The organism is Aequorivita sp. CIP111184 (assembly GCF_900489465.1).
Taxonomy (GTDB): domain Bacteria; phylum Bacteroidota; class Bacteroidia; order Flavobacteriales; family Flavobacteriaceae; genus Aequorivita.
This window is the reverse complement of the sequence record NZ_UEFQ01000026.1, coordinates 57,672-115,342: the sequence shown is the minus strand read 5'-3', so window position 1 is coordinate 115,342 and position 57,671 is coordinate 57,672. Positions and strand designations below refer to the sequence as shown.

General features: G+C 35.7%; 61 protein-coding genes (1 of these 61 only partly in view). 36 read left to right on the top strand and 25 right to left on the bottom strand.

Features of this window, described 5'->3' with window-relative positions; genetic code table 11:
* Window positions 1–26 precede the first annotated feature (26 nt).
* Window positions 27–1,280 (bottom strand): NAD(P)/FAD-dependent oxidoreductase, encoded by a 1,254-nt coding sequence (locus AEQU1_RS12435; protein ID WP_111881601.1) that lies wholly within the window; start codon window positions 1,278–1,280, stop codon window positions 27–29.
* A gap of 141 nt (window positions 1,281–1,421) precedes the next feature.
* Between AEQU1_RS12435 and AEQU1_RS12430 the strand changes: the two genes are divergently transcribed.
* From AEQU1_RS12430 to AEQU1_RS12420, 3 genes are all read left to right on the top strand, one after another.
* Window positions 1,422–1,832 carry a 6-carboxytetrahydropterin synthase gene (locus AEQU1_RS12430; protein ID WP_111881599.1) on the top strand — a complete coding sequence of 137 codons (411 nt, stop codon included), beginning with the start codon at window positions 1,422–1,424 and terminating at the stop codon, window positions 1,830–1,832.
* Window positions 1,795–2,493, top strand: coding sequence for a GTP cyclohydrolase I FolE (gene folE / locus AEQU1_RS12425; protein ID WP_111881597.1), 699 nt, complete (start codon window positions 1,795–1,797; stop codon window positions 2,491–2,493). The genes AEQU1_RS12430 and folE overlap by 38 nt, the downstream gene beginning before the upstream one ends.
* 115 nt (window positions 2,494–2,608) lie before the next feature.
* Window positions 2,609–3,133, top strand: a complete 525-nt coding sequence (locus tag AEQU1_RS12420) for a glutathione peroxidase (RefSeq protein ID WP_111881596.1) — start codon at window positions 2,609–2,611, stop codon at window positions 3,131–3,133.
* 438 nt (window positions 3,134–3,571) lie between these two features.
* Here the strand turns inward: AEQU1_RS12420 and AEQU1_RS12415 are convergent, their stop codons facing one another.
* Together AEQU1_RS12415 and AEQU1_RS12410 are read right to left on the bottom strand one after the other, a co-directional pair.
* Entirely contained in the window at window positions 3,572–4,063 is a 492-nt protein-coding gene (locus AEQU1_RS12415; protein ID WP_111881592.1) for a CIA30 family protein, read from the bottom strand.
* 65 nt (window positions 4,064–4,128) lie between these two features.
* Window positions 4,129–4,554: a hypothetical protein gene (locus AEQU1_RS12410; RefSeq protein ID WP_111881590.1), complete on the bottom strand. Its 426-nt coding sequence runs from the start codon at window positions 4,552–4,554 to the stop codon at window positions 4,129–4,131.
* Between the two features lie 152 nt (window positions 4,555–4,706).
* Between AEQU1_RS12410 and AEQU1_RS12405 the strand changes: the two genes are divergently transcribed.
* Window positions 4,707–5,069 (top strand): DoxX family protein, encoded by a 363-nt coding sequence (locus AEQU1_RS12405; protein WP_111881589.1) that lies wholly within the window; start codon window positions 4,707–4,709, stop codon window positions 5,067–5,069.
* A gap of 8 nt (window positions 5,070–5,077) precedes the next feature.
* On the opposite strand, the gene AEQU1_RS12400 is transcribed toward AEQU1_RS12405, so the two are convergent.
* The 8 genes from AEQU1_RS12400 to AEQU1_RS12370 all read right to left on the bottom strand — a co-directional run bounded on the left by AEQU1_RS12400 (window position 5,078) and on the right by AEQU1_RS12370 (window position 9,114).
* Window positions 5,078–5,431 carry a DoxX family protein gene (locus AEQU1_RS12400; protein WP_111881587.1) on the bottom strand — a complete coding sequence of 118 codons (354 nt, stop codon included), beginning with the start codon at window positions 5,429–5,431 and terminating at the stop codon, window positions 5,078–5,080.
* 34 nt (window positions 5,432–5,465) lie between these two features.
* Window positions 5,466–6,311 (bottom strand): hypothetical protein, encoded by an 846-nt coding sequence (locus AEQU1_RS16395; protein ID WP_309300262.1) that lies wholly within the window; start codon window positions 6,309–6,311, stop codon window positions 5,466–5,468.
* 66 nt (window positions 6,312–6,377) lie between these two features.
* Window positions 6,378–6,953, bottom strand: coding sequence for a cryptochrome/photolyase family protein (locus tag AEQU1_RS16390; RefSeq protein WP_309300261.1), 576 nt, complete (start codon window positions 6,951–6,953; stop codon window positions 6,378–6,380).
* Entirely contained in the window at window positions 6,950–7,078 is a 129-nt protein-coding gene (locus AEQU1_RS12390; RefSeq protein WP_111881586.1) for a DUF2256 domain-containing protein, read from the bottom strand. The genes AEQU1_RS16390 and AEQU1_RS12390 overlap by 4 nt, the downstream gene beginning before the upstream one ends.
* Window positions 7,079–7,136: 58 nt before the next feature.
* A complete protein-coding gene (locus AEQU1_RS12385; RefSeq protein WP_111881584.1) occupies window positions 7,137–8,252 on the bottom strand; it encodes an FAD-binding domain-containing protein in 1,116 nt (371 codons plus the stop codon).
* Window positions 8,252–8,560, bottom strand: a complete 309-nt coding sequence (locus AEQU1_RS12380; RefSeq protein WP_258455295.1) for a TIGR03643 family protein — start codon at window positions 8,558–8,560, stop codon at window positions 8,252–8,254. Before AEQU1_RS12380 ends, AEQU1_RS12385 begins: the two co-directional genes overlap by 1 nt.
* Window positions 8,542–8,946, bottom strand: a complete 405-nt coding sequence (locus AEQU1_RS12375; RefSeq protein WP_111881582.1) for a DUF2452 domain-containing protein — start codon at window positions 8,944–8,946, stop codon at window positions 8,542–8,544. The genes AEQU1_RS12380 and AEQU1_RS12375 overlap by 19 nt, the downstream gene beginning before the upstream one ends.
* A gap of 3 nt (window positions 8,947–8,949) precedes the next feature.
* Window positions 8,950–9,114, bottom strand: a complete 165-nt coding sequence (locus AEQU1_RS12370; RefSeq protein WP_111881581.1) for a Lacal_2735 family protein — start codon at window positions 9,112–9,114, stop codon at window positions 8,950–8,952.
* Between the two features lie 502 nt (window positions 9,115–9,616).
* On the opposite strand from AEQU1_RS12370, the gene AEQU1_RS12365 reads away from it, so the two are divergent.
* Window positions 9,617–10,138: a sigma-70 family RNA polymerase sigma factor gene (locus AEQU1_RS12365; RefSeq protein ID WP_111881744.1), complete on the top strand. Its 522-nt coding sequence runs from the start codon at window positions 9,617–9,619 to the stop codon at window positions 10,136–10,138.
* A 17-nt stretch (window positions 10,139–10,155) separates the two neighbouring features.
* Here the strand turns inward: AEQU1_RS12365 and AEQU1_RS12360 are convergent, their stop codons facing one another.
* The gene (locus tag AEQU1_RS12360) at window positions 10,156–12,030 is read right to left on the bottom strand and encodes a radical SAM protein (RefSeq protein WP_111881579.1); all 1,875 of its coding nucleotides are present in this window, start codon (window positions 12,028–12,030) and stop codon (window positions 10,156–10,158) included.
* A 218-nt stretch (window positions 12,031–12,248) separates the two neighbouring features.
* Between AEQU1_RS12360 and AEQU1_RS12355 the strand changes: the two genes are divergently transcribed.
* From AEQU1_RS12355 to AEQU1_RS12345, 3 genes are all read left to right on the top strand, one after another.
* Window positions 12,249–13,202, top strand: coding sequence for a hypothetical protein (locus tag AEQU1_RS12355; RefSeq protein WP_146743752.1), 954 nt, complete (start codon window positions 12,249–12,251; stop codon window positions 13,200–13,202).
* A gap of 26 nt (window positions 13,203–13,228) precedes the next feature.
* The gene (locus tag AEQU1_RS12350) at window positions 13,229–13,684 is read left to right on the top strand and encodes a hypothetical protein (RefSeq protein ID WP_258455294.1); all 456 of its coding nucleotides are present in this window, start codon (window positions 13,229–13,231) and stop codon (window positions 13,682–13,684) included.
* Window positions 13,685–13,818: 134 nt separating this feature from the next.
* Window positions 13,819–14,361: a hypothetical protein gene (locus tag AEQU1_RS12345; RefSeq protein ID WP_111881576.1), complete on the top strand. Its 543-nt coding sequence runs from the start codon at window positions 13,819–13,821 to the stop codon at window positions 14,359–14,361.
* A 338-nt stretch (window positions 14,362–14,699) separates the two neighbouring features.
* Here the strand turns inward: AEQU1_RS12345 and AEQU1_RS12340 are convergent, their stop codons facing one another.
* The 3 genes from AEQU1_RS12340 to AEQU1_RS12330 form a co-directional block, all read right to left on the bottom strand.
* On the bottom strand, window positions 14,700–15,257 hold the full coding sequence (locus tag AEQU1_RS12340) for an REP-associated tyrosine transposase (protein WP_111881574.1): 558 nt from the start codon (window positions 15,255–15,257) through the stop codon (window positions 14,700–14,702).
* A 515-nt stretch (window positions 15,258–15,772) separates the two neighbouring features.
* Complete coding sequence (locus AEQU1_RS12335; RefSeq protein ID WP_111881573.1) at window positions 15,773–16,285, bottom strand: fasciclin domain-containing protein; 513 nt, start codon at window positions 16,283–16,285, stop codon at window positions 15,773–15,775.
* Window positions 16,286–16,599: 314 nt separating this feature from the next.
* Window positions 16,600–18,372 (bottom strand): ABC transporter ATP-binding protein, encoded by a 1,773-nt coding sequence (locus tag AEQU1_RS12330; protein ID WP_111881571.1) that lies wholly within the window; start codon window positions 18,370–18,372, stop codon window positions 16,600–16,602.
* 217 nt (window positions 18,373–18,589) lie between these two features.
* Between AEQU1_RS12330 and AEQU1_RS12325 the strand changes: the two genes are divergently transcribed.
* A complete protein-coding gene (locus AEQU1_RS12325; RefSeq protein WP_111881743.1) occupies window positions 18,590–19,000 on the top strand; it encodes a BLUF domain-containing protein in 411 nt (136 codons plus the stop codon).
* A 246-nt stretch (window positions 19,001–19,246) separates the two neighbouring features.
* Here the strand turns inward: AEQU1_RS12325 and AEQU1_RS12320 are convergent, their stop codons facing one another.
* From AEQU1_RS12320 to AEQU1_RS12310, 3 genes are all read right to left on the bottom strand, one after another.
* Window positions 19,247–20,017: an RNA polymerase sigma factor gene (locus AEQU1_RS12320; RefSeq protein ID WP_111881569.1), complete on the bottom strand. Its 771-nt coding sequence runs from the start codon at window positions 20,015–20,017 to the stop codon at window positions 19,247–19,249.
* Window positions 20,018–20,228: 211 nt separating this feature from the next.
* The gene (locus AEQU1_RS12315) at window positions 20,229–21,122 is read right to left on the bottom strand and encodes a hypothetical protein (RefSeq protein WP_111881568.1); all 894 of its coding nucleotides are present in this window, start codon (window positions 21,120–21,122) and stop codon (window positions 20,229–20,231) included.
* Window positions 21,123–21,180: 58 nt separating this feature from the next.
* On the bottom strand, window positions 21,181–21,843 hold the full coding sequence (locus tag AEQU1_RS12310; RefSeq protein ID WP_111881566.1) for a DUF6799 domain-containing protein: 663 nt from the start codon (window positions 21,841–21,843) through the stop codon (window positions 21,181–21,183).
* Between the two features lie 114 nt (window positions 21,844–21,957).
* On the opposite strand from AEQU1_RS12310, the gene AEQU1_RS12305 reads away from it, so the two are divergent.
* Window positions 21,958–22,632: a HutD family protein gene (locus tag AEQU1_RS12305; protein WP_146743751.1), complete on the top strand. Its 675-nt coding sequence runs from the start codon at window positions 21,958–21,960 to the stop codon at window positions 22,630–22,632.
* A gap of 126 nt (window positions 22,633–22,758) precedes the next feature.
* Window positions 22,759–23,721 (top strand): tRNA-dihydrouridine synthase, encoded by a 963-nt coding sequence (locus tag AEQU1_RS12300; protein ID WP_111881563.1) that lies wholly within the window; start codon window positions 22,759–22,761, stop codon window positions 23,719–23,721.
* Here the strand turns inward: AEQU1_RS12300 and AEQU1_RS12295 are convergent, their stop codons facing one another.
* Entirely contained in the window at window positions 23,722–25,674 is a 1,953-nt protein-coding gene (locus AEQU1_RS12295) for a M1 family metallopeptidase (RefSeq protein WP_111881741.1), read from the bottom strand. It abuts the gene before it with no gap.
* Between the two features lie 290 nt (window positions 25,675–25,964).
* Here AEQU1_RS12295 and AEQU1_RS12290 point away from each other — a divergent pair, with 290 nt between their 5' ends.
* The 12 genes from AEQU1_RS12290 to AEQU1_RS12240 all read left to right on the top strand — a co-directional run bounded on the left by AEQU1_RS12290 (window position 25,965) and on the right by AEQU1_RS12240 (window position 35,656).
* Window positions 25,965–26,486: a sigma-70 family RNA polymerase sigma factor gene (locus AEQU1_RS12290; protein WP_111881561.1), complete on the top strand. Its 522-nt coding sequence runs from the start codon at window positions 25,965–25,967 to the stop codon at window positions 26,484–26,486.
* Between the two features lie 696 nt (window positions 26,487–27,182).
* Window positions 27,183–28,283, top strand: a complete 1,101-nt coding sequence (locus AEQU1_RS12285) for a zinc-dependent alcohol dehydrogenase family protein (protein ID WP_258455293.1) — start codon at window positions 27,183–27,185, stop codon at window positions 28,281–28,283.
* Window positions 28,284–28,314: 31 nt separating this feature from the next.
* On the top strand, window positions 28,315–28,920 hold the full coding sequence (locus AEQU1_RS12280; protein WP_181566768.1) for a YceI family protein: 606 nt from the start codon (window positions 28,315–28,317) through the stop codon (window positions 28,918–28,920).
* A 30-nt stretch (window positions 28,921–28,950) separates the two neighbouring features.
* Window positions 28,951–30,231, top strand: a complete 1,281-nt coding sequence (locus AEQU1_RS12275; RefSeq protein WP_111881558.1) for a hypothetical protein — start codon at window positions 28,951–28,953, stop codon at window positions 30,229–30,231.
* Between the two features lie 89 nt (window positions 30,232–30,320).
* Window positions 30,321–30,446, top strand: a complete 126-nt coding sequence (locus AEQU1_RS16340) for a hypothetical protein (protein ID WP_258455292.1) — start codon at window positions 30,321–30,323, stop codon at window positions 30,444–30,446.
* Window positions 30,447–30,749: 303 nt separating this feature from the next.
* Entirely contained in the window at window positions 30,750–31,217 is a 468-nt protein-coding gene (locus AEQU1_RS12270) for an OsmC family protein (protein ID WP_111881556.1), read from the top strand.
* An 83-nt stretch (window positions 31,218–31,300) separates the two neighbouring features.
* Complete coding sequence (locus AEQU1_RS12265; RefSeq protein ID WP_111881554.1) at window positions 31,301–32,092, top strand: YceI family protein; 792 nt, start codon at window positions 31,301–31,303, stop codon at window positions 32,090–32,092.
* Between the two features lie 97 nt (window positions 32,093–32,189).
* Window positions 32,190–32,567 carry a hypothetical protein gene (locus AEQU1_RS12260; RefSeq protein ID WP_111881553.1) on the top strand — a complete coding sequence of 126 codons (378 nt, stop codon included), beginning with the start codon at window positions 32,190–32,192 and terminating at the stop codon, window positions 32,565–32,567.
* A gap of 244 nt (window positions 32,568–32,811) precedes the next feature.
* A complete protein-coding gene (locus AEQU1_RS12255) occupies window positions 32,812–33,243 on the top strand; it encodes a hypothetical protein (RefSeq protein WP_258455291.1) in 432 nt (143 codons plus the stop codon).
* Between the two features lie 56 nt (window positions 33,244–33,299).
* Window positions 33,300–34,013: a ZIP family metal transporter gene (locus AEQU1_RS12250; RefSeq protein WP_111881551.1), complete on the top strand. Its 714-nt coding sequence runs from the start codon at window positions 33,300–33,302 to the stop codon at window positions 34,011–34,013.
* A 78-nt stretch (window positions 34,014–34,091) separates the two neighbouring features.
* Window positions 34,092–34,796, top strand: coding sequence for a VIT family protein (locus AEQU1_RS12245; RefSeq protein ID WP_111881549.1), 705 nt, complete (start codon window positions 34,092–34,094; stop codon window positions 34,794–34,796).
* A 107-nt stretch (window positions 34,797–34,903) separates the two neighbouring features.
* The gene (locus tag AEQU1_RS12240) at window positions 34,904–35,656 is read left to right on the top strand and encodes a DUF6503 family protein (RefSeq protein WP_111881547.1); all 753 of its coding nucleotides are present in this window, start codon (window positions 34,904–34,906) and stop codon (window positions 35,654–35,656) included.
* Window positions 35,657–35,811: 155 nt separating this feature from the next.
* On the opposite strand, the gene AEQU1_RS12235 is transcribed toward AEQU1_RS12240, so the two are convergent.
* Window positions 35,812–38,286, bottom strand: coding sequence for a M14 family metallopeptidase (locus AEQU1_RS12235; RefSeq protein ID WP_111881546.1), 2,475 nt, complete (start codon window positions 38,284–38,286; stop codon window positions 35,812–35,814).
* A gap of 113 nt (window positions 38,287–38,399) precedes the next feature.
* Between AEQU1_RS12235 and bshC the strand changes: the two genes are divergently transcribed.
* From bshC to AEQU1_RS12170, 13 genes are all read left to right on the top strand, one after another.
* Complete coding sequence (bshC, locus tag AEQU1_RS12230; protein WP_111881544.1) at window positions 38,400–39,995, top strand: bacillithiol biosynthesis cysteine-adding enzyme BshC; 1,596 nt, start codon at window positions 38,400–38,402, stop codon at window positions 39,993–39,995.
* 74 nt (window positions 39,996–40,069) lie between these two features.
* Window positions 40,070–41,599 carry a glutamine-hydrolyzing GMP synthase gene (guaA, locus tag AEQU1_RS12225; protein ID WP_111881543.1) on the top strand — a complete coding sequence of 510 codons (1,530 nt, stop codon included), beginning with the start codon at window positions 40,070–40,072 and terminating at the stop codon, window positions 41,597–41,599.
* A gap of 50 nt (window positions 41,600–41,649) precedes the next feature.
* Complete coding sequence (locus AEQU1_RS12220; RefSeq protein WP_181566766.1) at window positions 41,650–43,551, top strand: LysM peptidoglycan-binding domain-containing protein; 1,902 nt, start codon at window positions 41,650–41,652, stop codon at window positions 43,549–43,551.
* Entirely contained in the window at window positions 43,548–43,952 is a 405-nt protein-coding gene (locus AEQU1_RS12215; protein ID WP_111881539.1) for an OsmC family protein, read from the top strand. The genes AEQU1_RS12220 and AEQU1_RS12215 overlap by 4 nt, the downstream gene beginning before the upstream one ends.
* Window positions 43,953–44,019: 67 nt before the next feature.
* A complete protein-coding gene (locus AEQU1_RS12210; protein ID WP_111881538.1) occupies window positions 44,020–44,550 on the top strand; it encodes a DUF922 domain-containing protein in 531 nt (176 codons plus the stop codon).
* Window positions 44,537–44,764, top strand: a complete 228-nt coding sequence (locus tag AEQU1_RS12205) for a DUF3820 family protein (protein WP_111881536.1) — start codon at window positions 44,537–44,539, stop codon at window positions 44,762–44,764. The genes AEQU1_RS12210 and AEQU1_RS12205 overlap by 14 nt, the downstream gene beginning before the upstream one ends.
* Window positions 44,761–45,411 carry a spermidine synthase gene (locus tag AEQU1_RS12200; protein WP_111881535.1) on the top strand — a complete coding sequence of 217 codons (651 nt, stop codon included), beginning with the start codon at window positions 44,761–44,763 and terminating at the stop codon, window positions 45,409–45,411. Before AEQU1_RS12205 ends, AEQU1_RS12200 begins: the two co-directional genes overlap by 4 nt.
* Window positions 45,412–45,513: 102 nt before the next feature.
* Entirely contained in the window at window positions 45,514–47,133 is a 1,620-nt protein-coding gene (locus AEQU1_RS12195; protein ID WP_111881533.1) for a CTP synthase, read from the top strand.
* A 99-nt stretch (window positions 47,134–47,232) separates the two neighbouring features.
* Entirely contained in the window at window positions 47,233–49,119 is a 1,887-nt protein-coding gene (gene yidC, locus AEQU1_RS12190) for a membrane protein insertase YidC (protein ID WP_111881531.1), read from the top strand.
* A gap of 103 nt (window positions 49,120–49,222) precedes the next feature.
* Entirely contained in the window at window positions 49,223–49,912 is a 690-nt protein-coding gene (locus AEQU1_RS12185) for a toxin-antitoxin system YwqK family antitoxin (RefSeq protein WP_111881530.1), read from the top strand.
* Between the two features lie 119 nt (window positions 49,913–50,031).
* Window positions 50,032–51,222: a tRNA 2-thiouridine(34) synthase MnmA gene (gene mnmA, locus AEQU1_RS12180; protein WP_111881528.1), complete on the top strand. Its 1,191-nt coding sequence runs from the start codon at window positions 50,032–50,034 to the stop codon at window positions 51,220–51,222.
* 8 nt (window positions 51,223–51,230) lie between these two features.
* Complete coding sequence (locus tag AEQU1_RS12175; RefSeq protein WP_111881526.1) at window positions 51,231–52,865, top strand: S8 family peptidase; 1,635 nt, start codon at window positions 51,231–51,233, stop codon at window positions 52,863–52,865.
* Window positions 52,865–53,806 (top strand): nitronate monooxygenase family protein, encoded by a 942-nt coding sequence (locus tag AEQU1_RS12170; protein ID WP_111881525.1) that lies wholly within the window; start codon window positions 52,865–52,867, stop codon window positions 53,804–53,806. The genes AEQU1_RS12175 and AEQU1_RS12170 overlap by 1 nt, the downstream gene beginning before the upstream one ends.
* A 138-nt stretch (window positions 53,807–53,944) precedes the next feature.
* On the opposite strand, the gene AEQU1_RS12165 is transcribed toward AEQU1_RS12170, so the two are convergent.
* The 5 genes from AEQU1_RS12165 to lysA all read right to left on the bottom strand — a co-directional run.
* A complete protein-coding gene (locus AEQU1_RS12165; RefSeq protein ID WP_111881523.1) occupies window positions 53,945–54,460 on the bottom strand; it encodes a hypothetical protein in 516 nt (171 codons plus the stop codon).
* A 42-nt stretch (window positions 54,461–54,502) separates the two neighbouring features.
* On the bottom strand, window positions 54,503–54,811 hold the full coding sequence (locus AEQU1_RS12160) for a hypothetical protein (protein WP_111881522.1): 309 nt from the start codon (window positions 54,809–54,811) through the stop codon (window positions 54,503–54,505).
* Between the two features lie 261 nt (window positions 54,812–55,072).
* Window positions 55,073–55,264 carry a cold-shock protein gene (locus AEQU1_RS12155; protein ID WP_026451656.1) on the bottom strand — a complete coding sequence of 64 codons (192 nt, stop codon included), beginning with the start codon at window positions 55,262–55,264 and terminating at the stop codon, window positions 55,073–55,075.
* 160 nt (window positions 55,265–55,424) lie between these two features.
* The gene (locus AEQU1_RS12150; RefSeq protein ID WP_111881520.1) at window positions 55,425–57,107 is read right to left on the bottom strand and encodes an NAD(P)/FAD-dependent oxidoreductase; all 1,683 of its coding nucleotides are present in this window, start codon (window positions 57,105–57,107) and stop codon (window positions 55,425–55,427) included.
* An 87-nt stretch (window positions 57,108–57,194) separates the two neighbouring features.
* On the bottom strand, window positions 57,195–57,671 hold the 3' portion of the coding sequence (gene lysA / locus AEQU1_RS12145; RefSeq protein ID WP_111881518.1) for a diaminopimelate decarboxylase. The gene runs 729 nt beyond the window's last position; 477 of the gene's 1,206 nt are visible here — the last part of the coding sequence; its start codon lies off the right edge, out of view; the stop codon is at window positions 57,195–57,197.

Sequence of the window (57,671 nt, the reverse complement as noted above, 5' to 3'; positions counted from 1 at the left end):
TAAGTATCGTTACTAAAACCTTTTTCCTAAGAAATGGTACTTGATATCGTTTCTATCACCCCAAGTGCAGCGCGTTCTCCAGAAATCATAGCAGCATTTAAAGAACCATTTAATTGTGTGTCTCCGGCTAAAAAAAGGCCATCTGTTAAACGTGTTTCCGAAGGTGACATTTCGTAGCGTAAGTCCGCCAAATCTGGTAATGCCATTGGTATGGTATATTGTTTAATAAACCTACTCGTAACAATACGACAGTGCTCTTTTAATTCTTCGCTCACCCGATCTATAAGTTCTTGATCACTTAAGTTTTGACGCTCTATAACGGTTACCGATAGCAATTCTTTATTCGGTTTTTTGGTTGTAGCTAAACTCGTATGATAAAAAATATTATTTATTAAAGTTCCCTCTTTTGGAATAAGACCGATTAACGGTTTTTTAATGGTTCTCTTTTCAGTTTCAAAATATAAAGTATCACAAGACTTCCACTTCAATGCTTGATTTTTTAAATTTTCAATTAGGTTATTTGCATCTGTAGCCAAAATAGTAAAATCACTTTCTAATTGGGTATGATCAGCAAGTGTAATTTCTCCATCTTTTACTGCGGTCACTTTAGTGTTGAACCTAAAAGTGGTATGCTTTAGATTTTGGGAAAGTTGCTTCGGAATCGCTTCAATACCGGCTTTTGGTAATGCGGCATAACCTTCTCCAAACATTTTATACACAAATTCAAACATTCTACTGGAGGTTTCTAATTTGTTTTCAAGAAAAATACCGCTGAAAAAAGGTTTGAAGAAGTCGTCTATCATTTCATTTGAAAAACCAAAATCTTTTAAATAAGATAACGTAGTCTGTTCTTTATCAGAAAATATGGTGGACAACGTTTTTTTCTTCAAATTATGGTTCAGCTGAAGTATTTTAAGTTTGTCTGAAAAAGTTCCGATGCCTGAAAATAGTGTAGAAAATAACAACGACGCATCTCTTAAGGGGTCGCCTATCACAATTTGTTTCCCATTTTTATAAATGGCTGCTCCTGGTAAGAATTTTTGTAAATCTAAAGATTCCAAGTTGAGATACTTCTGGGCATATGGGTAAGCGGTTAGTAATACTTGAAAGCCATGATCTAATTGATATCCCTCTAAAAGATCCGTTTTTACTCTTCCTCCCACCCTATCAGTAGCCTCAATAATAACAGGAGAAAATCCATTTTGCTCAAGAACAGTAGCCGCAATTAAGCCGCTAACTCCCGCTCCAATGATATGTATTTTGTAATCCGAATTTTTCATTTCTAGTTGATAAATATATCTATTGCCGACAAAGTTAATAGTTTTAATTTTTGTTTAACAATATATATAAAAGATTAAACAAAAAAATAGAATACTTTTACACTACAAAATACGATAAACAAAAATCTATACACAGCATAAATGAATAAGATTGCCATTGTAAGGTGTGAACACTTTAACGCAGCACACAGATTACACAATAAAAATTGGAGTGACGAAAAAAACAAAGCCATTTTTGGAAAATGCAACAACCCTAATTATCACGGTCATAATTATGATTTAGAAGTAAAAGTTATTGGGCCGTGTGATCCGGAGACTGGATATGTTATAGATACAAAGATTTTATCTGACTTAATAAAGGAGAAAATTTTAGATAAATTCGACCACAAAAACCTTAATCTGGATACCATTGAATTTAAAGATCTGAATCCCACTGCCGAGAATATTGCGATAACTATTTACAACTTGTTACGACCAGCGATTGAAGCTAAACTAGAATTAAAGATTAAACTTTATGAAACACCAAGAAACTATGTTGAATACCCTCATTAAAAATAATAGACTAAACGGATTTTCAGACGAAGAAATTGGCGATGACCATATTTATTCCGGACTTGAAACTCCTATGAGAGCCGATGCTTTTGAAATGTCTGATGAAGAAAAAAAGTACAAAATATCAGGTCTTTTTGCAGAAATAATGGATGTTATGGGCTTGGATCTTACTGACGACTCCTTAAAAGGCACGCCTAATCGAGTGGCCAAAATGTACATAGAAGAAATTTTTTCAGGTTTAAATCCAGCTAACAAACCCAAAGTTGCTTTGTTTGATAATAAATATCAATACAACCAAATGCTGGTTGAAAAAAATATTACATTTTATTCTAATTGTGAGCATCACTTTGTTCCAATTATAGGAAAGGCTCATATTGCCTATATCTCTTCTGGAAAAGTGATCGGGCTTTCCAAGCTTAATAGAATTGTTCAATATTATGCCAAAAGACCTCAAGTACAGGAGCGCTTAACCAATCAGATTGCTGCTGAACTTACTGAAATATTAGATACAAAAGATGTTGCAGTAATTATAGATGCAAAACACTTATGTGTTTCTTCTCGTGGAATAAAAGATGATACTTCTGCCACTGTAACTTCGTTTTATGGCGGGGTATTTAATACACCAAACAAAATTGCTGAATTGCAGAATTATTTAAAATAATGTTGAAACTGCGTTTTGATACAAAATTTCATCTATAACAATAATACCTTTGGTTAAGAGAATTTGAATGATTCTTTGAAACAGATTGTGGTATTGTTCCTTTTAAAATATAACTATGAATACACCTGATAAAGCAAAAACACCAACTACAGTTGCTGCTGAAATAAAAAGGCATTCTATTTATGATATAGCCATAAATGAGTTGGATGGTAAACCTATTTCTCTTAAAGCTTTTAAAGGGAAGAAGATACTTTTTGTAAATGTCGCTTCGGAATGTGGATTCACAAATCAATATAAAGAGCTACAAGCATTGAGCGATATATATGCTGATAAACTCGTTGTTATTGGTTCTCCGTGTAACCAATTTGGGAAACAAGAGCCTGGAAATGCTACTCAAATTCAAGAATTTTGTGAATTAAATTTTGGGGTAACATTTTTACTTACCGAGAAAATAGCGGTAAAAGGTAGCAAGCAACATCCATTATACAAATGGCTTACCTCAAAAGAGCTTAACGGCAAGAAGAGTTCAAGTGTAAAATGGAACTTTCAAAAATATTTGGTGGATGATAAGGGCAATCTGATTGATTATTACTTTTCAATCACTAAACCAATGAGTTCAAAAATTACGAAGCACTTATAATGTCTATTGAACTAATTCGACTTTTACTCGATTTTGGATTAGTTGTTTTAATTTGGATGATACAATGCATTGTGTATCCTAGTTTTCGATATTATCCTGCCAAAAATCTTATTGCATGGCATAAAGTATACACCGCCCGTTTTAGTGTTATCGTAATTCCCTTAATGCTAGGGCAAATTGGTATTGCGGTGTATCAAACCATCCTGCTGCCAAGTGTTTATACGGTGATAAGTCTGATAATTATAATATTTGTCTGGTTGGCTACTTTCTTGCAATTTGTGCCCATACATACTTCGATTTCAAAAGGTATTGTCAGCGAAAAACTATTGGTTTCCTTAGTAAATAAAAATTGGATACGTACTGCTTTATGGACGCTACTATTTATATATAGTTTTATATTTTATTTCTTGGAATAACAAGTTAAATTGAAACCTAACTTTACTTTAAAACTATAGAATCAATTTCCAGCTTAAAATCCTCTGCCATTTTATTGCCTATTAAAAACGCAATTTCTTCGATACTCTCGTTATCATAATTTGGCATATTGACTTTTTGACCTCTAAATGTTGGGTACATATCAGATAAATTTAACTCTATGGTTTCCCAATTTTTTGTGGTATCGAAATAAGCGATATAAGAATAATAATTAGATGACTTATTTTTTATTCTGAATTGATAGGCCTTTCCATCGCCTTTAATTCTCAAAACAATTTTTGCATACTGTTTTGTAGTGATTTTGTTAAAGCGATACCTCAAAGATGAAAATCCGCCATTATTTTCTAAAGAAACACGACCTTCAAATACACCATTTCCTTCTTTATTCACATAGAATGTTCCTGAAGACTTGCCTCCCATTACCACATCGTCTACAACATTCCAATCATTGGTTTTGATTGTTTTATTAAAATCAAAAATTGTTGTTGTTTGCATCGTAGTTACAATTGAAATCAGTAAAATTGAGTAATTAATAATCATTTTTTTCTCAGTGTTATGCGTTAAGCATCATAATAATCTAGATTTAAAAAATTGCTTTTTAGAGCTAGCATTTTATCAATAAACTTTTTATTATCTATATAATTCTTATTTTTTTTAAGTTTTATAAAACTTCCGCTTGAGTGAATACTGAAGGTCTGCGTGCTGTAGGTTACTAAACGATAATATGGAATGATCCACGAATAGCGGTCTAGTCTATTTGTAAAATGTATAATTATTCCTTTAGGCCTTAATTCAATATTCGAATAATTGCTAGCTATACTTTGAAAGTTTTTGGGTTTTAAATTAGGGCTTATTTCTTTAATCATAAATCTGCTAGACCCAATACCTCCCATTTTTATTTTTTCAAAAAAAGAAAATGATTTGCCCAATATCTTTACGCTTTGCTGGTTATACTCTTTATTTGTATAGCTTGTGTTAAATAGCATTTGCTTTGTTTTTCAACTTTAGAAAAATCTGTATATATTCTTGTTTGACAATTACTTAAAAATATTAAACAAAAATAGTGCTTTTATAGCCGAAAAATATTTTTTAACGGTTTTTATGATTAGTTTTATTAGATAAACATTCAATTATAGATATGAATTATATAGTTATAGCATTTCAAATTATCGTAGGCCTTAGTATTCTAAATGTATGGCTTTTACAAGGGAAGAAACCAACGAAATGGCGTGGAGGAAACGCTACGACCATTACTGAAGAGTTTAAAGAATATGGCTTATCAACTACCCTAATGTATATTGTAGGAGTTATAAAAGTAATACTTGCTATTTTACTTATTGCTGCAATATGGTATCCCGTATTAAAACAACCAGCAGCATTAGGATTAGCCGCCCTATTATTAGGATCTGTAGCTATGCATATCAAAATAAAAGACCCTCTATTTAAATCTTTTCCAGCCGCATTATTTTTAGTTATGTGCTTAGTTATTGCATTTGCTTAGAGATCATATTAATAAATTTTGTAGTAATATTCTATACAGATGTAAAGATTGAGAAAGGCAACTACTAAAGATGGTAGGGATTGTGAAATACTATCTTTAATTTTAATTCTTATGGCAAATCCCAAAAGCATTAGAACTGATAATCCCGCCGAAGCAATAAAAACTAAATCATCTAAAAAAAAGTTTCCAAAAATTAATCCTAAGGCTCCTAATATTTGCAAATACCCAGTTAATAATCTTTTTTGTTTGTCAAGACCAAATCGAATAAATTCATCGGTCATTTTCTGTGAAATCAAACAGCTAAGACCATAGAATAGGAAGGCGCCACCTGATAAAAATACAGCTATAGTTAAAATACTCATATTGTATTATTTTACTGAATCCTATTAATTGATTTTATAATACTAAAGTTTTTAAATAAGCTTCTGCATTTATTATATGCCTTTCTTTTTTACTATCCGGCATTTTATCAAACATCCGTACTAACATTCCCAATCGAGGATTTCCTAAAAAGAAATCGCGATGTGTATGCATAAATCGCCAAAACAGTCCATCCCAAACGTCTTGCCATCCTCCTTTCTGGTAGTTGCTCATTTTTAGCAGATAATTACTGCCACTTATATATGGCTTAGTAGCCATTAATCCGCCATCGGAAAATTGACTCATCCCATATACATTGGTGACCATTACCCAATCATAAGAATCTATAAAGAGTTCCATAAACCATTGATAAACTTCATCTGGATCAAATTCGCATAACATCATAAAATTGCCGAGTATCATTAAACGTTCTATATGATTGCAATAGCCCGTTTGCAATACTTTTTTAATTGTTTGATCGATGGGTAAAATACCCGTAGTACCATCATAAAATGAGGCTGGTATTTTCCTTTTAAATTTCCAGAAATTGGTTGTTCGTTCTTCGCTGCCCCTAGATTCATAAACACCTCTTATAAATTCTCGCCATCCAATAATTTGACGTACAAATCCTTCTGTAGAATTAATGGGCACCTCGTTTTCTTCTGCGTACAATAAACAAACATCAATAATTTCCTTCGGAGTTATTAAACCAACATTAAGCATTGGGGTCAATACGCTATGGTGAAGTATAGAGTTTTCAGTGTCAATAGCGTCTTCATAAGCACCAAACTCCATAAAACGATGCTCAAAAAATTGACTAAGCCAGGCTTTTGTAGTTTCAAAACTAGTGGGATATAAGGATTGATTGGTAAGCTTTCCCAAGTGTTCTGCGAAGTGTGTTTCTACATACTGTTTTGCTTCATCATAATATTCATCAACATCAGGAAATTAAATAGCTGGCGGTGTCTTTTTAGCAGGATATTTTTTTCTATTTTCGGAATCGAATGACCATTTACCACCTGTTGGTTTACCATCAGGTTCCATAAGTATGTTACGCTCTTTACGTTGTTCTGTGTAAAAAGCACTTTGATGGTATTTCTTTTTATCACTTTTAAAAAAAGTAGCTAAATCCTCTTTAGAATTTAAGAATAAAGGCGATGAATACTGCTTTCCAGTTAATCCGTTTTCTTGAAAACCAGTATCCAATCTCTTTTGAAGCCAATTGTCTGTGGGATCTATATAATTAATATGCTGAATACCTTGTTGTTTTAATTCAGGAATAAGTAATCTGATATCTGATATCTTCGCAATAGCTTCAACATAAATAACCTCTAAGTTTTTCTCTTTCCGAAGAAAATCTGCATACCGTTTCATAGTAGCTCTATGAAAGGCTATTTTTTGCTTGTGGAATGGGTACTGCTTAAAGAACAAATATTCTTCAACAACATACGTAGGCACCTTGTTTTCAAAAAGTGGAGATTCTTGAAATAATTGATGCGGAAATATTATGTTTATGCTTTTCATTTATTCTTTTTACAACGCTCGCTACAGTATTTTACATCCTTCCAATTCTTTTCCCATTTTTTCCGCCAAGTAAAAGGTCGTTCACAAGCGACACATATTTTTTGGGGTAAATCTTGCTTCTTCATACCAATTTAGGAACTTTATTAACTCTTGAATGCTTCTCTATAGCGAAACGGCACCGGTTCAAAATATAATTTCCTTTTTACATTTTTTCCAAAAAGCAAAGAAAGATGGGTAATATCCTTTTACATCAAACATCCAATCCCGTGGTTCTTCGATACCTTTATAATGATTATTTAAAGGATGCTCTTTATAATAAATAGTGTTCAGTTTATAGCTACTAATAAGTTCATCAAATTCACCTACAAATATTTGGATATTGGGTATGTTTTTAGAAAGATCGAGTATAAAATCAATGGTCTTTTTAGAAACTGGATATTGCTTAAAATGTGAAGGTTCCAATAAAAGAATACGATTTATGGACTCTTCTTTTTTCCAAATAGGATCTAAGTTGTAGAAATTATAAATACAGGTAGGTAGTGCTGCATTTATGACAATCTCTTTTTGTTCTGGTAAGGATGTGGTGAGGCTTAATATTTGTGTGTCAATTAGCACTTCTGGAATCTGTAAATTTTCAAAAGCGTCATATGAAACATCTAGAAAAGTATTGGTCTGGTTGCTGTAACAAAAGTTATTTATATTCTCCTGATTGGCATAATATTTTTTATTACTATTGGCTCCTGCAACCCATTGCCAGCTTAGTGCATTACTAGCCCAGTCAGCATCCAACAAATGATAGTACATCCATTGTGCAGGTGTTTTCCAATGGTTATGAGCTATGTTACACGCAATACTTGCAAGGTACATACGCAAATGGTTGTGAATATAGCCTGTTGTATATAATTGTTGAATAGCTAAATCTATAGCTGTAATGCCTATATTTCCTGCAGCCAATGCCGAAGATATCTCCATACTTATAACTGGAGCCTGTTTGTGCTTTAAATCTTGATTAATAGCATCACCTTTGGCAATCCAAAACTGCTGCCAATAATCGCGCCATGCCAATTCTTGAGTGAATTTCATAATCGGACCTGGATGAAAGCCGCGCTCCATTAATTGATGATAAACAAATTTCGTGGAAATAACCCCGCGAGAAATATAAGGCGATAGGTAACTTACTGCACCATCTACGTAGTTTCTTGAAGGACCATAAGCAATAGGATCAATAGTTGTGATTTTTTCTAAAATAGCATCAAAAGCCGTTGGAAACTGTGCCTTTGTATCTGGTTCACTATGCATTAACGTTTACTTATTTTATTACCAGAAATGGCACTTTGTCTTGAACATTTAAAACGATTAATCTCTGCACCTCGTTTTTTCAAATGTTTGGAGCTTACACCACTGTTTACACGTTTTCTCCAGCGTTTAAAACTAGATTCTTTTAAGTTTTCGCGCATTAGTAGAATCACTTCTTTTTCTGGAGTTCCAAACTGAAACTCTATAGCTTCAAAAGGCGTTCTATCTTCCCAAGCCATTTCTATAATACGGTCTAATTGCCGTTCTGTAAATTCTTTTTCCAAAACTATATTTACACTATTTTTTCCCAAATTTGATCGCTGTTTAAACGGAAACTTCCCAATGATTTAAAATTGCATTGTTCTGGTGCTATTAGCGATAGGAATGTCTCATCATTAGCGCGAATGTATAAGTGATAGCTATCGCCTATAATGGGCTCGAATGAAAATTTAGCATTATATATTAAGTTGTTGTATTCAAACTCTTGTATTAATTGATCGTATTGCGCTTTTATTTCTTGATACCGTGTTTGTACTTTGTGATTCAGTTTGTTAATGCTTCTGTTTTTCCAAGCCACAGTATCTGTGGTTGTTATCACTGGAGCACCAACATTTGTAGCGTATGGCTTTAAGGAGGAATCATATTTTTGAGTTGCTACGTCAAAAACTACTTGATCAGGGATCTTTGTATCATTCATAAACTAGGTTAACTGTTCTAACCTTTTCATAATCTCCTCTGCTTCATAAGCCTTTTGATCACTTTGCTTTCTGTTTGTTGTAGACAAGCTATGCGACTCTTTTAATAGCTTTTGATATTGTTCGTATAATTTATCTTTCTCTGATTTCTTACTAAATAATCGAAACATCCTTTAGATTTTTATTTAAATTCTTTTTTAATAGAGCGTAAAGATAAAAAATGTTTAACTATTTATTCATAATGTTAAACAGAATGATTTGTTAATGTTTGACTTAACTTTTTGATATTGTTCATATATCCCTTAGATTTTTATTTAGCTATTAAGGAATCGAAAAAAATAAAATAGATATATTTTAGATGATACCAAATGAACTTTCCATGGAATGAGGATTATTATATTGATTGATGAATTGTTGCATAGAAAATTTTATTCATTAAAAATTGTTTCAAAAATGTATCCTTTTCAACAAGTTTCAGTCTACTCTGTGAATTTTAAAAACTATAACTATGAATACTTGTAAATGTACAAATTGCGCTTGTCCAAAATGCAACTGTAAAGACTGCTCAAAAAATAATTGCCCTTGTGAAAAATGTGAATGTGACAATTGCAGTTGTTGTTAAACTAAAAATAAAGGTTGGCCCAAAAGCCAACCTTTGTTATACTTTTGAATATGGAAACCCAAAAAATTTGGAAGCAGTTTAACGAGGAGCTCTACTTTTTCATTTTGAAAAAAGTAAAAAATGAAGCCGCTACCAACGATATTTTTCAGAATACTTTTCTGAAAATTCACAAAAACCTACACCAGCTTAAAGAAGAAGAAAAGATAAAAGCATGGGTTTTTCAGATTGCGCGTAATGAGATTGCTAATTTCTTCAAACAGGAATCAGTATATGTTGCAACTACAAAAGAAGCCAATGAAATTAATACTGAAAGCTATCAAAATATTTGTTGTTTCGATACCTTTATCAACCAATTACCCCTTATCTACAAAGAGCCTATTGAATTGGTTTACTTAAAAGGGAAAAAACAAAACGAAGTTTCAGAAATATTAGATATCAGCCTTGCCAATGTAAAAGCACGAATTCGGCGAGCAAAAGACATTTTAAAGAAAAACTTCAACGAATGCTGCAAATACGAATTAGACAAAAACGGAAGTTTGATTGGTGAACCTAATTGCTCGAAATGTAACTAATCTTAAGTTAGTTCCTGTTATTTAATGGCAACAATCTCTCCCAAAAACCCCTCAATCATACCAGCAGGCTGCGTAGTTGCAGGCACCGGAAAGTCAAACCAATGTTGTATTTCTTTATCGAAACCTGTTCCGTTTAAATAATTGTGCAATGCCAAGTTTAAGCCACTAGTATATTTCGGGTGATCGGCGCCTTGCGGATCTTCATGCCACAAATCGTTTTGGGCAAAACCTTCAAACTCAGGTCCCGTAACTAGTATTCCAAAATCCTCAGGGTTTTTGCCTATTGGACTGTGAATAGTAGTAGTAAACTGATGCCAATAAGCCGACTGAATGCAATTGCGTTCAAACAATTGCTTTACCACATCTAGCGAATCAATAGTTTCCTGTTCCGTTTGGGTGGGAAAACCATACATTAAATAGGCGTGAACCATAATATTGTTTTCAGAAAAATTATGCGTAACCCGCGTTACTTGCGCAATATCGACCCCTTTTTTCATTTTGGCGAGTAACCTATCCGAAGCTACTTCCAAGCCACCAGTTACGGCTATACAGCCAGATTGAGCCATTAATTCGCATAACTCAAAGCTGAACGTCTTTTCAAAACGAATATTCGTCCACCAAGTAATTTTTACATTCCGCTCTATTAATGCATTCGCTAAAGCGCGTAACATTTTTGGCGGCGCGGCTTCATCCACAAAATGAAAACCTGTAATGCCCGTGTCTTTAACTATCTTTTCAATTTTATTGACTAAATCTTCAGCGGTTGTGTTTTGGTAATTCCCAATATAATCCAAGCTCACATCGCAAAACGAACATTGTTTCCAATAACAGCCGTGCGAGATGGTCATTTTATTCCATCGGGCATCCGTCCACATACGGTGCATCGGGTTTACCACATCCAGAAAAGACACATATTTTTCGAAAGGCAGCCCAGAATAATCAGGCGCTGGCAAGTTTCTATGATGGTAAATGGTGTTCGGAAATTTATTCTTATAAACAACCGCATCGTCTTCCAGCACATACGTCCGTTCCAAATCATTTATAGTAACCTTCCCTTCCAGATACTGAACCATTTTTAGCAAAGGCCCTTCCCCATCGTCCAAGGAAATAAAATCCACAAATTCAAAAATCCGTGGGTCTGTAAGCGAACGCAGTTCGGTGTTGCAATAGCCGCCACCAAAAGCAATTTTAATATCGGGAAAAAACTGTTTTGTAAATTGGGCGCAACGCAAGGCTGCAAACAAATTACCGGGAAACGGAATGGTAAAGCAAACCAAAAGCGGTTGCTCTTTTTTAATCTTTTCTATTAAAAGATCCAGCATTTTCTCTTCAATGATAGTTGGCTGAAAACTTAAAAACTCATCTATTTCATTAAAGCTACTGGCTGAAGTGGCAATCTGCTCGGCGTACTTTGTAAAGGCAAAAAACTCATCCACATTCGCCTGCATAAAATCGCCTATCTCTTCAATAAAAAGGGTTCCGTAATGTTTTGCTTTATCGATGATGCCAATTTCTCCAGCGTCCCATTTAATAGTAGTATTTACTTTAGAAAGCCGATGACCCAACGGTAAAAAATTAGGTTCCAGAATTTTATGCGCCGTTGCAAGATCCTGCTTTTGAAGAAACGGAATAACAACATCCACGCACGCTATGTACTTGGCCTTCATCTTCCGAACTTCTGGGTAATCAAAATGCTTTAAGGCTTGTGCTTCCTTAAACACAGCGCGAAGAAAATCGCCCGTAAAAATGGCGGTAAAGAGTTCTATACTTAAATCGCATTGCTGCACGGCAATGTCGTGACCTTCCAAAAAACCTTTTAAATAAGCCGATGCCGGATAGGCTGTATTCAGCTGGGTAAACGGTGGCGTTATAAATAGGATTTTGGATTGCATTGGGCAAAGGTATTGATAATTGTTTATTAGTTATTCTTAATTGATAGTTGCTATATTTGAACTTCTCCCCTATTAATTTTCTCCTTTGCGGTTTTCCGTAATGCGGGTGATTTACTTTTAATTATATTTGGAAATAAACTCAAGCACATGTGAGGGATAATAGCAAAAAGTTTGGCGATTACCCAAATATTTTGAAAAATATTGATAATATAGAAGGAATGAAAAGATCTCTACTTACTCTCATATTTATATTTACAATAGCATTTCTCCATTCACAATCTTCTGGCAAAAGGGAAGAAATAAGAATACAGTACACAAATGGTTTAGAAATTTTTAATGTCCTTGTTGGAAATAATAAAACTGATTTTGATGATAATAAAGAATATTATTGGTACACAGAATTTTCGAAGATAAAGTCAACTAAAGGAGGTAATGGCGGAATGCTGTTAGATGGAAACTATAAATTTTATGACGAAAAAGGAAATTTAATTATCAACGAAAATTATAAATTAGGTCTCAAACAAGGTGAAAGTAAAAAATGGAATGATGATGGAGATTTAATGGAGATTTTAAAATTTGACGAGGGCGAAACTGTGTATTGGAAATATCATCCGGATGATGATGAAGGTTGGGTGGAACAAATTGGACGAATGTTAAATGACGGATGGATAAAAAATTCCATTGACCAATATGGCAACCTATTGGCAAGTCAAAAAACATTTTCGGATGATAAAAGCGAGGTAAAAGGGTTAAAAACAAAAACAGTAATTTATTACAAAAATTCTACTATTAAGAAAGAGGAATACACAACTTTTATGTTTTTAAATAACTCTTACATTGGTGAATACACACAATTCTATGAAAATGGTAATAAAAGAGTTTATGGTAAATTATTTGACCCATTTGATAATGGTATAAATAAATATGCTGGAAATATTAGAGATGGAGAATGGAAATGGTATTTAGAAAATGGTGAGTTAGATATAACTGACAAATATAGAGCAAAGATAGAATATTGGGATAATGGCAATATTAAGTTTATCTACGGACAATTATTTGACGAGGAGGTAAATAACTGGATAAATCACGGAGTTTTTTATAGCTATGAAGAAAATGGAGAAGGTATTGGCGACACTACGGAATATGAATGGGGCGAAATAAAAGAGAAATAACATAAACCAAACAGAAAAAATTAAAAATGAAATTAATATATATAATATTACTGATTTTTTTAACATTTAGTTGTAAAAATAATAATCGAAATTACGACGATAGTCGTTCATATAATTCAAATTTTGATGAAGATGGTTATTCGGACGGAACATATTGCGCTGAAATTGAATACTACTACTCAAAAACTGGAACAAGGTCGACTTATACGTTAGAGGTTGAAATTGAAAATAATGAATTAACTATTATCCATTGGCCAAATGGCGGTTGGTTAGATGACAGCCATTTTTATCCGCCTGATATAAGTGATGGATTTGCGGAATTTGAGAGTGATAAAGGAGTGGAATATTCTGTGGAAATAATTGGGGAAGAAGGAGATTGTAATCTATCGAATTATATTCCAGAAGATAATATTACTGTAGATGAAGAAGATTATGATGAAGATAACATTTGGGATGATGAAGACGAAAACGAAGATTATTGATAAAACTTTGGATTTAGATATACACATTTGTTTTCTAGTATTTAAAAATAATCTTAAGCACATTGCTGATTATACAACACTGGAGTTTTTTTCTACGATGTTTACAATATTATAAACCAACCAAATAATAATTTATGAAAAATCAATTTTTAGTATTTCTATTTTTAATTTCAACTACAATTTCATTCGGACAAAATATTGAATCATCTACACGGAAGTTTATTGACGAAGCTCAATTCACAAGAATTAATAAAGACTGGACAACTATCGCTGAATTTAAATCTGGAATCGGAGAAACAGTTGAGTTTTATCCAATAGAAGTAATAAATTTAAAAACGGGTGAAAAAAGAAATGCTCTTCAACTTGATATGAATATCAAAAAACCCGAAGTATTTAAAACTGCTTGGATTGGAATGGAAGAAATAAATGAATTTATTAGCTTTATTGAGGATAATGTAATTCCAAATTTGGATTTGAGATTTAAAGATAAATCATCTGAATTCATTTTTAAGGCAAATGAAATGACACTTTCTTATTTCATTTATGAAAAAAGTAGAAGGCTAACGATTAAACTGAATAGTTATGACGATAGTGAGTTTAAAAATTACACCTTTTGGACAGAAACACAAGTTGATAAAATTCCAAGATTATTAGAAATATTGAAAATAATAAAATAATCTATATGTTCAACAAAGAACTGAGGTAAAAACAATCCTTTTTCTCCAATAATCTTGACACTATTATTTTGGACCTATATATGAGAAACTGCATAATTTGTAACGAAAATCCAGCCGATAAGAAAGGTTCGCATATTGTACCACATTTTCTGTCAAAAAGAATTGACAATGAACCCGGACAATCTGGGAGAAATAAATAAATGGGTTTTATAATAACTGAAAGTTCTACAACATCCCCCGCTGGCGCGGGCGTCCCGCCCGTGTCCCCCGTAAAGCTGGGTCTCCAAACTGTGACGGCACGAGCGAGACGCTCGCGTTAGCGTTCAATAAATAAAAAATCATCCAAGAAATCCAATATCATCAATAGGAATTACAGCATCAAGTTCTGCATAATTACGTGCGCTACTATGCTTCCAATCCCACGGTTCCATTACTAAGCCAGCAACTACTGGATTGTTATGGATATAATTAAATTTCTCCTTTATAACTGGTGTGCTCCACAATTCAATAGGATGATTGTTTTGCTGCCAAAATTGATATTCCTTTACATTGCTGTTCTTTGTTCCTGCTCTTTTAAACATCCAAAGCATCCATTCCCTTCTGCTCTCTTGAGGATGTTCCATAATAGCAGCAATCATTTTTTTGGAAGTAAAACCTTTAAAGTCTCTTAACAATCCAGAAGGATTTTCGTTGTCATCTCGAAACAATAGATGAATATGGCTAGGCATAATGCAATATGCAAACAGCGCCATTGCTTTATTATTTCGACAATAGTCTAAGCTATCTGTCATTACTTTAAAATAGGCTGGGCGAGTAAATACATCAATCCAATTAACTACGGCAAATGAAACAAAATAAGCCGCTGACCCATTATGAAATTTATATTTCCTGCTCATAATTCTGACAAAGAATAAATATACTTAAAATTAGTTCTTTTATAAACTGGTGGTTACGGTTTAAATACTATTCTCTAGAAACTTGGAATTGCAATGCTGTTTCTTTTCTTCTGTGTAGATTGCTTTGGTTTGCGGCTGTTTCGGCACGAGCGGGACGCTCGCGCTAGCGTTCTTATCGATACTTTTTATTACTTCGCTGGTGCGGGGGTCCGACCCGTCTCCTTGTATCTAAATCTTCGCTTGATACGTATAAAACTCAAAATACCTACCTTCCTTAGCAATCAATTGATCGTGGGTGCCACGTTCTACTATATGCCCAGCTTCAATAACTAAAATTTGATTCGCCTTTCTTTTTGGTGTATACCCTCATGATTCTTGTTTTTATCGGAATTCGAAAGTTTTTCTTTTGAAGTAAAAAAATCGATAAGAATTGATGGTACTATTATTTGCAAAAAACAAAATAAAAAAAGCCCCGAAGATTCGAGGCTTTTGTTTTAACTCAAATACAAATAAACTTACTTAGGCATTACAACAGTATCAATTACGTGAATTACGCCATTGCTAGCTTTTACATCTGTAGCAACAATTTCACTGTAATTTCCATTTGTGTCTTTCAACCAAATTTTGCCATCTTTTTCCATCACAATTATCATTTGGCCATTTAGCGCTTTTAATTCTACTTTGCCTTTACCCTTCTTTAATGCAGCAACTACATCTGCTGCCATTAAATTTCCTGGTATTACGTGATAGGTTAAAATATTTGCCAATGCTTTTTGATTTTTTTCTTCTAAAAGAGAGCTTAATGTTGCTGAATCAATTTTAGCGAAAGCATCATTTGTTGGAGCAAAAACGGTAAAAGGGCCATCTCCTTGTAAAGCACTAACTAAATCGGCAGCTTTTAGGGCTACAACTAATGTTGAAAAATCTTCGTTACCAACAGCAACATCTACTATTGTTCCTTGAGCAGCAACATTATTAGAAATGCCGAAAGACAGGATAATTGTAAAAATAAGAACTAATTTTTTCATAATATAAGGGTTTAGAATTTTGAGCAAATATATTATATAAAAACTATTCTGTTTAACTTTTAACTAAAACTGTTAAACAAAATTGAATGCTTTCTTTTTAAAAGAAAGGCAAACAAGGATGAAATAACAATGAAGCTTTTACACTGGAAGAGTATATTCATAGAATAAAAAAAAACTGAACTGAATTTTAAAGACGAGAAGTTTAAAAGTCAGAACGAATTAGAAAAAATTCCAAAGCAATAGGAAAGTGTTAGCTAAGCAGATTTATTAAAAATGCAAATTTCACTACTCACTACTCACTACTCACTACTAATTTAAATCTTAGCCTGATACGTATACAATTCAAAATATCTACCTTCCTTAGCGATCAATTGGTCGTGGGTGCCGCGTTCTACTATATGCCCAGCTTCAATAACTAAAATCTGGTCTGCCTTTCTAATGGTACTTAAACGGTGCGCAATAACAATCGTGGTTCTGTCTTTAACTAATTCCGCCAAACTTTTCTGGATTAAAGCCTCACTTTGGGTATCTAAACTGGAAGTGGCTTCGTCTAAAATAATGATTTTTGGGTTTGCCAAAATAGCACGAGCAATCGCCAAACGTTGTCTTTGTCCGCCAGAAAGCTTTACACCTCTTTCGCCAATTAAGGTTTCTAAACCGTTATCAAAACGGTCTGTAAATTCGTTTACGTAGGCTGCTTTTACTGCGTTCTGCACTTCGGCTTCCGTGGCATTGGGTCTTGGGAACATAATGTTTTCACGAATCGTACCTTCAAATAAAAATTCATCCTGCAAAACCACGCCTAAATATTGGCGGTAGCTGCTTAATTTAACTTTTGATAAATCTTGATTATCAACCGTAACCTTCCCAGATTGCGGCGTTAAGAATGTAGCCGAAAGCCCAGCAATGGTAGATTTCCCAGAACCTGAACTTCCCACCAAAGCAGTTACAGAACCGGCTGGCGCTTTAAAAGTAATGTTATGCAAAATTTGTTTCCCCTCTTCATACGAAAAGGAAACATCATTAAATTCAATATCGCCTTTTAGGGTATTCAATTTAATAGTTCGGTTTTGGTTGTCTTCTTCGGCAGTCATATTCATCAGTTCTTCCGTTCTATCCAGACCCGCCAACGCTTCGGTTAGCTGACTCCCAATATTGCTCATTTGAATAATGGGCGCAATCATAAACCCAAGGATTAGGGTGAAAAATAAAAAATCTCCCGTGGTCATTTCACCAATCATCATATAATAGCCACCCATTCCCATAATTCCCGTGGTGGCAACTCCAATTAAAAACGTGGAAGAACTGGTCATTAAAGCGGTTGCCGTTAAGCTCTTTTTTACGTTTTGGTACAATTGATCAACGCCTTTTTCAAAAACCGTGTTCTCTTGTTCTTCTGCATTAAACGCTTTTATAACTCGAACACCCGCGAGTGTTTCGGTTAGCCTTCCGGTAACTTCGGCACTAATTTTACCGCGTGTTCTAAAAACTGGGCGAATAAATTTAAAGGCTTTTAAGGCCACAATCCCAAATATAGAGAGCGGTACAAACACAAAAAGCGTCATCCACGCATTCAGTTTTATTAAAATAACCAAAGAAACGATTGCTGTAAATGTTCCACCAACCAATTGCACCAATCCTGTACCGATAAGATTCCGAACGCCTTCTACATCGTTCATAATTCGTGAAACCAAAGCGCCAGATTTTGTGTTATCGAAAAAACTGATAGGCAGTGAAAGCACTTTTTTCTGAACTTGAGAGCGCAATTCGCTGATTAAATATTGCGCTTGCACGCTTAGTATTCTGGTAAGTAAAAAAGAGGTTACTGCCTGTATTGTGATGGCACTAATTACGATGGCAATCAAGGTGTACAGTTGCCCGTAATCTTTATTGGGAACAACCTCATCCAGCAATACTTTGCTCTGCCACGGTAAAACCAACGCCGACAAACTTTTAATAACAATCAAGAACAAACCTATAAAAACCAACTTTCGTCTAGGCCAAATAATTGTTTTGAAAGCCTGAAGCATAGTAACTTTTGGCTGTGATTTGTCTGTTCCTTTTGATTTTTCCGCTAAATGCCGCATATTTCTTGATAAATAGATAGACGACAAAAATAGGGATTAATGCAGGGTTAAATGGATATGCTTAGCTAAAAGTTCTACCTACTTTTCTGGCTTTATAAGATTTTCAAGATTGCGGATTTAACAACGGTAAGTACCGATTAATTTTATGGTACACAATCACAGACCAATTTTCAAAAAAAGTTGTAATTTGCTTACAGCCAATCAAAAAAACCAACTTATGAAACGTTTATACACTATATGTTATGTGAGCAAAGCATCGGTGGATATTACAAAAGATGATGTAAAGGAAATTTTTAAAATCACTGAATCGTCCAATAACGCAACTGATATAAGCGGAATATTACTGTATTCATTCGGCAATTTTTTTCAAGTTTTAGAAGGAGAAAAGAAAGATCTTGTGCATTTGTATGAAGAAAAAATAAAGAAAGATACAAGGCATAGCAATATTTATGAAGTATTTAGTAGAGAAATTGAATCACCTATATTTTCAAATTATCTTACCCAATTTCAAACAATAACTACTTCCATACAATTAAATGAAATTAGAAATTACCTTAAAGCCAATAGAACTAACGCTATGTCTGATAAACTTTCTCGGCTATTAAAACCATTTATGATATTTGATTAGAATCCACAATAGCGCAAGTGTTCCGTTTACATACCAATACGTGAAACATTAGATGGCTTTGACAATTTCTATTTGCAATACATTAAGCTGTACGGAAGGCTGATAATTAAGCAAACCTATTTTAGGTGCCAATTGACAGCATACACCTCCGATGGCGTAGCAATCCCGCCCGTGTAATTCGTATTGCTAAGTCTTAAAACATTAACGTAGAAGCGAGATGCTAACGCACTAAAAAAGCAAAAATATTTAATCCCGAGAATACCTATTGAATAAACTTAGCTGTAATGCTTTTTTTGCATCTCTTAAAAGTTGTTCAGCTTCATTTACAGTTGTATTTCGTATTTGGGCAATTTCTTCTAATTCCAGTTGCTGGTTTGTATACAATTCAAAAACATTTCGCGATGCCAAGGGTAAATTATGCAACACCAGATTTATGTGATTTTGAATTGCTTCCTCACTTATATCTTCATCTATTTTTTCAAACAAATCCTTCTCATTATCTTCTATAAAAACATGGTTCAATGTATAGTCATTATGATTATACGACATATCATCCAATTCCTCAATCATCAGTAAATCGCCACCACCATCGGTACTGTATTTTTCCTGCATTTCATCCCACTCAGGTTTGGAATACGTATCAATATTTTTAAGGAAAAAATCATCATACTCCTCATCTACTACAGCATCTTCCAACAGTTCATTGGTTTTTTTAAACAACCACAGATAGAAATATTTTTCATTTTCAACCGCTTCAATATTATCGTATATTTCAATAAATAATTGATCGATAAAGTCATCCGCTTTATACTTCCCTTTGGAAAAATTTCCTTTTTTTATGGCCCTATTCAATCTTTCATTTACATACTGTCTTATCTGGGGCATTATTTTTAATACCAATTCATTAAAAGACGCTTGCTTGCCTTCTTTTTTTAGTTGAATAAGATCAGAAAAAGTATTGGTTACGAATAGACGGAACTCTTTTTTACTTTGGTAATATGAAGCATTTGGTTTCATAATCTGTATGCTTAAATTGTTAATACTAAAGATAGTATCATATCTCTCGAGATAAAATGATATATATCAGTAACTAATGACGCGTCCAGAATAAAGACTAAACAAAATATTAGCTTAACACACCATCAGAGAGCACACAATAAGCTCTTTTAATAATTACTCACTACTCAATACTAACTACTATAATTCTAAACAGCATATTGTCCTTCTTTTAAAATCTATATCCAACACCAATCATCCAATAAAAGGTGTTTTCCAAATCTTCTTTAAATACAACACCATCAATAGTTAAGGTCGCCGGATTCTGCGCCAAAACGTAAGCTGGCAAGAATGATAGTGTCATTGATTTATAGGAATACCACATAGGCAAGCTAAACTCAATTGCCATAAGACCAAATTCTTTTCCTTCTTGCATTTCAATATTAGTATCGCCTTGTGTGTTATCACCACTCCCCTGTCCTTGTCCTTGCCCCCTTCCATTTCCAAAGCGGTTATTTATATAATACTGCTCATAAAAATTCTGAGACCCTAAATAGACTCCCGCAGTAGGCGATATTTGAAATTTTTGATCCTTTGATATAAAATCGTGACTAATCTCTGGTGCCAAAAAGAAATCGGAACTACTATCACTACTGAAATAAATACTTGATCCTAATCCTAAATTAATAATGTTAAAATCATACTTCAACAGAACGGTAATATCTGCTACCACTTCAGAAATTACATTATAGCTATCATCATTAAAAAAATACTTGGTTGCAGATATATCTCCTTCCAGTTTTTTAGCAGTAAAATCAAAACCAGCAGTAACTAAAAACAAATCGACTCTAGCCTCTTCAGATCTGGTGAGGTAAGACAACGAACCCGAAGCGTAAAACCCAGATTTATTGTGATAGGTAATTGACGGATATAAATAAGGAGCCGAAATAGAATCCTTTCTTCCCATAAAAATAGCATCATTTATAAAACTAATTTCCACAGAAATATAGGATGAGTCTGAAGCTTTTGTATTTTCATATTCTTCAGCTGCATTTTGACCATATACTCCAGCAACAAGAAATAGCGTAAAAAGAAGAACACTAATTTTAAAGCCCTCGGTATACATAACATTATTTATTATAAAGCTAAAAAGGGAAGATTAACTCCCCTTTTTAGCTACATTATTAGCCTCCCTTTTTCATTAATTTTTTCTTCATATTTGGCTGCTTTTTAGTTTTCTTGTTCATAACGTCCTTTTTAACCATTTTTCGAGCCTGATAAGTGTTTTTAAATAGCTCACCATTCATATTAAGGCATTCTCCATCATTAAGCCGAAGTTGTTTACGATTTTGTGTTTGGTAAGTTCCATCGGGATTTACGGAGCCACCATTGGCAAAATTAAGTTGTTGTTGTAGGCGATTTTGCGATTGATTTCTTATTTGGAGTACCTCGCCATCTACTAAGGTATAGTGTACTCGATTTTGATTGCGTTCCTGAACCTGAGCTTGGTTTAAGCCTTTGTTTTCTTGGTTTACTTTATAACGATATTGATATTCGTTGCGATAAAGTATACCATCAGCATCCAAGCATTCCCCATCTTTTAATCGCAACATATCACGATTTCTTATTTGGAAAGTACCATCAGGATTTATAACGGTTCCATCATTCAATGTTACTTTGTCTTGCAGTCTAATTTGATCTCTGTCTCTAATCTGAAGAACATCACCATCAACTAACATTAGTCGGTCGCGATCCTGGTCTTGACTCCGAACTTGATCTTTGTCTTGGGCATTTAGTGTTATAGTTCCAAATACTATAAACGCCAGTAAAAAAAGTGTCTTTTTCATGAGTATTGTATTTAAAATTAATTCTTCATATAAAATTAGCGTTCTAAAAAGCCTAAAAAAATGACCTAGGTCATAGGAATTTTAAATTTTATAACTAGCTTAATACCAATTAAGTTGTCATTTTCACATATGGCTTTTGTCTTTTTATCATTGCATCAATCCAACAATTCGCTAATCAACTATCTTTATCCACCAAACAATCTTTACCTCTTGAAAATAACAATCCACTCCCCAAAGCAGTTCAATACCTCCCAATGGTCTGGCGGCAGCACCACGCAACTTTATATATTCCCTGCCAACGCTACCTATGCAGAACGAAATTTTGAGCTACGGATAAGTACAGCCAAAGTAGCAGTTGAAGAATCTACGTTCACGGCCTTGCCAGGTATAGATAGGAAGCTTATGATTTTGGAGGGCGCAATAACCATTACACACAAAGGCCAATACAGCACCAAACTAAAACCTTTTGAGGTAGCTGAATTTAGTGGAGATTGGAAAACCACCGCTGTAGGCACTTGTACCGATTTTAATGTGATGACCACGGGCAAACAGCAAAGCAAATTATATCATATAGCAATGGATGCAGGGAGCGATTATACTCTAAGACCCAAAGAGAAGTGCAAGAACTTATTCTTATACGCTACTTCCGGCTCGATACAAATACAGCTTAGGAATGAAAATTATATACTGGAAACAGGGAACTTAATGGTAATTGAAGATGGCAGCGGTTCTTCTATTACTATCTATAGTGCTAATGATTTTGGGCTTGTGGTTTTGGAAATGTATTAAGGAAGAATTGAGAATTGAGTAGTGAGAATTGAGTACAGAAAACCATCAACTCAAAAACTACTCAATACTCAATACTACATACTCACTACTCACAATTATCCTATCTTTGACACACTAAACAAAAAGATGGCTTCCACCTTACTTTCATCCCCTTTACAAGGCTTTACAGATTTCAGGTTTCGCAATGCGTTTAATCATTATTTTGGAGGGATTGATACGTTCTATTCACCCTACATTAGGCTTAATGGAAAACTAAACATTAAACAATCCTATCAAAACGATATTTTACCGGAAAACAACACCACTTTAGAAGTGATTCCGCAGATAATCACTAACGATGCGGATGAGTTTGTTTACGTTGCCAAATACGTTCAAAGTCTAGGTTATAAAGAATTGAATTGGAATTTAGGTTGCCCCTACCCTATGGTCGCTAAATCTGGAATGGGCTCTGGTTTAATCTGCAATCCAAATAGAATTAACGAAGTTTTACAAAAAGCGCACAACGAAACAGATATTCTAGTTTCTATGAAAATGCGAATGGGCTATGAAAACCCTGAAGAAATTCTGGATGCCTTTACTATTTTAGACAACTATCCGCTTAAGAACATCGCCATTCATGCTAGAATAGGAAAGCAACTCTACAAAGGCCCGGTAGATCTGGATGCGTTTGAAAAATGCATAGGCAGCACCAGACACAAACTGTACTATAACGGAGATATTACCAGCGTTGCTGCTTTTAAGGCTATTGAAGAACGGTTTCCAAGTATTGACCATTTTATGATAGGCCGTGGCTTAATTGCCGATCCTTTTCTGCCGAGTATGATTAAAGATAACACTACGGAATATCCCGAAAACAGATGGGAGATTTTTTCAGAATTTCACAACATTATTTACCAGCAATACGACGAATACTTGTCAGGACCAACGCCCATCAAAATGAAGATGCTGGGTTTTTGGGAGTTCTTTTCGCAAGCAACATCAAATCCGCAAAAAACATACAAAGCCATAAAGAAAGCGTCAAACCCTATAAAATACAGACAAGCGGTTGCCCAGATTTTAAATGCGGAAATGAAACTTGCGGATTTTTAATTACCCCTTCCATTCATTATTAGAACGGTCCATATCGGGCATTTGATGCTCAGCATCCAGCTCTATATGTGTTATTTTAGAAGTGGTATTTACATGAAAGGAAGCGTCTTTTCCAAACTTCCAAATCTCTACAGGCACACTAAACGTATGTGTTTTTCCATTGCTTTCTTCCACAGTTACCAAAATAGGCATGACCATTTGCTGCTTGTTGGTTACAGTAATTGTTGCGCCATTAGTTTCCTTGCCTTCGGTGTATTCCATATTTGTTACGGCTTGGTCTAACTGCCAGTTATGGTAAAACCAACCGTTCCAAAACCAAGTTAGATCTTCTCCCGACCCATTGTCCATGCTTCTAAAAAAATCTTCTGGTTTTGGATGCTTGTACGCCCAATCTTTAGTGTACTGCTGGAATGAATAATCAAATTTATCATGTCCCAAAATCACTTCACGTAACAATACTAAGCCAAAAGCCGATTTAAAATAGGCCAGCGGATGTACATGTTTATATTCTTGATCGTCTGAAGGTGTCATCAAGGTGGGACCGTCTTTGGCATCTTCAATGACTTTTACTATTTCATCTGCAGGGTTTCCGCCTCCTGGCGCGTATTCGCCATCGCGTTTGGGTGCAAATTCGCCATTATTAAAATCATCCTGCGCATAAATATCAATAAAGGTGTTGAAACCTTCATCCATAAAAGGGTGGCGACGTTCATCTGAACCAACAATCATTGGAAACCAAGTGTGCCCTATTTCGTGTGAAGCCAGTAAAAACATATCATAGGACTCCACTTCCCAGTAGTTAAAGGCCAAGCTAGGGAATTCCATTCCTCCTACGGGACCGGCAACACAGGTAGCTACCGGGTAGGGATATTCAAACCATTTTTTTGAAAAATCCTCTACTGATGCCTTTAGCATTTCGGTAGATCTGGCCCAAGCATTTTTGTTTTGGGTGGAAGCCACGGGATATACAGATTGCGCCAAGGCTGTTTTTCCATCGGGAAGGTTGATTTTTGCTGCATCCCAAATATAGCCGGTGGACATTGCCCAAGCAACATCGCGGGTGTTTTCCATTCTAAAATGCCAAGTTGCGGTTCCAGAACCATTTTTGGTAACGGATTTGTTTAGTTCCTCTGCGGTTCTTATAAATACTGTTTCATCAGAATTTCTTGCCTTTTCAAGTCGCTGTAAGGTTATGCCATTTAAAATTTCCTTTTCATTTATCAATGCGCCAGCACCTACTACCACTTGGTTGGCAGGAACCGTTACTTGATAATCAATAGTTCCATAATCTAGGTACATTTCGCCCCCTCCAATAAAGGGTAGCGTGTTCCAGCCATAATAATCGTCATAAACACACATACGTGGGTACCAATATGAAAATTCGAATATTTTACCATCATTGGAATCCATATAACCTGAGCGCTGTCCACCACTCTCGGGTTGCAGTGTGTATGAATAATCAATTGCCAATTGTATCTTTTCCTTTGGCTTTACAGTGTTTTGTAAGCGTATCTGCATTCTTGTTCCATCCACAATAAAGGGAACTTCCTGCCATTTACCGTCTTTAAAAAGTTGTAGTTTACTTATGGCGTAGCCTTTGGTATCGTCTTGGCTAACATCTGGGTTTATTATTGTGTTTCCCCGAGCCTCAGGTTTTTCGGTGTTTTGATCCATTTGTAACCAAAGGGCATCCAATTGGTCTGGGCTGTTGTTGGTATAATCTATTGTTACGTCTCCCTGTAACAGCTTATTTTCAACATTAAAGGAAGCCTTTACTGTATAATCGGCTTGGTTTTGCCAATAGCCGGAACTGGGTTTACCACTTGCGCTTCGGATGTTATCGCCTTTGTGTTTATAGAAATCGGGGATGAATATTTTTGAGGGTTCGTACTGTGATTGTGCTGTTACGATTGTAAAAAAGAACAGCAAGAACAACCATCCGGATAGCTTCATAGTGAGTGCTTTAATATTAGACGTTCGAAGATAGGTATTCCGATAAAAAAACATTTAAAAGAATTAGTAAAAAATGTATCCTTTTCGCTTTTTATAAGTCTACTATACAAATATTAAAAACTATAATTATGAATAACTGTAACTGTACCAACTGTGATTGCACAAAGTGTAAGTGCAAAGACTGCTCGCAAAACAACTGTCCTTGTAACACATGTGAATGCAATAAATGCAGTTGTTGTTAAATTAAATAAAGGTTAGTTTAAGAGCTAACCTTTATCTTATTTTTGAAGATGGAAACACAAAAAATATGGAGTCAGTTCAATAATGAACTCTATTTTTTTATTTTGAAAAAGGTAAAAAACGAACACGCCACCAATGATATTTTTCAGAATACCTTTTTGAAAATCCATAAAAACCTATGCCAGGTTAAAGAAGAAGAAAAAATAAAAGCTTGGGTATTTCAGATAGGACGGAACGAGATTACAAATTACTTCAAGCAGGAATCCTTATATGTTGGAGCATTAAATGAGGACAAAGAAACCTTTTCAGATAAATATCAAAATGTATGTTGTTTTGATAGATTTATAAATGATTTGCCTCTTATATACAGAAAACCCATTGAATTGGTATACATAAAAGGAAAAAAGCAACAGGAAGCTGCTGAAATATTAGCTATAAGCCTTGCCAATCTAAAAGCAAGAATACGGCGGGCAAAAGATATTTTAAAGAAAAACTTCAACGAATGCTGCAAATATGAGTTTGACAAAAACGGCAGTTTGATTGGGGAATCTAATTGTTCAAAGTGTAATTGATTATCGCTTAGTGCACATTCAAACTTTAATTCTCCCAAAGCAGGAATTGCCGAACCCAAATTATCGCAACTGAACTTCTTTTTATTTTGGAACGTTGTTTGGGTTCAGGCATAATAATAATTCTGGTTCTTCGGTTAATCTATTTTCCCTCTGGAATTTCATTAGTTCTTAATATATTCCTCATTCACCGCCCTTGAGAGCGATGTAAAACCATCTACTTGTATGAATTACTATTGGCGTATTGCTTTAGCATCGCTTTACTGCAATTAAATTTCATTGTGTTTTCTAAACGGGCGATTTCAGCTGCCATTATTCTATTCTATTTCTCGGTCTCTTGTCTTGTTTGTTTTAGGCTATACTGTGATTCCATACATTTTTTGTCGCTACGTATATGAAAAATAATAGCTCTGTAAAGCCCAATAAAACAAATTTTGTGTTAGATATTGTTGTTTCAAAAGGTTTCAATTCTAAGTAAATATACTTACCTCTCCCTTTTTTGATTCTTTTTCTTCGAAAAGCAGTTTTCACTACTCAGTTGATTGTCTGGTTATATTTTGATATAGCTTTTAATGACTATTGTCAGCTTTTCAATAATAAGATGTAAACCTGATAAATATCATCTTTTGCTCATAAACCGCACTCTACCTTTGCTTAAGTTAAATTATTAATAATCAGTTATTAACATAAACTAAAGCGATGTCAAGTAGAATTGTTCCCAATAAAAAAATCCATTCAATCGGTACTTCGGCACAGCGGAAAACCATGAAAGGTCTTGTTTATGATGGTCCGGGTAAGATAGCCTATAAGGAGGTGTCAAAACCTGAAATTGAAAAGCCAACAGATGCAATTGTAAAAATAGTTAAAACCACGATCTGCGGAACAGATTTAGGCATTCTGCATGGCAAAACACCTAGTGTAAAACCAGGAACCACTTTGGGTCACGAAGGTATTGGGGTGATTGAAGAAGTTGGTACTGGCGTGAGTCATTTTAAAAAAGGAGATCGTGTAATTATATCTTGTATCACTGCCTGTGGAACCTGTGAGTACTGCAAAAAACAAATGTACGGTCATTGTAAAGATGGAGGTTGGATATTAGGTAACCTTATTAATGGTACTCAAGCAGAATATGTACGTATTCCACATGCCGATAACAGTCTTTATGCTGCCCCAGAGGGTGTAGATGATGAAGCATTGGTAATGCTTAGTGACATCTTGCCAACAGGCCATGAGATAGGAGTAATAAATGGTTGCGTAAAACCTGGAGATACTATAGCTATTGTTGGTGCTGGCCCTATTGGTATGTCTGCCCTACTAACTGCACAATTTTATTCCCCTGCCAAGATATATATGATAGATTTGGATGAAAACCGCCTGAAACTTGCCAAAAAATGGGGTGCTACAGACACTATTAATTCAGGTACAGAAGATGCCGCTAAAAAGATAATGGCTGAAACAGAAGATGGTGTAGATGTAGCCATAGAAGCCGTAGGTGCTCCTGCTACTTTTGATATCTGCCAGCAAATTATACGTCCGGGAGGACATATAGCAAACATTGGCGTACACGGAAAAAGTGTAGATCTGAAAATTCAGGATTTATGGATTCAGAATATCACCATTACCATGGGACTTGTAAATACAAACACCACTCCTATGTTGCTGAAAACAGTTACCGCCGGAAAAATTCAACCAGAAAAATTAATCACCCATCACTTTAAGTTAAGCGAGGTCATACAAGCCTATGAAGTGTTTGGAAACGCTGCCAAAGAAAAGGCACTTAAAATAATATTGACAAACTAAAATTAATAGTTCAATTCTAAAAATGAAAGAAATGAAAAAGCACTTAAAAGGTTTAGCTCTTATCTTAATGATGATAGGAATTAGCAGTATTGGATATGCACAGACTATATACAGAATTCAAGACAACAAAAATGTCTCAATGAAACTAAACGGAACCTCAACTTTCCATGATTGGGAAATGGATGCCACTCGTGCCAAGGGAGAAGCACAATTAATTTTTAGTACTACAAATGAAAGTGAACTCGCTTCAATAAAAGCGCTTTCGTTCACTTTAGAAGTTAAAGATTTAAAAAGCGATAACAGCAAACTTGACAAAAATGCATACAAAGCATTGAAGGCAGACAAGTATAAATACATAAGTTACAAACTAACCTCTTCTGAGGAGTCGCCTGAAAAAGGAGGATTTCTGCTAAAAACACGCGGTAAACTTACTATAGCGGGCACTACCAAAGATATAGCAATGGACATACACCTTATAATCAATCAAAATACCGCAATCACTTATAAAGGTTCATACGAATTAAACATGACAGATTACAATGTTGAACCACCATCATTTATGCTAGGTGCAATGTCAACTGGTGATGCGCTTAAACTTGACTTTGAAGTAAAATATATTAAACAAAATAAAGGATAACACTTTTTCTAACCAATAAAACAAAACACGATGAAAAAACTCATATTACTTTCGATTTGCTTTTTCGCAATTAGCCTAAATGCACAACAAAAAAAACTGCAATATTTTAGACCAAATGATCAAAATGGTCTAAATGTTTTTGAAACTTCCAAAACTGACACTGTTACATTTCAAGGTGTAAGAGTTAAAGTAGGCGGAGATTTTGCCATGCAGTTTCAGGCCTTAAGCCAAGAAAATGATGCCAACAATTTAGTTGAGCTAGGTTCAGACTTTAACCTTCCAAACGCTAACCTAAATTTAGATGTACAATTAATTGACGGTGTGAGAATGCACCTTAAAGCATACCTTTCATCACAACACCATGAAGAGACTTGGGTAAAAGGAGGACATATTCAAATTGACAAACTCAACTTTGTTAGTCCTGGGTTTTTGGAGGAGATAATGAATTATACAACAATTAGAATTGGTTTGGATGAATTCAATTATGGTGATGCCCATTTTCGCAGAACAGATAATGCAAGAGCTATATTTAATCCATTTGTAGGAAATTATATAATGGACTCCTTTTCAACCGAAGCTTTTGGTGAGGTAACGGTTCAGAATAGTGGATTACTAGCAGTGGTTGGTGTTACCAATGGTAAGCTTAATCAAAATGTAGTTAAAAATGATCTAACTGATAATAAGCCTTCCTTTTATGGTAAAGTTGGGGTTGACAAACAAATAAACACTGATTTAAGAGTCCGTTTAACAGGTTCAATCTACACGAATCAAGGTACAACTAGTGGCACTTGGTTATACGGAGGCGATCGTGCAGGTAGCAGGTATTACAACGTTTTGCTAACAGTGCCTGACTCTTTAGGAAATAGTCAAGGTGGTAACTTTGAAGGTAGATACAATGCTCGTTTCAAAAAACTTACTGCTGTACAAGTCAATCCTTTTGTGAAGTATAAAGGTCTTGAGTTCTTCGGTATTTTTGAAGTGGCTTCAGGAAGTAATGAAATTACTACCCCAGTAGCTGATAAAGAAGGATCTTTTACCCAGTTGGCTGCCGAATTGCTTTATCGTTTTGGCCAGGATGAAAAATTCTACATTGGAGGAAGATATAATACCGTAAAAGGAAAAACAGTTGAAAGCGCTACAGATGATTTAGAAATAAATCGCTTTAATATAGGTGGTGGCTGGTTTCTTTCAAAAAATATCATAGTAAAAGCTGAATATGTGAATCAAGAATACACAGGTAATGCTTGGTCTGGAAGATTTGCAGGAGCAAAATTTGACGGCTTTAATTTGGAAGCAGCTATTAGCTTCTAAAACTGACGGAAAAAACAACTCAGTATCAATCAATACCAATTCACAAGCAACTTAAATGGTTTACCAAAACCAAATTAATACATATTATTATGCTAAATCAAGATCAAAAACAGCAAATAATAAGCATGCCAAGAATTGGTAATATTGCTCCCGAATTTAAAGCAGTTACAACACAGGGGGAAATCAATTTCCCAGCAGATTATAAAGGTAAATGAATAATTTTATTCAGTCACCCTGCAGATTTAACCCCTGTGTGTACCTTAAAATTTGTGTCTTATGCAAACCGCAAGTCTTAATTTGTAGCTTTAAACTGTTAGTTGGAGGTTTGTCTATTAACGGTTTATATAACTATATGGCTTGGGTAAGCAGCATAAAAGACAAGATTGAATTTAAGGGAATGAAAAACATAGAAGTTACTTTCCTTTTAATTGAAGACAACAGTATCGAAGTTGCCGAAAAATAAATAACCGCAGATGAATGGTCTGGAGATTAAATTTAACTTTTAGAAATTAGGAACCATGGAATCACATATTTACAATGTAGTTATAAATTGGAAAAACAGTCGTAGAGGCATTATGTGTTCTCCTGAATTGAACGAAAAAAATGGCGTTTGTATTGAAGTAGCCACTCCCCCAGAATTTCCTAAAGGAATAGAAGGTATTTGGTCTCCAGAACACTTGTTTGTAGCTTCAGTGAGTAGTTGTTTAATGACTACTTTTTTAGCTATAGCAGAAAATTCAACTCTTGAGTTTGAAAGTTTCAGCTGTCAGGCAGAAGGAAAGCTAGAAATGGTTGAAGGTAAGTTAATGATGAGCGAAATCTTGCTCAAACCTACCGTAGTTATTCATAATGAAGTTTATATAGACAAAGCAACACGTATATTAAAAAAAGCTGAAAATGCTTGTTTGATAACCCATTCTATAAAGTCAAAAGTCACAATGGAAATAACTGTTAAGGTAAAACCCATTTTAATAGAAGGCGAATGAAAAAATGTATCGGCATTTTCACACTCAGAAAAATTTTAAATGTTCATGAGAAAAGGAATGTCTGATGCTTAAAAAGCTGAATAATGACGAAATATAATCTTTTACTCGTTGCATTTGGTATTGTAACATCTCTGGCATTTGTAGAATATAAAAGCCCTATAATTACCAAAGCGCATTTAAAAACTTATGGAAATACTTCAATTTTAGAGATTAGCTCTAAAACAAAAAAGTATATGGATATTTCTGAAGCAATGGCCATTCATGAGCCAAAAAAAATAACTGTTGATATCCCTAAGCCTATAGTTCTTGTTACTTCCCATTCCTCAGCTTTCGAAAAGACGGTAGTAGTTTTACCCACAGACTTTTTTATGAAATCGGTAAAGGCAACAGTAAAAGGTACTTCTACATTGCACGATTGGGAGTCCGATGTTACAATAATAGAAGGCCAAGGTTCATTTCAACTAAAAGATAATATGCTAGCATCAATAAAAGATGCGGAAATTAAAATTCCTGTAAAGGGCATTATAAGTAAAGAAGGGAAGAAAATGGATGCTAAAACCTATGAAACCTTTAAATCAGACAAGTACCCGTATATAAAATATTCTTTTAATAATGCAGAGGTAAAAATGAATAAGTCACGTGTGGTTAGCATGGAAACTATTGGGAAGCTCAGCATGGCAGGCGTAAGTAAGTCGGTTCCTATTTCGGCACACGGAAAATTATTGCCCAATGGTGATTTGCAACTAAAGGTTTCCAAAACAATAAAGATGACCGACTTTAGCATGGAGCCACCTGTAATGTTTCTTGGAACCATAAAAGTGGGAGACGAAATAACAGTAATCTTTGACTTTGTGCTTTCTAAAGTCAATAATTGAATTATGAAAAAACTGCATTGGGGCTTGGCAATGATCGAGATTGTAGCGGATCATACACTTATAGAACAAATAATTTAATTAATTATAAAAATAGAATATGGAAACAAAAAAGAATTTAGGGATTTGGATGGATCATTCATCAGCAAATTTTATTGATTTAGACTCCATTAAAAATAATCATTCCATAGCATCAAAATTTACGTCCAATACAAAAGAAGAAGTATTGAATAGAAGTGAATACACTATGCATAATAAGGAAGAGCAAATGCAAGAAGCATTTTATAAAGAAATTTCAGAGGAGATTTCGAAATACAATCATGTAGTCTTATTTGGTCCAACGAATGCAAAATCAGAACTACATAATTATTTAAAAAACAACTCACATTTTAAGGATATAAAAATTGACGTTAAATCTGCAGATAAGATGACGGATAATGAAAAAAATGTTTTTGTCAAGAATCATTTTGAACAATAACATATTTTGAACTTCCTTAGAATAATCAATAAAACAATTAATTAGTAGGGTAAGATATAAGTAGAAGCAATTATAAATAACGGGATACTCAATTACTACCTAAAAAGGTGATAATTGTATATCTCATTTAAATCAATTAAAAGCTATTATATATGGAAACAAAAGCTAAATTGTAGCAGGATATCATATATCACCATGTAAATTCACACATAATTTCCTGAGTTATCCAAAATACATTTCTGAGATGCCCAAAAAAGATTCAGAAATTGTCCCTTCGGGAATGAGCACAAAAGATTTTAAAGAATATTATAACTCCGTGCAGGATATATTATTAGAATACTCAAATACACATATTATGAAAAAAGAAAAAAAAGACACAGAGTCAAAGAATTATGAAGGATATCCAACCTACCCTCCTTCAGAAGACATTTATAACAAAGAAAAGGAAGAAACAGAACTAAACCCAGAAGATCCTTCAAAAACAAAGACCCCAAATGAAGCAGAAGGAACGCCAAATGAAAAAGGGTTTAAGGATGATAAATCGGGAGATGATTTAGATATTCCTGGATCAGAACTAGACGATCAACAGGAAAGTGTGGGTAGTGAGGATGAAGAAAACAACTACTACAGTTTGGGAGGAGATAACCATAATGATCTTGATGAAGACAAGGGTTAAAAAAAGTAAAAAGCAATACAATGAACAGATATAACGATTAGCCATTAACGTTTAAGATGGCAGAATTTCAAATTATAATACTGTTCTCTTTGCTTTCAGGCTCAACTGTTTTTTTAGGAGGTTTATTATCCTATTATTTTGGGGATCACGTAAAAAGCGGATTAGTAAAGGCAGAAATCATTCATAGCTCAACAGCCTTTGGTGGTGGTATTTTAATGGCCGCCGTAGCATTGGTGTTGATCCCAGAAGGAATGCAGGCGCTTTCATTAGTACCAATGGCAATATGCTTTATGGCAGGTGCCATAGCATTCTTTTTAATAGATCGCTATATACAGCGTAAGGGCGGTACCATTGCCCAGTTGTTAGGGATGCTTTCAGATTTTGTTCCCGAAGCCATTGCTATGGGGGCTGTTTTTTCACAGAATCCGCAATTAGGAATATTATTGGCAATCATTATTGGTATTCAAAATTTCCCAGAAGCATTTAATGCTTATCTAGAATTAAAAATTATTTATTCTGCAAAGAAATGTTTAATAATTCTTTTCCTCTTAAGTTTCTCGGGGGTGGCTTCGGCATTATTAGGATATTACTTTTTATCCGATATGCCCATCACCATAGGCGCACTCATGATTTTCTCATCCGGTGGAATTGTTTACCTTATTTTTCAAGATATAGCACCATTATCAAGTATGAAAAAAAATTGGATTCCGGCACTTGGTGCTTGTTTGGGCTTTCTGGTTGGAATGATTGGTTTAAAAATATTGGGATAAATCCATAAATTCAAATACAATTTGAGGGTTCAATATGAGCCTAAAAAAGTAACTTTATACATCCTTAAATCAGCAATTATGAGCGATATGCCAGATGATTATTTAGACAACCATTACATACATAGAAGTAATTGGCTACGGGCTGCAGTACTTGGAGCAAATGACGGGATTCTTTCTACCGCAAGCCTTGCAATTGGAGTTGCTGCAGCCAGTGATTTAAGAGAACCTATTATTTTGGCAACCCTTGCAGGTTTGGTTGCGGGAGCTTTATCAATGGCCGCGGGAGAATACGTTTCTGTAAGTTCCCAAACCGATGTGGAAAAAGCTGATATTGAAAGAGAAATTATAGAATTAAGAGAAACACCCGAACTTGAATTACAACGTTTGGCAGAAATTTATGAAAAGAGAGGACTAAAAAAAGAAACTGCTTTGTTAGTTGCCGAAGAATTAACGGAACACGACGTACTAGCGGCCCATATAAGAGATGAGTTGGGGATTAATGAAATAAGCCAAGCTAAACCAATACAAGCTGCACTCGCCTCTGGTTCAGCATTTACCTTTGGAGGAGTGCTTCCGCTAATTGTTGCATTATTTCTACCCATTGATAATATGGAATACTTTCTATATGGATTTGCCATTGTTTTCTTAATAATTTTAGGAATAGTAGCCGCCAAAACAGGAGGATCAAGTATTGGAAAAGCAATTATAAGAGTTACATTTTGGGGAACAGTTGCTATGGGCTTGACGGCTTTGGTAGGATATTTATTCGGAGCAACCTTATAGATTACCAAATTGCATACTTTAAGAAATTTAGGACAAATCTCGTGTTATATATCTTTCGATGAATCCATTCGGCTCTGCCTTTGTATCTTTGTGAAAACTAAAGAAACATGCGCTTCACTCCAATAATTTGCTTCCTGTTTGTATTGTTATCGTGCAAAACTGAAAAAAAACAACTCACCGCCCAAAAAATTATTGATAAAACTATTGAAAATGCCGGTGGCAAAAAATATGATGCCGCCAATATAGCTTTTAGCTTTCGAGACGCTGATTATAGTAGCCATAGAGAAAACGGTTTATTTGAGTTAAGGCGAAGTTTTACCGATTCTTTGGGAGAAATAACTGATGTACTAACAAATTCTGAATTTGAACGTTTCATTAATGGTACAAAACTAATTTTACCAGATTCTACGGCCAGCAAATACGCCAATTCTTTAAACTCGGTGCATTACTTTGTACAATTGCCCTTTGGTTTAAATGAAGCAGCGGTTCAAAAAGAATTAGTTGGGGAAGCTGAGATTGATGGCAAAAAGTACTACAAAATCAAGGTAACATTTACAAAAGAAGGCGGCGGTACAGACCACGAAGATCTTTATATGTACTGGATACATGAAAGTGATTTTACAGCAGATTATTTTGCCTATAAATTTTACACTGGGGAAGGAGGCATACGCTTTCGGCAAGCTTATAACCCAAGAGTGATTAATGGGCTACGTTTTGTAGATTACAAAAACTACAAAGTGGAACCTTGGGAATCTGTGGATTTAAAAACTGTTGATTCCTTGTTTGAAGCGGGAGAACTAGAACTACTATCTGAGATTAAAACTGAGAATGTTTCGGTGATTCCTATTGAAAAAAAGTAAAAAAGTCAGGATGTTTTATATCCTCCTTCAAACACAAAACGTTTTGAAGAACATAAAGTTTACTGAGCAATCGTGGTGTTCTCTATAAAAACCTTTGTGGTTCCAATGTTAAAAAAAGTTCATTGCTCTACGAAAATATGGAGACCAAAGTATCTCTAGAAGTTTCCAGTATTTACAAAGAAAATCGCATTTGCTAAAAACAACTTACCATTCTGCCAAAAGGAGCGAAAGGAAACATCGTCCACCATATAAACTACACTACCTCTACCCTTTCTGGCTTCTGCAAAAACGATGGAATTTTTTAAAGCTGCTTTCGCGGTTTCACCCGAAAAACCAGAAACGCTTTCGGGTTCTTTTATATATCCAACATTAAACCCTTCATCTAAAAATTTATAGGAATCGCTACCCAGTTTTAAACTGTAATAAGTATCGCCATAACCAAACGCTAAAGGATGGGTATTATCTAACATAACTTTATAAATACTTCCAGTAATAAAATCTTTAGTACTTTCCAGTTCGCGCTGGGCGTAGGGAATCATATTTCCTAAAGTATCCTTTTCTTTTTCAGCCTTTTCGTCCCCGTTCTTTTTTAGATCAAAACCTTCTTTGTCTTCAAAAATACTTACCGCATTTGCAATTGCAATTACATTTCCTCCTTTTTCAATCCATTCATCAAGGGTTTTAAAAGTAGCTTCGTTTAAAATGGATTTGTAATTTCCGTCGGGCAAAACAAGCACATCATAATTTGACCACTGAATTTTACCTATATCTTCTGTATTAATGTAAGTAATTGGGTATTTCAATTGTGTTTCAAAAAAGTGCCAAAGTGCGCCGTAGCTTAAAGACGAAGTTCCCTCCCCCCGCAACATTGCTACTTTTTTATTTTTAATTAAATGCACATATTGTGATCCGAAATCTGTTAAACTATCAGCAAAACTTGAAGGCGAAGTGTACAATTGGCGCCCCATCTCATTGGCAATTTCAGAAACAGTTTTGTCAAAATCTGTATTTGTTTTATTATCGCTACGCGTAATAATCAAACTGCCGCGACCAAAGCTGTTACCACCAAAACCAAGTCCTTTTTCAGAAAAACGCACTTTTATATCTGCTTTTAACAAGGCCGAAAGAAATTCAGCATCCTGTAAACTGTTCCATTTGGCAATATAACCCGCCGCCGTTGCCGAAGGAATATTGGAAACGCTATTACTCGGAAAACTCCCGTTTGCTGAAACCAACGTTGTGCTCGCTACCGCATCCAGTCCGAAAGCATACGGTAGGCTCCAAGCTGTAATGTCATATGTAACGGGAGTTGAAAGCGCAGCATTAGGTTCAAACAGTACCTGCACCATTTTACCTTTTGGTTGATTGGTGCTAACTACCAACGCTCCTTTGGCATCCATTGTTCCTTTTTTATTTTCGGAATAATTAAAGCCACTTACTTTTCCCTCAGTTGCATATCCGTATTTTATTTCGTGACGGTCTAGCATTTCAGTAAGTGCTTTAATGTTGTCGAGATTACCTTTCAGCACAAAACTTTTATATTTTAGATTATCGTTTTTAAAGAATTTTTTAAATTCAGTATTTAGGGACGCTGCGTTTTGCGAAGCTACCTCAATTGTGGAAAGACCTGTAGTGGTATGATGTGCCACACGGTCCACAAGGGTAAGTTCCACATCTTCGTCATTCATAATTCCCAAACCAGCCATTCCGTGGCCTGCCTGTTCGTAAGTCATTCCAATAGCTCCCATAAAGAGTGGATAGGTATCGCCATAGCTAGGGTACAAAAGGTCAAAACTCTCGCGGGTAAAGAAAAGCCAACCGTTTTTATCAAAATATTTAGCGTTGTTCTTTCCTACCTTGTTTTGGAATTCGCGCTGCCAAGGTGTAATTATTTCGTGGAAAGGTTCCGCAGCAGGAGCAAAATAATATGGATTATTGATATACTGTTCGTGAAAATCCACGTGTATCTGGGGCATCCACTGATTGTAAATTTTTAAGCGTTGCTGTGTTTCCACTTGACTTGCCCACATCCAGTCGCGATTTAAATCGAATAAATAATGGTTTGGTCTTCCGCCAGGCCAAGGTTCGTTGTGTTCGGTGGCATCCTGTGAAGAATTATAAGGCGAAGCTTTCACTTGGTTATACCAATTTACATAACGGTCACGCCCGTCTGGATTCACGCCAGGATCCATAATGACTACAACGTTTTTTAACCAATCGGAATGTTCCGTAATCAGTTTATAGACAGTATTCATTGCTGCCTCGCTGCTACTTGCTTCATTACCGTGAACATTATAGCTGAGCCACACAATTGTCTTTTCAGGAGTTGCACTACCTGAAAGGATGCCAATATTTTTTAAATTATCAGTTCGTATTTTTTCAAGATTTGCAAGGTTTTCTTCGGAAGAAATAACGGCATAAATAAGTCTTCGGCGTTCGTTAGTTTTTCCGTAGTCGAAGTATTTTACCATTCCACTATTTGTAGCTACATGATCAAAATAGCCAACAACATCAGCGTGGCGGGAAAATTGAGTTCCTATTTCATAGCCTAAAAATTCAGCAGGAGATTTTAATTGGGCGAAAATAAAAATAGGAAAAACTAGGAATAAAAAAGTAAAATAGCGCGTCATTGTGCGGGTTTTAAAAAGTGGTCTAAAACTACTAAAGTTTTACCAAATTCTGAATTCTGAATTCTGAATTCTTATTTATACTGTATTTTTGTTTGAATCTTTCTGAAGAACCTATGCCAAACCATTCCATTCCGTATAAAAACACAGGTTATTTTTCAAAATTGATATGCGATTATCTCGCTGAAGATGAAAGTTTAAAACCCTTTTACAATCGCTTTCCAAACTTGGAGAATTTTAAACACCAGATTACCGAGAAGCAGAAAACTTTTACGGATGATAAACGGCATTTGTTGGCAAAACGGATTATGCTTCAATATGGAGACAATTCACTTTCGCAGTCTACACTTAGCAATATAGATTTATTGAAAGAGCATACCACCTTCACGATAACAACGGGACATCAGCTTAATCTTTTCACAGGTCCATTATACTTTTTATATAAAATATTTTCTGCAATAAATCTTGCCGAAAAATTGAATAAGGAATATCACAACCATCATTTTGTCCCTATTTATTGGATGGCAACTGAAGACCACGATTTTGAGGAAATTAATTATTTCAATCTATTTGGAAAAAAAGTTAAGTGGGACAGAGAAGCTTCTGGGGCTGTTGGCGAACTTTCTACGGAAGGTTTGGAGGAAGTGAAACAGCAATTGAAAAAGGAGTTTGGGGAAAGCGAAAACGCCAAAAAATTGATTTCCTATTTTTCCGACGCATACACAAAACACGACAACCTTGCAGATGCCACTCGGTATTTGGCAAATAGCATGTTCTATCATCACGGGCTTGTTATTGTGGATGGGAATGATGCTGCGCTGAAAAAATGTTTTATTCCTTATGCCGAAAAGGAACTTACAGAAAATCTCAGCTTTAAAAAAGTATCGAAAACTACTGAAAACCTTACAAATTTAGGTTTTTCGGAACAAGTACATCCACGGGAAATAAATCTGTTTTATTTAAAGGAAAACCTCAGAGAACGAATTGTTGAGCAGGAAGGCAAGTTTTATGTAAATGAAACGGACATCTCTTTTTCAAAAGAAGAAATTTTAAAAGAACTGTACGAAAATCCACAGCGGTTTTCACCAAATGCTTTGCTACGACCTTTATACCAAGAAGAAATTTTACCCAATCTTTGTTACATTGGCGGCGGCGGCGAGCTGGCATATTGGTTTCAATTAAAAGATTATTTTAATACAGTGGAAGTGCCTTTTCCTATTTTATTACTTCGGAATTCGGTGCTTTTGTTTCCTAAAATGTTATCAGAAAAACTAGAAAAACTCAATACAGAAATTGAGGAATTGTTTCTTCATCAGCACGAGTTAATTACCCGGCACACCTATAAAATTTCAAAAATAGCTATAGACTTCTCAAAACAAAAGGATTTCTTAAAACAGCAGTTTAAGGATTTATACACCTTGGCCGAAAAGACCGACGTTTCTTTTTTAGGAGCTGTTGGCGCACAGGAAAAGAAACAATTGAACGGTTTGGACAACCTTGAAAAACGCTTGTTAAAAGCCCAAAAACGAAATCTTTCCGATGAATTAGATCGTTTGAGAGCTATTCAAAATCAACTTTTCCCTAACCAAAGCTTACAGGAACGACAGCTAAATTTTTCTGAGTTTTATTTGGAATATGGGGAAGAATTGATGGATTTATTAAAAGAAAATCTCAATCCGCTTGATGCTAATTTTACTGTTTTGGAGTTATAATTATTCTGTTGAAAACCCTAAAAAAATTACACACAACCATTTAACCAACTTATATATTTAAAGTATTTTTGCCTATGCAAAATAACGTCCTCATTTTAGATTTTGGTTCGCAGTATACCCAATTAATCGCCAGACGCGTGCGGGAGCTGAACATTTACTGCGAGATTCACCCTTACCACCATATTCCAGAAAACTTGGAGCCTTTTAAGGCTGTAATACTATCCGGCAGTCCGTTTTCGGTTCGCGCGGAAGATGCGCCACATCCAGATCTTTCTCAGATTCGCGGACACAAGCCCCTTTTGGCGGTTTGTTATGGAGCGCAATATTTAGCACATTTCAGTGGTGGAAGCGTAGAGCCATCTAACCTGCGTGAATACGGCAGAGCGAAACTTTCAATGATAAAATCTGGGGAAGATTTCTTTAAAGATATTCCTGAGAATACGAACGTATGGATGAGCCATAGCGACACCATTGCGCAACTTCCCGAAAACGGAGTGCGTTTGGCTAGTACAGTTGATGTTTTAAATGCGGCTTACAGAATTGAGGGCGAAGAAACCTATGCAATACAATTTCACCCAGAAGTATACCACACAACCCACGGGAAGCAATTACTTGAAAATTTCTTGGTAAACATTGCCGGAGTTCCACAAACATGGACCCCTGCAGCTTTTGTGGAAACTACGGTTGAAACTTTGCGAGAACAGATTGGGGATGGCAAAGTGGTGCTCGGTTTAAGTGGCGGTGTAGATTCTACTGTTGCTGCCATTCTGTTGAATAAAGCCATCGGTAAAAACCTGTACTGTATTTTCGTAAACAACGGCTTGCTTCGTAAAAACGAATTTGAAAGTGTGCTTCACCAATATAAAGATATGGGGCTAAACGTAAAAGGCGTTGATGCTTCTGAACGTTTTTTGAAAGCCTTAAAAGACGAAAGCGATCCAGAAAGAAAACGCAAAGCCATCGGCAACGCATTTATAGAAGTTTTTGATGATGAAGCACATCAATTAACAGGTGTTGACTGGTTGGCACAAGGAACCATTTACCCAGACGTTATTGAAAGTGTTTCGGTAAACGGGCCCTCAGTAACCATAAAAAGCCATCACAATGTTGGTGGTTTACCAGATTTTATGAAGCTGAAAATTGTGGAACCTTTGCGCATGCTTTTTAAAGATGAAGTGCGACGCGTTGGAAAAGAAATGGGCATAGACCCAGAGTTATTGGGTAGACATCCTTTCCCCGGACCAGGCTTGGCTATTCGAATTTTGGGCGATATTACAGCAGAAAAAGTTCGTATATTACAGGAGGTTGACGCAATCTTTATAAATGGTCTGAAAAAATGGGATCTATACGATAAAGTTTGGCAGGCTGGAGCGATCCTATTGCCAGTAAATAGCGTGGGCGTAATGGGCGATGAAAGAACGTACGAGAAAGTAGTTGCGCTACGCGCCGTGGAATCCACAGATGGAATGACCGCAGATTGGGTGAACCTTCCTTATGAATTTTTACAGGAAGTGAGCAACCATATAATAAACCGAGTTAAAGGCGTTAATAGAGTAGTCTATGACATCAGCTCTAAACCGCCCGCAACTATTGAGTGGGAATAAAAATTGAAATCGAGACTATGTTTAGCAAATCTAAAAAATTGATTATCTCTATGTTGAAGTGTTTAATATACGTTTCGGTAACCTTTCTATTTATGGTTAGTTGTGGCTCTGCAGCGCAGCAACAGTACAAAAGCCATTCGGTTCAAAAAGGGGAAACGGTTTACAGCATTGCAAAAGACTTCAACATTTCTGAAGAAACTATTTACAATCTCAATCCAGATGCAAAAAATGGTTTGAAGGTGAATAGCGTTTTAATAATACCATCCAATAACCTGATAAGTTCTGGAACTAACAATAATAACTTCCGCGAGCACAAAGTAAAAAAGAAGGAAACCCTCTACGGAATTGCCCAATTATACAATGTTAGTGTTGAAGATATTAAAAAATTAAACAAGGAATTATATTCCCGTGGACTTAAAAAAGGAGAGCGATTATTGATTCCGGCGGCATCGCAAGTTACAGAAAATGGAAGCTCAGGACCAGGAAAGATTTTACCTGGCACCCAAAAACACACTGTTAAACCAAAAGAAACAAAGTTTGGAATTGCCAGAAAATTTGGAATTTCTATCGCGGAACTAGAAGATTTGAATCCAGATTTGGGAGAGAGCCTGAAAGTTGGAACGACTCTTATCGTGCCAGAAAAAACAGTAATTGAAAATGCGGAAATTGACGACGAGAATTTTCAATATTATGAAGTAAAGCCGAAGGAAGGCTTCTTTAGGTTAAAAGTAAAATTTGGACTTTCAGAAGAAGAAATTATCGCTTTAAATCCATATGCAAAAGATGGTCTTAAGGAAGGGATGATTTTAAAAATACCAAAAGACGAAAACGCTATTTTAAAAGAAGATATTTCAGTTGTTGATCTTGAAAAAAGAATTGATAACAAAAAAATGAAAACGGTCGCACTAATGCTTCCTTTTCGCTTAATGCGCAATCCGAGCGATTCAACGAGTAATGACCAAGACTGGCTTAAGAAAGATCCCACCCTTCGCGTTGCTTTAGATTTTTACAGCGGGGCATTAATGGCTGCTGAATTTGCAAAGGATAAGGGAATTTCAGTTACATTGAATGTTTATGACACAGAAAAAAGCGACACTAAAGTTGCATCAATTATTTCAAATAGCGATTTCAAAAATGTGGATGCCGTAATAGGCCCATTACTTCAAAAAAATGTTGAAAAAGCTTCTGAAATGTTGAAAGACAAAAAAATCCCTGTCTTTTCACCACTCAGTAATAGAGATATGGTGATGAACAATAATCTATTTCAAACCCTTCCCACAGACGCCGTGCTTGAAAAAAGGATGATCCAATATATAAAAGAACACAGTTCGGGGAAAAACATTATTATTATTTCCGATTCAAAAAAAGCGAAGCAACGCGAAATGATACAAACTGCAATTCCAACCGCAAAAACCGTTTCGCCTCGGGGCGGTGGCTATGTTCAAGGTAGCGATATATCTTCTGTAGCTTCCGAAGGAATGGACAACTGGGTAATCCTTGAGTCTGAAAATCCTGTTTTAGTGAGTAGCGCAGTAAACGCTCTTGCAGCGATACCGGCCAATTATAAAATACGCCTATTTACTTTGAATAAAAACGAGGCCTATGAATGGCACGAAGTTTCCAGCATACGCTTGGCAAAAATCAACTTTACATTTCCATCTGTAAATAAAAATATTTCAGAAGATGACCGTAATCCTTTTTTAATTAGCTATAAAAATAAATACGGTGTACTTCCAAATAGATACGCCATCCGCGGGTTTGATGTAACCTATGATGTGCTGCTGCGATTGGCTTCCGAAAAAGATATTTATGATGCAGTTATGCCAGAAAACGAAACGGTTTACATTGAAAACAAATTCCGTTACGAAAAATCAACCTCAGAAGGATATTGCAACGAAGCAGCATATATTTTAAAATATAACGCCGAACTTAAATTTGAAGTTGTAGAATGAGCACTTCCAAAGTAACCTATCTGGGCAATCTCCGTACAGAAAATGAACACTTGAAATCGGGCAATAAATTTATTACCGATGCGCCCACAGACAACAACGGAAAGGGTGAAGCTTTTTCGCCAACAGATACAGTGGCCACAGGTCTTGCCAATTGTATGATTACAATGATGGGCATTAAGGCGCGCGATATGCAAGTGAATATGGACGGAACCACAGCAATGGTAACCAAAACAATGGCGGCAGATCCACGCCGAATTTCAAAAATTGAAGTGGTTTTAAATTTCCCTACTGGAATTGACGAAAAATCAAAAAAAATACTGGAAAATACCGCCCGAACCTGTCCCGTTCATTATAGTCTTCATCCAGATATTGAAAGGGATATTATTTTTAATTGGAGTTAAAATATTCGTTGCTTTCAGCGCATCCGATAACTACAATTTTAGGTACTATTTTTGATTTCACATTAATATGAAACTACTTTTCACCTTTCTATTTTCCTTACTTCTCTTTCCGCAGGACAGTTCGGAAAAAATTATGTGGAATGAAACCCAAAAATTAACTTGGGAAGATTTTCGCGGAAAACCAGTTAGAAGTGCCAGCTTCGTAGCGAGTACCAATACCGGTATCAGTTTTCAATATTCCTATTCCATAAAAAATGGAGCTGTAAATGCGGAATACTCCGTAAAAAGTTTCTTTTCCCCAGAAAGCTCTTGGTACATTCCCGAAAGAGTTAATCCTTATATTTTAAAGCATGAACAAGCCCATTTTGATGTGTCGGAATTGCATGCGCGTATGCTTCGGAAAAAACTTAAGGAAAAAACATTTACAAAAAAGATAAAATCTGAAATTGAAGGAATCTATCAGCAAGTAGAACAAAAAAGAAGAGCGATGCAGACTAACTTTGATGCTGAAACAGACCATTCCCGCAACGAAGAGAAAGAAATTTTCTGGCAAAAACACATCGCTAACCAACTTGCGGAATACAATGATTGGAAGTAACCCGGACCCAAAACATTTGATTGAATTGGCCAACTACAAAATGCCCTTCGGAAAATACGAAGGCTATTATTTGGCAAATATCCCTGAGTACTATTTTGTGTGGTTTAAACAGAAGGGATTTCCGGAAGGAAAATTGGGCCGGATGATGGCGGAAATGTATGAATTGAAATTAAATGGACTGGAAGGCTTATTGCAAAGGTTGATTAAAAAGTGAAAAGATTTTTCAGCTATTTTTGGCCAACTACCCGCCAATTTTCTTCAGAAATAAATGGCACTTTGGAAGTGACCTATTTTAACGGCAAAAAGGTTTTAGATACTGAAAACGCAAACTATTCCTACGGTTCCCTTCAAAAAATTCTAGAGTTTGGATTGACGAAAGTTGATTTAAAATCTGTTGAAAATCTATTACTTCTGGGAATGGGAGGTGGAAGTGTAATTCATTCCCTTCGAAATACTTTTGAATACAAAAAAAATATAGTTGCCGTTGAAATTGATCCAGCGATTATAAAACTTGCGGAGAATGAGTTTGGAATAAGCACTTCAGAAGAGCTCCAAATTATAGAAGCTGATGCTTTTAAATTTGTAAAAAATTCAAAAGAAAAATTTGATTTAGTAATTATTGATCTTTTCATTGACACCAACGTACCCCCTATTTTTTATGGAAAAGAATTTTGCGAAAATATTTCGATATTACTTCAAAAAAATGGTTCAATAATTTTTAATGTGGGCATTAATCTGGAAAAAGACTCTGTAGCCAATGAAACTGTCAGTTCCAACTTCGGGAGCGGTTTAAAATTTCTAGTTTACCCAAAAGTGAACGATACAAATACATTATTAATTGGGAAGAAATTTGCGAGTTAACAACCCTTTTCTTCTACCGCCATATTTTGAAATTTATAGCTTTCCTTTCCATAATAAAAATGTACCTTTGCATCCCGTATAGTTATTTCAGCAAAGGCATTCATGAGCACTACAAAATACATCTTCGTTACGGGCGGGGTATCATCATCATTAGGAAAAGGAATTATAGCGGCATCGCTAGCTAAGTTACTACAAGCTAGAGGATACCGTGTTACCATCCAAAAATTGGATCCATATATAAATGTAGATCCAGGCACACTAAACCCTTACGAACATGGCGAATGCTATGTAACCAATGACGGTGCTGAAACCGACTTAGATTTGGGTCACTACGAGCGTTTCTTAAACGTAAATACTTCACAAGCCAACAATGTTACTACGGGTCGTATTTACCAAAGTGTAATTGAGAAAGAACGTCGCGGTGAATTTTTGGGAAAAACCGTACAGGTTATTCCACACATCACCAACGAAATTAAAGAACGCGTACAATTGCTTGGAAACACAGGCGAATATGATATAATAATAACCGAAATTGGTGGAACCGTTGGCGATATTGAATCCTTGCCCTACATTGAAGCAGTACGCCAAATGAAGTGGGAAATGGGCGATGATAACGCTTTGGTTATTCACCTAACCCTTGTACCCTACCTTTCTGCAGCGGGTGAACTAAAAACAAAACCCACCCAACACTCTGTAAAAACATTGATGGAAAGCGGAATTCGCGCAGATATTTTGGTTTGCAGAACTGAACATGAACTTTCAAAAGATCTAAGACGAAAACTTGCTCTTTTTTGCAATGTGAAAGAGGAAGCGGTTATTCAATCCATCGATGCCTCCACAATTTACGATGTCCCTAATATGATGCTTGAGGAAGGCTTGGACACGGTTACACTTCAGAAATTAAATTTAAAAGATTCAAAAAAGCCCGATTTAAAACAGTGGAATAAATTTTTACAAAGACACAAAAATCCAAAAGGCGAAGTTCATATTGGTTTGATTGGAAAATATGTGGAATTGCAGGACAGCTACAAATCCATACTTGAATCTTTTATTCACGCTGGCGCGGAAAACGAGGTGAAAGTAAAAGTGGAGTACATACATTCCGAACACATAAACGCAAAAACTATCGGTAAAAAACTTTCAAAGTTAGATGGTATTTTAGTAGCTCCCGGTTTCGGTGAGCGCGGTGTTGAAGGAAAGGTTGCAGCCGTAAAATATGCCCGTGAAAACAATTTACCGTTTTTGGGAATTTGTTTGGGAATGCAAATGGCCGTTATTGAATTCGCCAGAAACGTACTAAAACTTAAAGATGCGAATAGTACTGAAATGAATTCTCAGACCAAAGATCCAGTAATTAGTATCATGGAAGACCAAAAGAACATTACCAATATGGGCGGCACGATGCGTTTGGGCGCTTGGAAGTGTGATTTAAAAAAGGGAAGTATTGTCAGTAAGATATATAAAACAAAAACCATAGAGGAGCGTCACCGCCACCGCTATGAATTCAACAATAAATACCGTGAGCAATTTGAGGCTGCCGGTATGATTGCCACTGGGGTAAATCCTGATACTGGGTTGGTTGAGATTATTGAAATCCCAGAACATCCATGGTTTGTTGGGGTTCAGTATCACCCTGAATATAAAAGCACGGTTGCCAATCCGCATCCACTTTTTGTGGCCTTTGTGAAAGCTGTTCACGATCACGCTTCAAAAAACAAATAGGACAATTTGACGTATTTATAAAAAAGGCGGGATTATTGCCCTGCCAGTTAAAATTAACGATAACACACTTTTGAAATATTTCAAAAGAAGAAATAAAAGATGGAAAAAAAGAAATTCGACTTTAACTCACTTATAGGTTTTTTATTAATCGGTGGAATCCTAATCTGGATGCTTTACCTCAACAAACCTACCGAGGAAGAACTTCAAGCTGAAAAAGCCAAGACAGAAGCTGCCGCGAAAGAAAAAGCAGAAGCTGAAAAAAGCAAACAAGACATCACTTTGTCCGAAGCAACTACCGAGATTAGCGATGCTGTTATGCCTGGCGATTCATTGGCTTTAGAACAATTGAAAAACAAGCTTGGTTCCTTTGCATATTCTGGAACACTTCCTTCCGCAACTGAAGGTACTACTGTTTTAGAGAACGACGTTCTTATGCTGAAAATCAGTAACAAAGGAGGTTATATAACCGAAGCGCTTTTAAAGAATTTCCATCAATACGATTCTGTTCCCGTTTATTTAATTAAAGACGGAAACGCATCTTTAGACCTACAGTTTTCTGCGGAAAATAGAAGTTTAAATTCCAAGGATTTATACTTTCAACCAACTTTGAGTAAAAATGGTGAGGACCACGTGCTCTCCATGAAACTTAAGACTTCCGAAAACGGTTTTATTGAATATAAATATACATTGCATCCTGGTGAATATATGCTAGATTTTAGCATCAATAGCCAAGGATTGGATGGCATTATAAATACTTCACAACCTATGTATTTAGATTGGAAGTTGAAAGGATATCGCCACGCAAAAAGTATTTCATATGAAAATCGCTATTCGCGTTTAACGTATGAATATGAAGATGAAAAGCATTCAAAACTTTCTCCTTCTGGTGAAGATGACGAATTGGAAAAGGATGTTACGTGGATGAACTTCCGCCAGCATTTTTTCAGCTCTATGTTACTTACAGACACTCCTTTTAAAGAAGTGAAACTTACTTCTGTAGATTTGGTGAAAGACGAAGAAGTGGACACAACTTTCACTAAACAATATGGGGCAAAAATGCTTTTGGAGCCTAAAGGCGGCGCATTAGCGTATAACATGAATATGTATTACGGCCCGTCTGATTATCAAATTTTTAAAACTTATGACCGTAACCTTGACGAGGCGATGCCACTTGGTTGGGGGATATTTGGGGTAATAAACAAATACATTATCATTCCTTTATTCGCTTTCTTAACAGATTTTCTACCTGCGGGAATTGCAATTATAGTTTTGACCATTTTGATAAAACTTTTGCTATCGCCAGTTCAGTACAAACAATACTTGGCCCAAGCAAAAATGAAGGTTTTAAAACCTGAAATGGATGAAATAAAGGAAAAGTACAAAGACAACAAACTGAAAATCCAGCAAGAAACCATGAAGCTGCAAAACTCCGCCGGCGCCAGTCCGCTGAAAGGATGTTTGCCTGCATTATTGCAGATTCCGGTATTTTATGCGCTATTTACATTCTTCCCTTCAGCTTTTGATTTGAGGCAGAAGAGCTTCCTTTGGGCAGATGACCTTTCCAGTTATGACACTATTGCACAATTGCCATTCCGCATTCCATTTTATGGTGATCACGTTAGTTTGTTTCCTATTTTGGCTTCCATCGCCATCTTTGTTTATATGATGATGACTATGGGACAGAATATGCAACAACAGCAACAACCGGGAATGCCAAACATGAAATTCCTGATGTATCTGTCGCCATTGTTTATGTTGGTGTTTTTCAACAACTACGCGAGTGGACTTTCATTATATTATTTTATTTCAAATTTGATTACCATTGGAATTATGTTAGTAATCAAAAACTTTATTATTGATGAAGACAAAATCCACGCTAAAATTCAAGTGAAAAAAGCACAGCCGAAAAAACAGAATAAGTTCCAGCGAAAAATGTCAGAAATGATGGATCAAGCGGAGCAACAGAAAAAAGGCGGCAAACGATAAAACTTTCTAGAACGCAGAAAGCTTATAACAATCTTTCTGCGTTTTAAATTTAAAATAGATTTTGAATTGTACCGTTTACTTTTTAAGTATTCGAAATGACAGTATGAAAAAAACCGCTTTAATCCTTTTCTTCGGAATAATTTTCGGCTCCCTCCATGTTTTTTCACAAAGTGGAACAAACCAAATGGACGCGCAAGGCAAGCGCAATGGGGTTTGGAAAAAAACATATGAAGGTTCGACCCAGCTTCGCTACGAAGGCAATTTTGAGCACGGAAAAGAAGTAGGCGAATTCAAATTTTATTGCCTTGAATGTAAAGACAAGCCAACGGTTACCAAAAACTTTAATAGTAAAGACGATATTGCCGACGTGAAATATTATACTATTAAAGGCAAATTGGTAAGTGAAGGAAAAATGAAAGACAAAGACCGCATTGGCGAATGGGTTTACTATCACGAAAAGTCCAAAAATGTAATGACGCGAGAAAATTACGTTGACGGAAAACTGGACGGAAAAGTGATAACCTACTATCCCAATGGAAAAATAACTGAAGAAATTAGCTACAAAAACGGTATAAAAGAAGGGGAAGATAATTACTACTCTCCTGAAGGCGTTTTGCTTAAAAAATTACTTTATAGAGAAGACCAGCTACAAGGCCCCGGATTTTATTATGATGCCAATGGAAATTTAGTGATCGAAGGATTTTATAAAGATGATAAAAAACACGGTCTTTGGAAATATTACAAAGACGGCAAAGTAGTTTTAGAAGAAACATATCCAAAACCCGATAAATAGTAAATCTTCAGGTAAGGAAACCAGAAATCGCTCGACTGTTATATTTCGAAAGTCTTTTTACCTTTGCCCCTTCATAAACAGGATCTATTTAGGGCCAAGTTTTAAACACATACATTTTTATGAAAAAACGAGTAGTTGTCGGACTCAGTGGCGGTGTTGATTCCAGCGTTGCTGCCTATCTTTTAAAAGAAGAAGGCTACGATGTTATTGGTCTATTTATGAAGAATTGGCACGATGATTCCGTAACAATTTCTGATGAATGCCCATGGCTGGAAGATAGCAACGATGCTATGCTTGTGGCTGAAAAGCTTGGCATTCCTTTCCAAACAGTCGATTTAAGTGAAGAATACAAAGAGCGGATTGTTGACTATATGTTTCGCGAATATCAAATGGGACGCACACCAAACCCAGACGTACTTTGCAACCGTGAAATAAAGTTTGATGTTTTTATGAAAATCGCCCTAAATTTAGGTGCCGATTTTGTAGCAACTGGCCATTATTGCAGAAAAGGTATTTTTGAAAAAGACGGCGAAGAGATATATCAATTAATTTCGGGCAAAGACCCAAACAAAGACCAATCATACTTTTTGTGCCAGCTTTCGCAAGAGCAACTTGCAAAAACATTATTTCCTATTGGCGAATTGTTAAAACCTGACGTGCGAAAAATAGCTGCGGAACAAAACCTTATTACCGCCGAAAAACGCGATTCGCAAGGTTTGTGTTTCATTGGAAAAGTGAGACTACCTGAATTTCTTCAACAAAAACTGGCACCAAAAGATGGTGTGATCGTTGAGGTACCGGCAAGTTTTTCAGAATATAAAAGAACAAAATCAGATTTTTCTTCCGAAGAGGAAAAATTCAAATACCTCTCCGCCAAAAGAAAATATTCCAAAGTAGATGGCAAACAAATAGGCATCCACCATGGTGCGCACTATTTCACCAAAGGACAACGCAAAGGCTTGGCTGTTGGCGGAACCAAAGAACCGCTCTTTGTAATTGATACTGATGTAGAGGAAAATGTAATCTATACGGGCCAAGGTAAGGAGCATCCTGGACTTTACCGTCTCGGACTTTTCGTGAAAAGTGACGAAATACATTGGATCCGGGAAGACCTAAAACTTGGCGAAGAAGAAAAAATGGAGGTTATGGCTCGAATACGCTACAGGCAACCATTGGAAAAAGCAACTTTACACTGCACAGTTTCGGGACTTTATATTATATTTGACAAACCACAATCCGCAATAACCGAAGGTCAGTTTGTAGCATGGTACAATGACCAAGAATTATTGGGAAGTGGAGTTATATCTTAAAAAAATCTATGATGAAAAAATTATCCCTATTATTTATTGTTTTTGTTTCAGCATTAAGTTTTGCACAAACTGAGGATGCTCTTGTTATTTTTGAAGCGAAGGATCCTGCCACAGTTACTGCTGCATTGAGCAATCCGATTAGTATTTTAACCCAAGCAGCACTAGATAGAAAAAATGCTCAGGGTATTGCAATTGATGACCGTGATGTGCCTTTAAATGAAGCATACAAAGCTCAAATTGAAGCCACTTCAGGAATTACCGTACTGGCAAAATCAAAATGGTTAAACGCTGTTTATGTTCGTGGAACTGAAACCAATATAAACAACCTTTTAAACCTTCCTTTTGTTGTCGATTTGGAGTTTGCTGATAAGACTTTAAACAGGCCTACTGCAGGAAAACAATTCACAAAAGACAAATTTGAAGTGGAAAACCAATTTCCATCAAGACCTGTATATAACTACGGGAGCGCAACCAACCAAACCGAGATGATCAACGTAGATTATCTTCACGAAAATGATTTTACAGGACAAGATATAATCGTAGCTTTTATGGATAATGGCTATCCAAACGTGTTAAGTAATCCTGCTTTTGCAGATCTTCGAAATGATGGAAGACTATTGGGTTGGTATGATTTTGTTGCCCGTGAAGAAAGTCCAGATGGTACCGGAAGTCACGGTGCTGGAACTTTTAGTGACGCTGCAGGATTTTTAAATGGTCAGTTTGTAGGTACTGCTCCTGGTGCATCATATTACCTTTACGTTACAGAAGATGACAATAGCGAATCTCCTGCTGAGGAAGCATACTGGGTTGAAGCTTTGGAACGCGCCGATAGTTTGGGCGTTTATGTTACCAATACCTCATTAGGTTATCAAGCATTTGACAATTCAAGTTTTGACCACGATTATTCAGACTTGGATGGACTAACTACTATTGCAGCTAGAGGATCAAATGTAGGTTTTGATAAGGGCATGATAAATGTAACCTCAGCCGGAAATGATGGAAATGGTTTTGGAAAAGTTGCAACTCCTGCAGATGCAACTGGTTCATTTACAATAGGTGCGGTTGATGCTGGTGAGAATTACGTATCTTTCAGTTCACGCGGTCCCAATGCAGCAGGTGTTATTAAGCCAGACGTAATGGCCAAAGGTCGTGATGCAGCTATAGTTAGCCCAAATGGAAATGTAACTACCTCAAGCGGAACTTCTTTTAGTTCCCCAATTACCGCAGGAGCAGTAGCTTCTTTATGGTCAGCTGTTCCAAATTTGAAAAACGATGTAGTGATGCAAGCCATTCGTGAGTCTGCTGATAGATATAACAATCCAACAGATGAATATGGTTATGGCGTTCCAAATTTTGGAGATGCTTTAAATGCATTATTACTTTTAGGAAATGAACAATTTCTTCAAGAAAACAATTTCGCATTATACCCTAATCCTGTAACTACGCAAATAAATATTTCTTTCCCTAAATCTGCTGAAGATGCGGAGTTTGCACTTTACAATGTTTTAGGTGAAAGAATACTTCAAACAAGAATTACTTCATTGAAGAATAGTATTGATGTTTCAGGTCTTTCCTCTGGAATGTACATTGCATCAATTACTTCAAACAACAAAACAACGAGTTATAAAATTATTAAAGAGTAGTGCAAAACCGGGTTACCGAACTTTTTAATATTCAATATCCTATTATTCAAGCCGGAATGATTTGGAACAGCGGTTGGCGACTCGCCAGTGCTGTTTCAAATGCTGGCGGCTTGGGGCTTTTGGGTGCAGGCTCGATGTACCCAGAAATACTTCGCGAGCATATTCTTAAATGCAAGCTTGCTACAAATAAACCTTTCGGCGTAAATGTGCCGATGCTCTATCCTGATATTGATAAAATTATCGATATCATTATTGAAGAAGGTGTAAAAATAGTAATCACCTCAGCGGGAAATCCCAAAACATATACTTCAAAATTAAAAGAACACGGAATTACTGTTGTTCACGTGGTTAGCAGTGTAAAATTTGCATTGAAAGCTCAGGAAGCAGGAGTTGATGCCGTTGTTGCTGAAGGTTTTGAAGCTGGCGGGCATAATGGCCGCGAGGAAACTACTACGTTTACGCTAATTCCCATGGTAAAAGAGCAATTGGACATTCCTTTAATTGCCGCTGGCGGAATTGCAAGTGGCCGTGGCATGTTGGCCGCAATGGTTTTAGGTGCAGATGGTGTGCAAGTGGGTAGCCGTTTTGTTGCTTCGGATGAAGCGTCCTCGCATCAAGCTTTTAAACAAATGGTGGTGGATGCCAAAGAAGGCGACACTCAACTTACTTTAAAAGAACTAGCTCCTGTACGGATGCTAAAAAATAAGTTTTTTGAAAGTGTGATACAGCTTTATAGTACCAATCCTACCAAAGAAGATCTTATAAAACACTTAGGGCGTGCTCGTGCTAAACACGGTATGTTTGAAGGCGATTTGGAAGAAGGAGAATTGGAAATTGGTCAAATAGCGGGTCTTATCCATGATATAAAACCTGCTGCACAGATTCTGAAAAATATGATTGACGAATTTGAAATTGCCAAAAAAGAGGTATCCAAACTTTAAGATTTTTTTTAAAATATTCTGAAAATAAAAAACCCTTTCGAAGTTAATCGGAAGGGTTTTCTTTTTAAAAAATCCTAACGCTTATTCCTTAACAAGTCGTTTCGTTGTCTGACCGTTTTCCCCTTGAATAATTACAAGCTAAGTAGCGGCAATCATTTCAGAAACATCAATTGTTTGTTGTATTCCCATATTTCTTAAGTCGATTGATTTTATCATTCTTCCTCTTATATCGAAAATACTTAGTTTTTCAAATAAAATACTCTCTGGGTTTCCAATTGTCACTGTATTCATGGCTGGGTTTAGATACATTTGCAAGCTTCCAATATTAGCACTGTTATCGCCAACACCCAGTATAGTTTCCACAGTAAGCTCAAGCTCACAAGTAGTTGTATTGCCGTAATCATTCGTTGCTGTTAACTCATTAATAATATTCGTAGAAGTTTTGCCATATCCCTTTTCAACTTCATTTGCATTGAGTGGACCAACAACAGTTGGTATTGTAATAGCTTCTTCACCATGGTAATGCTCATTATGAGCATCCATAATGCTGCAGGAAACAGTCCAATTATCTTTGTCTATAATTTTTCCAGTTGAAGCATTCACCCAGAAGTTCCACCAGTCTGAGGAAGTTGTTTCAGCTATGGAAAGCTCCAAACCAATTGAGTCCCTTCATCTTTTTTATAGTAGTACATTAATTTAGTTGGAATATCTAATTTGGTTTGCTACCGAAGCAATAGCAGCTCGGGCATTTAGAGCCTGAGAATTATCCTTAAGAGTAGCCTGAGCATCAGCTAAAAAGTTATTGTGTTGGGTTAAAACCTTACCCGTTTTATCAAAATTAATGCTAGATTCAGTACCGTATACCTCTAGGCCATTAATAGCTTGGCGTAAATATACGTGTCGGATATCACTTTTTTTACTTGTGTTTTTATTCGTAATTACATACGAATCGCTCTTTTGAGCAATGAGTTTTTCCAGCGAAATGGTTGATGGCTGCGTGGCCAATCGAGCAGACTCCTTTTCTTTTCTGGGTTTTTATGCTACGCAGATAGTTGAATAGTCAGCAGGCACAACACCATCAATCAATAATAGTGTTGATTTTTTCATTTGGAAATTTGATTTTAGTTAGTTATATAAATTTATAATAAAATCGTAATAATCAGACATTTGTCATCATAAATTTCAAAAATGAATTTTTTCCAAAAAAAATAGGCACAAAAAAAAACCTCCCGTTTGGGAGGCTTTGTCTTAAAAAAATTGTGTGTATTAAAGTACTTTTACGTTAACCGCATTCAATCCTTTTTTTCCTTCTTGAAGATCAAATTCTACTTCGTCACCTTCACGAACTTCGTCGATTAGGCCTGAAATGTGTACAAAATGTTCTTTGTTTGTTCCTTCTTCAGTGATAAAACCAAATCCTTTAGTGTCGTTGAAAAATTTTACTGTTCCTTTGTTCATTGTATTTAAATAAATAATTAATATAAGCGGCAAAGATAGTATTATTATTGATAAATAAGCTTTTTAAGATTATTTATTTTAAAAACTAAAAAATTTGAAGCATTTCGCTGTTTTTAACAATACAATTATTAATACTATAATTTTCAGGTAAATTCTTCATTTAACTACTTAAATTTTTTCTTTTTTTGCTTTCAATTTTATCATTTAACCATTTTGGATAATCAGCACTATCTTCGGCTTCTAGTATAGTTACCGTTTTCTGGATATCTGTTTTTAAAAGCTCCTTCTGTTTCATGTTTAAAATTTCCCCCGCCGTTTGTAATCCCGAATAACCGGCACCGGCAACACCGTGGCTCACTATACTGGCGCCACATAAGTATAGGTTTTTTATTTCACTTTTCGCTTTATAAGCAAATGGGCCTATTTGGGTAAGTTTTTTTTCGGTTCCGTAAACACTTCCTCTTGTTGTATTTATATAGTAGTCATTGGTAATTGGTGTTCCTAATTCTTTATGAACAATATTTTCTCTAACGTTGGGCAACACTTTCTCCAATGTTTTTATCATTTTCTCAGTAAGCAATTCTTTAAATTGAAGATATTCTTGGGATCGAGATTCTTTTTCATTTTTGAATTTTTCAAAAATTTTATAATCCAAATAAGTTATGGCTTCAATACTGTGGTGCTTCCCATCAAAACTAGAAGGATCTTTTAAGGTCGTGCAGCTAATGAACATTCCCTCAAGTGCATCATCATTTGTTATATCTGGCATCATCATTCGCTCATACACCGTATCCATATCTTCGTTGGGCATCAACCAAATATTTCCAGAATCGATTCCCGAAGCTCTTAAATCCATATCTACCGTAAGAAAAAGCATAAGAGATGTACAGGAGTACTTTGTTTTATTAAGTTTTTTCCGCAATCTTTTGCTTAAATGTTCTTCTCCAATAAATTTTTGATAAGTAATATTTGGATCTGCATTTGAAATAATACGCTTTGCAAACAACTTCTCCCCGCTTTCCAATTCAACACCAATAGCTGTTTTTATCTTTGTCCCTTCTAAAAGGATTCTTTTAACCGTCTGCTGTGTTTTTACTAAACCTTTATTTTTTTTAATAACAGTTGTCATTGCCTTTACAATGGCTGCGCCGCCTCCACACGGATAAAAACCTCCATTAAAATAATGGTCCATAACCGCACAATGTAACGGAAAACTGGCTCTCGCTGGTGCAAGCCCATGATCACCAAACTGAATATTGAGGATTTTTTTAAGTAACGGATCTTTAATATGCCAATCAATAACCCTTTTGAGGCTGAAAAGTGCATATTTACCCATATTCTTGGTACGAAAAGGAATCGTTAAATGTTGCCAAAACCCTTCAACATTGGGAAGTAGTTGCAATTCCGAACTTACATTTTTGACTAGATTTAAATATTTTATTATGTTTTTTTCTTCCTTTGGAAACCTTTCAACAAGCGAAGCTAATAAATCATCAAAATTTCCTGGAAAGTCGAAACGTTCATCTCCAATATAAGCGTGCTCGTAAGCAGAAGGATTCATTCTGAAAAAAGTAAGATCGCCCGCAATACCCAATCCTTCATAAAGCTGGGCAGTGGACTGTCCTTTTTCCAAAAGACCGACGTAATGAACTCCGGGCGTAAAGCGATGACCATTTAAATAAAAGCTGTGGCACCAACCACCAGGGACGTCATGCTGCTCCAAAACCAAAACCTTTTGGCCAGCGCGAGATAGACATATAGCAGCGGAAAGCCCGCCAACGCCACTTCCAATAATAATAGTGTCAAATTGTTGTTCTGAGGAACTAGAAAAAGTACTTTCCAACCTTATAACTCTGTTTAAATTTTTCTAACTGAATTTAAACAAATCTATGATTTTAATTCAAAAGGGGCTCAAACCTAGTCAGAAATATTATAATTCAACCACCACTTGATTTTTAAGAATATCCTCAAAGGTTTCCCTCTTTCTAATTAAATGCGCTTTTTCTTTATACCAAAGCACTTCGGCAGGACGATAACGAGAATTATAGTTGCTTGCCATTGTGAAGCAATACGCACCAGCATTGTGAAACGAAAGAATATCACCTTCATGAAGTTCTGGAATACGGCGGTTGTTTGCGAATGTATCGGTTTCACAAATATATCCCGTGACCGTGTAAAAACGATCCCTCCCATGTGGGCGGGAAACGTTTGAAATTTCATGCTGAGAACCGTAAAACATTGGGCGGATCAAATGGTTGAAACCGCTATCAACTTGTGCGAAAACTGTAGAAGTTGTTTGTTTAATAACATTCACTTTTACTAAAAACTGGCCAGCTTCACTTACCAAAAACTTACCAGGTTCAAAAGCCAGCGTTAGTTTTTTACCGTATTTTTTACTGAATTCATT

Bases quoted from the DNA above. Each gene is read 5' to 3' on its own strand.
- AEQU1_RS12435 (WP_111881601.1), bottom strand. From the start codon at position 1,280: ATGAAAAATTCGGATTACAAAATACATATCATTGGAGCGGGAGTTAGC.
- AEQU1_RS12430 (WP_111881599.1), top strand. From the start codon at position 1,422: ATGAATAAGATTGCCATTGTAAGGTGTGAACACTTTAACGCAGCACAC.
- folE (WP_111881597.1), top strand. From the start codon at position 1,795: ATGAAACACCAAGAAACTATGTTGAATACCCTCATTAAAAATAATAGA.
- AEQU1_RS12420 (WP_111881596.1), top strand. From the start codon at position 2,609: ATGAATACACCTGATAAAGCAAAAACACCAACTACAGTTGCTGCTGAA.
- AEQU1_RS12415 (WP_111881592.1), bottom strand. From the start codon at position 4,063: ATGCAAACAACAACAATTTTTGATTTTAATAAAACAATCAAAACCAAT.
- AEQU1_RS12410 (WP_111881590.1), bottom strand. From the start codon at position 4,554: ATGCTATTTAACACAAGCTATACAAATAAAGAGTATAACCAGCAAAGC.
- AEQU1_RS12405 (WP_111881589.1), top strand. From the start codon at position 4,707: ATGAATTATATAGTTATAGCATTTCAAATTATCGTAGGCCTTAGTATT.
- AEQU1_RS12400 (WP_111881587.1), bottom strand. From the start codon at position 5,431: ATGAGTATTTTAACTATAGCTGTATTTTTATCAGGTGGCGCCTTCCTA.
- AEQU1_RS16390 (WP_309300261.1), bottom strand. From the start codon at position 6,953: ATGAAAAGCATAAACATAATATTTCCGCATCAATTATTTCAAGAATCT.
- AEQU1_RS12390 (WP_111881586.1), bottom strand. From the start codon at position 7,078: ATGAAGAAGCAAGATTTACCCCAAAAAATATGTGTCGCTTGTGAACGA.
- AEQU1_RS12385 (WP_111881584.1), bottom strand. From the start codon at position 8,252: ATGCATAGTGAACCAGATACAAAGGCACAGTTTCCAACGGCTTTTGAT.
- AEQU1_RS12375 (WP_111881582.1), bottom strand. From the start codon at position 8,946: ATGAATGATACAAAGATCCCTGATCAAGTAGTTTTTGACGTAGCAACT.
- AEQU1_RS12370 (WP_111881581.1), bottom strand. From the start codon at position 9,114: ATGTTTCGATTATTTAGTAAGAAATCAGAGAAAGATAAATTATACGAA.
- AEQU1_RS12365 (WP_111881744.1), top strand. From the start codon at position 9,617: ATGGAAACCCAAAAAATTTGGAAGCAGTTTAACGAGGAGCTCTACTTT.
- AEQU1_RS12360 (WP_111881579.1), bottom strand. From the start codon at position 12,030: ATGCAATCCAAAATCCTATTTATAACGCCACCGTTTACCCAGCTGAAT.
- AEQU1_RS12355 (WP_146743752.1), top strand. From the start codon at position 12,249: ATGAAAAGATCTCTACTTACTCTCATATTTATATTTACAATAGCATTT.
- AEQU1_RS12350 (WP_258455294.1), top strand. From the start codon at position 13,229: ATGAAATTAATATATATAATATTACTGATTTTTTTAACATTTAGTTGT.
- AEQU1_RS12345 (WP_111881576.1), top strand. From the start codon at position 13,819: ATGAAAAATCAATTTTTAGTATTTCTATTTTTAATTTCAACTACAATT.
- AEQU1_RS12340 (WP_111881574.1), bottom strand. From the start codon at position 15,257: ATGAGCAGGAAATATAAATTTCATAATGGGTCAGCGGCTTATTTTGTT.
- AEQU1_RS12335 (WP_111881573.1), bottom strand. From the start codon at position 16,285: ATGAAAAAATTAGTTCTTATTTTTACAATTATCCTGTCTTTCGGCATT.
- AEQU1_RS12330 (WP_111881571.1), bottom strand. From the start codon at position 18,372: ATGCGGCATTTAGCGGAAAAATCAAAAGGAACAGACAAATCACAGCCA.
- AEQU1_RS12325 (WP_111881743.1), top strand. From the start codon at position 18,590: ATGAAACGTTTATACACTATATGTTATGTGAGCAAAGCATCGGTGGAT.
- AEQU1_RS12320 (WP_111881569.1), bottom strand. From the start codon at position 20,017: ATGAAACCAAATGCTTCATATTACCAAAGTAAAAAAGAGTTCCGTCTA.
- AEQU1_RS12315 (WP_111881568.1), bottom strand. From the start codon at position 21,122: ATGTATACCGAGGGCTTTAAAATTAGTGTTCTTCTTTTTACGCTATTT.
- AEQU1_RS12310 (WP_111881566.1), bottom strand. From the start codon at position 21,843: ATGAAAAAGACACTTTTTTTACTGGCGTTTATAGTATTTGGAACTATA.
- AEQU1_RS12300 (WP_111881563.1), top strand. From the start codon at position 22,759: ATGGCTTCCACCTTACTTTCATCCCCTTTACAAGGCTTTACAGATTTC.
- AEQU1_RS12295 (WP_111881741.1), bottom strand. From the start codon at position 25,674: ATGAAGCTATCCGGATGGTTGTTCTTGCTGTTCTTTTTTACAATCGTA.
- AEQU1_RS12290 (WP_111881561.1), top strand. From the start codon at position 25,965: ATGGAAACACAAAAAATATGGAGTCAGTTCAATAATGAACTCTATTTT.
- AEQU1_RS12285 (WP_258455293.1), top strand. From the start codon at position 27,183: ATGTCAAGTAGAATTGTTCCCAATAAAAAAATCCATTCAATCGGTACT.
- AEQU1_RS12280 (WP_181566768.1), top strand. From the start codon at position 28,315: ATGAAAAAGCACTTAAAAGGTTTAGCTCTTATCTTAATGATGATAGGA.
- AEQU1_RS12275 (WP_111881558.1), top strand. From the start codon at position 28,951: ATGAAAAAACTCATATTACTTTCGATTTGCTTTTTCGCAATTAGCCTA.
- AEQU1_RS16340 (WP_258455292.1), top strand. From the start codon at position 30,321: ATGCTAAATCAAGATCAAAAACAGCAAATAATAAGCATGCCAAGAATT.
- AEQU1_RS12270 (WP_111881556.1), top strand. From the start codon at position 30,750: ATGGAATCACATATTTACAATGTAGTTATAAATTGGAAAAACAGTCGT.
- AEQU1_RS12265 (WP_111881554.1), top strand. From the start codon at position 31,301: ATGACGAAATATAATCTTTTACTCGTTGCATTTGGTATTGTAACATCT.
- AEQU1_RS12260 (WP_111881553.1), top strand. From the start codon at position 32,190: ATGGAAACAAAAAAGAATTTAGGGATTTGGATGGATCATTCATCAGCA.
- AEQU1_RS12255 (WP_258455291.1), top strand. From the start codon at position 32,812: ATGCCCAAAAAAGATTCAGAAATTGTCCCTTCGGGAATGAGCACAAAA.
- AEQU1_RS12250 (WP_111881551.1), top strand. From the start codon at position 33,300: ATGGCAGAATTTCAAATTATAATACTGTTCTCTTTGCTTTCAGGCTCA.
- AEQU1_RS12245 (WP_111881549.1), top strand. From the start codon at position 34,092: ATGAGCGATATGCCAGATGATTATTTAGACAACCATTACATACATAGA.
- AEQU1_RS12240 (WP_111881547.1), top strand. From the start codon at position 34,904: ATGCGCTTCACTCCAATAATTTGCTTCCTGTTTGTATTGTTATCGTGC.
- AEQU1_RS12235 (WP_111881546.1), bottom strand. From the start codon at position 38,286: ATGACGCGCTATTTTACTTTTTTATTCCTAGTTTTTCCTATTTTTATT.
- bshC (WP_111881544.1), top strand. From the start codon at position 38,400: ATGCCAAACCATTCCATTCCGTATAAAAACACAGGTTATTTTTCAAAA.
- guaA (WP_111881543.1), top strand. From the start codon at position 40,070: ATGCAAAATAACGTCCTCATTTTAGATTTTGGTTCGCAGTATACCCAA.
- AEQU1_RS12220 (WP_181566766.1), top strand. From the start codon at position 41,650: ATGTTGAAGTGTTTAATATACGTTTCGGTAACCTTTCTATTTATGGTT.
- AEQU1_RS12215 (WP_111881539.1), top strand. From the start codon at position 43,548: ATGAGCACTTCCAAAGTAACCTATCTGGGCAATCTCCGTACAGAAAAT.
- AEQU1_RS12210 (WP_111881538.1), top strand. From the start codon at position 44,020: ATGAAACTACTTTTCACCTTTCTATTTTCCTTACTTCTCTTTCCGCAG.
- AEQU1_RS12205 (WP_111881536.1), top strand. From the start codon at position 44,537: ATGATTGGAAGTAACCCGGACCCAAAACATTTGATTGAATTGGCCAAC.
- AEQU1_RS12195 (WP_111881533.1), top strand. From the start codon at position 45,514: ATGAGCACTACAAAATACATCTTCGTTACGGGCGGGGTATCATCATCA.
- yidC (WP_111881531.1), top strand. From the start codon at position 47,233: ATGGAAAAAAAGAAATTCGACTTTAACTCACTTATAGGTTTTTTATTA.
- AEQU1_RS12185 (WP_111881530.1), top strand. From the start codon at position 49,223: ATGAAAAAAACCGCTTTAATCCTTTTCTTCGGAATAATTTTCGGCTCC.
- mnmA (WP_111881528.1), top strand. From the start codon at position 50,032: ATGAAAAAACGAGTAGTTGTCGGACTCAGTGGCGGTGTTGATTCCAGC.
- AEQU1_RS12175 (WP_111881526.1), top strand. From the start codon at position 51,231: ATGATGAAAAAATTATCCCTATTATTTATTGTTTTTGTTTCAGCATTA.
- AEQU1_RS12155 (WP_026451656.1), bottom strand. From the start codon at position 55,264: ATGAACAAAGGAACAGTAAAATTTTTCAACGACACTAAAGGATTTGGT.